The organism is Catellatospora methionotrophica (assembly GCF_011297335.1).
Taxonomy (GTDB): domain Bacteria; phylum Actinomycetota; class Actinomycetes; order Mycobacteriales; family Micromonosporaceae; genus Catellatospora; species Catellatospora methionotrophica.
Window position 1 is genome coordinate 1 of sequence record NZ_JAAOTJ010000024.1, and the last position, 57,671, is coordinate 57,671.

Annotated in this window: 49 protein-coding genes and 1 tRNA gene (1 of these 50 running past the window's edge); 24 read left to right on the top strand and 26 right to left on the bottom strand. The window is 70.7% G+C overall.

What is annotated here, in order from left to right; translation table 11 throughout:
* Positions 1–105: 105 nt before the first annotated feature.
* From HAV40_RS33170 to HAV40_RS33200, 7 genes are all read right to left on the bottom strand, one after another.
* A complete protein-coding gene (locus HAV40_RS33170; RefSeq protein ID WP_166388242.1) occupies positions 106–1,230 on the bottom strand; it encodes a branched-chain amino acid ABC transporter permease in 1,125 nt (374 codons plus the stop codon).
* Entirely contained in the window at positions 1,227–2,117 is an 891-nt protein-coding gene (locus tag HAV40_RS33175; protein WP_166388243.1) for a branched-chain amino acid ABC transporter permease, read from the bottom strand. Before HAV40_RS33175 ends, HAV40_RS33170 begins: the two co-directional genes overlap by 4 nt.
* Positions 2,117–2,827 carry an ABC transporter ATP-binding protein gene (locus tag HAV40_RS33180; protein WP_166388298.1) on the bottom strand — a complete coding sequence of 237 codons (711 nt, stop codon included), beginning with the start codon at positions 2,825–2,827 and terminating at the stop codon, positions 2,117–2,119. Before HAV40_RS33180 ends, HAV40_RS33175 begins: the two co-directional genes overlap by 1 nt.
* Positions 2,828–2,973: 146 nt before the next feature.
* A complete protein-coding gene (locus tag HAV40_RS33185; protein ID WP_166388299.1) occupies positions 2,974–3,717 on the bottom strand; it encodes an ABC transporter ATP-binding protein in 744 nt (247 codons plus the stop codon).
* 96 nt (positions 3,718–3,813) lie between these two features.
* Entirely contained in the window at positions 3,814–5,001 is a 1,188-nt protein-coding gene (locus tag HAV40_RS33190) for a substrate-binding domain-containing protein (RefSeq protein ID WP_409365017.1), read from the bottom strand.
* Between the two features lie 209 nt (positions 5,002–5,210).
* A complete protein-coding gene (locus HAV40_RS33195) occupies positions 5,211–6,251 on the bottom strand; it encodes a coiled-coil domain-containing protein (RefSeq protein ID WP_166388244.1) in 1,041 nt (346 codons plus the stop codon).
* Between the two features lie 142 nt (positions 6,252–6,393).
* Positions 6,394–7,188 carry an inositol monophosphatase family protein gene (locus tag HAV40_RS33200; protein ID WP_166388245.1) on the bottom strand — a complete coding sequence of 265 codons (795 nt, stop codon included), beginning with the start codon at positions 7,186–7,188 and terminating at the stop codon, positions 6,394–6,396.
* A 37-nt stretch (positions 7,189–7,225) separates the two neighbouring features.
* On the opposite strand from HAV40_RS33200, the gene HAV40_RS33205 reads away from it, so the two are divergent.
* Positions 7,226–7,570, top strand: a complete 345-nt coding sequence (locus HAV40_RS33205) for a hypothetical protein (protein ID WP_166388246.1) — start codon at positions 7,226–7,228, stop codon at positions 7,568–7,570.
* A gap of 120 nt (positions 7,571–7,690) precedes the next feature.
* The gene (locus HAV40_RS33210) at positions 7,691–8,227 is read left to right on the top strand and encodes an acyltransferase (RefSeq protein WP_166388247.1); all 537 of its coding nucleotides are present in this window, start codon (positions 7,691–7,693) and stop codon (positions 8,225–8,227) included.
* Between the two features lie 76 nt (positions 8,228–8,303).
* On the opposite strand, the gene HAV40_RS33215 is transcribed toward HAV40_RS33210, so the two are convergent.
* On the bottom strand, positions 8,304–8,900 hold the full coding sequence (locus tag HAV40_RS33215) for a TetR/AcrR family transcriptional regulator (RefSeq protein WP_166388248.1): 597 nt from the start codon (positions 8,898–8,900) through the stop codon (positions 8,304–8,306).
* A gap of 152 nt (positions 8,901–9,052) precedes the next feature.
* Here HAV40_RS33215 and HAV40_RS33220 point away from each other — a divergent pair, with 152 nt between their 5' ends.
* The 6 genes from HAV40_RS33220 to HAV40_RS33245 all read left to right on the top strand — a co-directional run bounded on the left by HAV40_RS33220 (position 9,053) and on the right by HAV40_RS33245 (position 17,299).
* Complete coding sequence (locus tag HAV40_RS33220; protein ID WP_166388249.1) at positions 9,053–9,952, top strand: ABC transporter permease; 900 nt, start codon at positions 9,053–9,055, stop codon at positions 9,950–9,952.
* Positions 9,945–10,712: an ABC transporter ATP-binding protein gene (locus HAV40_RS33225; protein WP_166388250.1), complete on the top strand. Its 768-nt coding sequence runs from the start codon at positions 9,945–9,947 to the stop codon at positions 10,710–10,712. Before HAV40_RS33220 ends, HAV40_RS33225 begins: the two co-directional genes overlap by 8 nt.
* Positions 10,713–10,794: 82 nt before the next feature.
* Positions 10,795–11,901: a DegT/DnrJ/EryC1/StrS family aminotransferase gene (locus HAV40_RS33230; protein ID WP_166388251.1), complete on the top strand. Its 1,107-nt coding sequence runs from the start codon at positions 10,795–10,797 to the stop codon at positions 11,899–11,901.
* Positions 11,898–12,902 (top strand): Gfo/Idh/MocA family protein, encoded by a 1,005-nt coding sequence (locus HAV40_RS33235; RefSeq protein ID WP_166388252.1) that lies wholly within the window; start codon positions 11,898–11,900, stop codon positions 12,900–12,902. The genes HAV40_RS33230 and HAV40_RS33235 overlap by 4 nt, the downstream gene beginning before the upstream one ends.
* Before the next feature lie 124 nt (positions 12,903–13,026).
* A complete protein-coding gene (locus HAV40_RS33240) occupies positions 13,027–15,525 on the top strand; it encodes a glycosyltransferase (protein WP_166388253.1) in 2,499 nt (832 codons plus the stop codon).
* Between the two features lie 190 nt (positions 15,526–15,715).
* Entirely contained in the window at positions 15,716–17,299 is a 1,584-nt protein-coding gene (locus tag HAV40_RS33245) for a N,N-dimethylformamidase beta subunit family domain-containing protein (RefSeq protein ID WP_203672049.1), read from the top strand.
* Positions 17,300–17,306: 7 nt separating this feature from the next.
* Here the strand turns inward: HAV40_RS33245 and HAV40_RS33250 are convergent, their stop codons facing one another.
* Positions 17,307–18,416 (bottom strand): acyltransferase, encoded by a 1,110-nt coding sequence (locus HAV40_RS33250; protein WP_166388254.1) that lies wholly within the window; start codon positions 18,414–18,416, stop codon positions 17,307–17,309.
* Between the two features lie 229 nt (positions 18,417–18,645).
* Between HAV40_RS33250 and HAV40_RS33255 the strand changes: the two genes are divergently transcribed.
* A complete protein-coding gene (locus HAV40_RS33255) occupies positions 18,646–20,076 on the top strand; it encodes a glycosyltransferase family 4 protein (protein ID WP_166388302.1) in 1,431 nt (476 codons plus the stop codon).
* Here HAV40_RS33255 and wecB read toward each other — a convergent pair.
* A complete protein-coding gene (wecB, locus tag HAV40_RS33260; protein ID WP_166388255.1) occupies positions 20,034–21,137 on the bottom strand; it encodes a non-hydrolyzing UDP-N-acetylglucosamine 2-epimerase in 1,104 nt (367 codons plus the stop codon). The genes HAV40_RS33255 and wecB overlap by 43 nt on opposite strands.
* 307 nt (positions 21,138–21,444) lie before the next feature.
* Here wecB and HAV40_RS33265 point away from each other — a divergent pair, with 307 nt between their 5' ends.
* A complete protein-coding gene (locus HAV40_RS33265) occupies positions 21,445–22,728 on the top strand; it encodes a nucleotide sugar dehydrogenase (RefSeq protein ID WP_166388256.1) in 1,284 nt (427 codons plus the stop codon).
* A gap of 219 nt (positions 22,729–22,947) precedes the next feature.
* Here HAV40_RS33265 and HAV40_RS33270 read toward each other — a convergent pair whose 3' ends face one another.
* The gene (locus HAV40_RS33270) at positions 22,948–24,087 is read right to left on the bottom strand and encodes a glycosyltransferase family 2 protein (protein ID WP_166388257.1); all 1,140 of its coding nucleotides are present in this window, start codon (positions 24,085–24,087) and stop codon (positions 22,948–22,950) included.
* A gap of 201 nt (positions 24,088–24,288) precedes the next feature.
* On the opposite strand from HAV40_RS33270, the gene galE reads away from it, so the two are divergent.
* Positions 24,289–25,329: a UDP-glucose 4-epimerase GalE gene (gene galE / locus HAV40_RS33275; protein WP_166388258.1), complete on the top strand. Its 1,041-nt coding sequence runs from the start codon at positions 24,289–24,291 to the stop codon at positions 25,327–25,329.
* An 83-nt stretch (positions 25,330–25,412) separates the two neighbouring features.
* Positions 25,413–26,282 (top strand): aldo/keto reductase, encoded by an 870-nt coding sequence (locus HAV40_RS33280; RefSeq protein ID WP_166388259.1) that lies wholly within the window; start codon positions 25,413–25,415, stop codon positions 26,280–26,282.
* Between the two features lie 60 nt (positions 26,283–26,342).
* Here the strand turns inward: HAV40_RS33280 and HAV40_RS33285 are convergent, their stop codons facing one another.
* The 3 genes from HAV40_RS33285 to HAV40_RS33295 all read right to left on the bottom strand — a co-directional run bounded on the left by HAV40_RS33285 (position 26,343) and on the right by HAV40_RS33295 (position 30,391).
* Complete coding sequence (locus HAV40_RS33285) at positions 26,343–28,901, bottom strand: hypothetical protein (RefSeq protein ID WP_166388260.1); 2,559 nt, start codon at positions 28,899–28,901, stop codon at positions 26,343–26,345.
* Positions 28,902–29,042: 141 nt separating this feature from the next.
* A complete protein-coding gene (locus HAV40_RS33290; protein ID WP_166388261.1) occupies positions 29,043–29,687 on the bottom strand; it encodes a DUF5701 family protein in 645 nt (214 codons plus the stop codon).
* Positions 29,688–29,908: 221 nt separating this feature from the next.
* Positions 29,909–30,391 (bottom strand): hypothetical protein, encoded by a 483-nt coding sequence (locus tag HAV40_RS33295; RefSeq protein WP_166388262.1) that lies wholly within the window; start codon positions 30,389–30,391, stop codon positions 29,909–29,911.
* A gap of 515 nt (positions 30,392–30,906) precedes the next feature.
* Between HAV40_RS33295 and HAV40_RS38195 the strand changes: the two genes are divergently transcribed.
* Positions 30,907–31,272, top strand: coding sequence for a hypothetical protein (locus HAV40_RS38195; RefSeq protein WP_203672050.1), 366 nt, complete (start codon positions 30,907–30,909; stop codon positions 31,270–31,272).
* 587 nt (positions 31,273–31,859) lie between these two features.
* Here the strand turns inward: HAV40_RS38195 and HAV40_RS33305 are convergent.
* Positions 31,860–31,935: transfer RNA gene (locus tag HAV40_RS33305), tRNA-Arg, on the bottom strand.
* Positions 31,936–32,065: 130 nt separating this feature from the next.
* Between HAV40_RS33305 and HAV40_RS33310 the strand changes: the two genes are divergently transcribed.
* The gene (locus tag HAV40_RS33310) at positions 32,066–33,325 is read left to right on the top strand and encodes an MFS transporter (RefSeq protein ID WP_239087001.1); all 1,260 of its coding nucleotides are present in this window, start codon (positions 32,066–32,068) and stop codon (positions 33,323–33,325) included.
* 57 nt (positions 33,326–33,382) lie between these two features.
* Here HAV40_RS33310 and HAV40_RS33315 read toward each other — a convergent pair whose 3' ends face one another.
* The 4 genes from HAV40_RS33315 to HAV40_RS33330 form a co-directional block, all read right to left on the bottom strand.
* Positions 33,383–33,847, bottom strand: coding sequence for a DUF4442 domain-containing protein (locus HAV40_RS33315; protein WP_166388263.1), 465 nt, complete (start codon positions 33,845–33,847; stop codon positions 33,383–33,385).
* 142 nt (positions 33,848–33,989) lie between these two features.
* The gene (locus HAV40_RS33320) at positions 33,990–35,300 is read right to left on the bottom strand and encodes an ABC transporter ATP-binding protein (RefSeq protein ID WP_166388264.1); all 1,311 of its coding nucleotides are present in this window, start codon (positions 35,298–35,300) and stop codon (positions 33,990–33,992) included.
* A 366-nt stretch (positions 35,301–35,666) separates the two neighbouring features.
* Positions 35,667–37,808, bottom strand: coding sequence for a bifunctional glycosyltransferase/CDP-glycerol:glycerophosphate glycerophosphotransferase (locus HAV40_RS33325; protein WP_166388265.1), 2,142 nt, complete (start codon positions 37,806–37,808; stop codon positions 35,667–35,669).
* Positions 37,809–37,890: 82 nt separating this feature from the next.
* Positions 37,891–39,249 carry an L-serine ammonia-lyase gene (locus HAV40_RS33330; RefSeq protein ID WP_166388266.1) on the bottom strand — a complete coding sequence of 453 codons (1,359 nt, stop codon included), beginning with the start codon at positions 39,247–39,249 and terminating at the stop codon, positions 37,891–37,893.
* Positions 39,250–39,456: 207 nt separating this feature from the next.
* Here HAV40_RS33330 and HAV40_RS33335 point away from each other — a divergent pair, with 207 nt between their 5' ends.
* Positions 39,457–41,040: a N,N-dimethylformamidase beta subunit family domain-containing protein gene (locus HAV40_RS33335; RefSeq protein WP_239087002.1), complete on the top strand. Its 1,584-nt coding sequence runs from the start codon at positions 39,457–39,459 to the stop codon at positions 41,038–41,040.
* A gap of 2 nt (positions 41,041–41,042) precedes the next feature.
* Here HAV40_RS33335 and HAV40_RS33340 read toward each other — a convergent pair whose 3' ends face one another.
* The 6 genes from HAV40_RS33340 to pdxH form a co-directional block, all read right to left on the bottom strand.
* Positions 41,043–41,816, bottom strand: coding sequence for a DUF4230 domain-containing protein (locus tag HAV40_RS33340; RefSeq protein ID WP_203672053.1), 774 nt, complete (start codon positions 41,814–41,816; stop codon positions 41,043–41,045).
* Positions 41,817–41,935: 119 nt separating this feature from the next.
* A complete protein-coding gene (locus tag HAV40_RS33345; protein ID WP_166388307.1) occupies positions 41,936–43,096 on the bottom strand; it encodes an acyl-CoA dehydrogenase family protein in 1,161 nt (386 codons plus the stop codon).
* 54 nt (positions 43,097–43,150) lie between these two features.
* A complete protein-coding gene (locus HAV40_RS33350; RefSeq protein ID WP_166388267.1) occupies positions 43,151–43,444 on the bottom strand; it encodes a type II toxin-antitoxin system VapB family antitoxin in 294 nt (97 codons plus the stop codon).
* Between the two features lie 35 nt (positions 43,445–43,479).
* Positions 43,480–44,139, bottom strand: a complete 660-nt coding sequence (locus HAV40_RS33355; RefSeq protein WP_166388268.1) for a nitroreductase family protein — start codon at positions 44,137–44,139, stop codon at positions 43,480–43,482.
* Positions 44,140–44,141: 2 nt separating this feature from the next.
* Positions 44,142–45,065: an aldose 1-epimerase family protein gene (locus tag HAV40_RS33360; RefSeq protein WP_166388269.1), complete on the bottom strand. Its 924-nt coding sequence runs from the start codon at positions 45,063–45,065 to the stop codon at positions 44,142–44,144.
* A 23-nt stretch (positions 45,066–45,088) separates the two neighbouring features.
* Complete coding sequence (gene pdxH, locus HAV40_RS33365) at positions 45,089–45,754, bottom strand: pyridoxamine 5'-phosphate oxidase (protein WP_166388308.1); 666 nt, start codon at positions 45,752–45,754, stop codon at positions 45,089–45,091.
* Positions 45,755–46,004: 250 nt separating this feature from the next.
* Between pdxH and HAV40_RS33370 the strand changes: the two genes are divergently transcribed.
* From HAV40_RS33370 to HAV40_RS33410, 9 genes are all read left to right on the top strand, one after another.
* Entirely contained in the window at positions 46,005–47,108 is a 1,104-nt protein-coding gene (locus HAV40_RS33370) for a citrate synthase 2 (protein WP_166388270.1), read from the top strand.
* Positions 47,109–47,366: 258 nt separating this feature from the next.
* Complete coding sequence (serC, locus tag HAV40_RS33375; RefSeq protein ID WP_166388271.1) at positions 47,367–48,491, top strand: phosphoserine transaminase; 1,125 nt, start codon at positions 47,367–47,369, stop codon at positions 48,489–48,491.
* 198 nt (positions 48,492–48,689) lie between these two features.
* Positions 48,690–49,898 (top strand): acyltransferase family protein, encoded by a 1,209-nt coding sequence (locus HAV40_RS33380; protein WP_239087003.1) that lies wholly within the window; start codon positions 48,690–48,692, stop codon positions 49,896–49,898.
* A 193-nt stretch (positions 49,899–50,091) separates the two neighbouring features.
* Complete coding sequence (gene sepH / locus HAV40_RS33385; RefSeq protein WP_166388272.1) at positions 50,092–51,105, top strand: septation protein SepH; 1,014 nt, start codon at positions 50,092–50,094, stop codon at positions 51,103–51,105.
* A 108-nt stretch (positions 51,106–51,213) separates the two neighbouring features.
* Entirely contained in the window at positions 51,214–51,789 is a 576-nt protein-coding gene (locus HAV40_RS33390; protein ID WP_239087004.1) for an aldo/keto reductase, read from the top strand.
* 17 nt (positions 51,790–51,806) lie between these two features.
* A complete protein-coding gene (locus HAV40_RS33395; RefSeq protein WP_166388273.1) occupies positions 51,807–53,252 on the top strand; it encodes a recombinase family protein in 1,446 nt (481 codons plus the stop codon).
* Positions 53,253–53,870: 618 nt separating this feature from the next.
* Entirely contained in the window at positions 53,871–54,104 is a 234-nt protein-coding gene (locus tag HAV40_RS33400; RefSeq protein WP_166388274.1) for a hypothetical protein, read from the top strand.
* A 240-nt stretch (positions 54,105–54,344) separates the two neighbouring features.
* Entirely contained in the window at positions 54,345–55,742 is a 1,398-nt protein-coding gene (locus tag HAV40_RS33405) for an AAA family ATPase (protein WP_166388275.1), read from the top strand.
* A gap of 156 nt (positions 55,743–55,898) precedes the next feature.
* Positions 55,899–56,177 carry an HNH endonuclease gene (locus tag HAV40_RS33410; RefSeq protein ID WP_166388276.1) on the top strand — a complete coding sequence of 93 codons (279 nt, stop codon included), beginning with the start codon at positions 55,899–55,901 and terminating at the stop codon, positions 56,175–56,177.
* Between the two features lie 79 nt (positions 56,178–56,256).
* Here HAV40_RS33410 and HAV40_RS33415 read toward each other — a convergent pair whose 3' ends face one another.
* On the bottom strand, positions 56,257–57,671 hold the 3' portion of the coding sequence (locus HAV40_RS33415; RefSeq protein WP_166388277.1) for a terminase. The gene runs 106 nt beyond the window's last position; only the last 1,415 of its 1,521 coding nucleotides appear in the window; its start codon lies beyond the right edge, outside the window; its stop codon occupies positions 56,257–56,259.

Here is a 57,671-nt window from a genome sequence, read left to right on the forward strand (position 1 = left end):
CCCGCCCCACCCGCGCCGCAACTCTTAAAGAGTTGCGGCGTCAGGAGGGTCCGGAGGCCGCGACTCTTTAAGAGTTGCGGCAGGGGGAGGTCAGGGGCCGGGGGGTCAGGGGCGGGGTGGTGGGGTCACGGCTCGGCGGAGGGCGGTTAGGCGGGTGCCGAGGCTGGCGAGGCCGCCGGGGAAGAAGTAGACGGCCAGGATGAAGATGGTGCCCAGGACGAACAGGGGCTGGGACAGGGGGCCTGCGAGCACGCCGGGTAGGGAGTCGACGGCGTCGGAGCCGCCGAAGTCGGTCAGGCGGTGGTCCAGGTAGGTGAACAGGACGCCGCCGATTACGGGGCCGAACCGGGTGCCCGGTCCACCGAGCACGACCATGACCAGCAGGGTCAGGGTCAGGTCCGACGACGCGACGTGCGGGGAGGCACCGGCCGCGAGCAGCAGGTACACCACGCCGCCGAGGGCGGCCAGCGCGCTGGACAGGGTGAAGGACACCAGCTTGAAGCGGTACGGGTCCAGCCCCAGCACGCCGATGCGCCGCTCGTCGTCGCGCAGCCCGGCGAAGACCCGCCCGGTCGGCGACTGCGCGACCCGGTGCAGCACCACCACGACCAGCGTGAGGTACGCCAGCGCGATCCAGTACAGGTTGACCGTGTTGACGACGCCGACCAGCGCGTCGGGCAGCCCGGACGAGGCCAGCGCCAGGCCCTCCTCGCCGCCGGTCAGGCCGCCCGGGTCGCGGGCCACCAGGATCGCGCCGACCTGCCCGAACGCCAGGGTGACCATGGAGAACGCGATGCCGTGCACCCGCAGCGCGACCGCGCCCAGCGCCGTGGCGACGGTCGTCGCGAACAGCACCGCCAGCAGCGCGGCCAGCGGCAGCGGGTAGCCGTACTTGGTGATCAGGATGTCGGTGCCGTAGACGCCGAGCGCGAAGTAGAGCGCGTGCCCGAACGACAGCAGCCCGGTGCGCCCGAACAGCAGGTCGTATCCGGCCGCGAGCCCGCCGAAGACCAGGCACAGCGCCAGCACCTGTAGCGCCCCGGGCGAGTTGATCGGCCCGTCGAACAGCCCGGGAATCGTGATCCCGCTGTACGGCAGCACCGCCAGCAGCGCGAACGCCGCCACCGGCCAGAACCGCTTCACCAGCGCCGACGTCGCCGGACGGGCGGGCGCGGTGGGCACGCCCGGCCGGTCCGGGGTCTGCGCCACGGGAGTCTGCGTCGCCGTCATGCTGTCGCCGCCTTTCCGGCCAGGCCCGCGGGACGCCACAGCAGCACGACGGCCAGCAGTGCGACCACGCAGATGTCTCCGGCGCCCGAGGTGCCGTAGTAGTTGACGAACTGCTGGAGCAGGCCCACCGCGACCGCGGCGATCGCCGAGCCCGACACCGAGCCCATGCCGCCGATCACGACCACGATGAAGGCGAAGATCAGCAGCGAGGCTCCGCTGGTCGGCGAGACGCTGCCGAAGTACACCCCGGACAGCGCGCCCGCGAGGGCTGCGGCGGCCCCGCCGATGGCGAAGACCAGGGTGAACGCCTTGCGCACGTCGATGCCGAGCGCGGTGACCATCTCCCGGTTCTCCACCCCCGCCCGGATGATCAGGCCGTACCGGGTCCAGCGCAGGAAGGCCAGCAGCAGGCCGAGCACCACCAGGGCGGCGACGATCAGCAGCAGCCGGTCCAGCGGCACCCGGGCTTCGGCGATGGTGACGACCTGCTGGGTCCACGACGGGCGCGGGAACGGGCGCGGGTCCGCGCCGAACCCGGCCTGCAGTGCGGCCACCCCGGCCAGCGACAGGCCGACGGTGACCAGCACCTGTTCGATGGTGCGCGAGTAGAGCGGCCGGATCATGACCAGCTCGACCAGCGCGGCGACCACGGTCCCGGCCAGCACGCCGAACGCGACGGCGAGCACGAAGCCCCATCCGTCCGATCCCGCGCCGGGCAGGTTGCCCGCGGCCCACCAGGTGGCGTACGCGCCGACGGACAGGAACAGCCCGTGCGCGAAGTTGAGCACGTCGGCGAGCCCGAACACGAGCGACAGCCCCGACGCGACGAGGAAGTACAGCGCCGCCAGGCCGAGCCCGGTGACGGTCATCAGGACGATCGTCGACATCAGTGCCCCCCGGCAGCGTTGACGGCCAGCAGAGACTTGGTGAGCGCCGGGTCGGCCAGCAACTGCTCGCCCGGTCCGGTCCAGGCGACCTGGCCCGCGGCGATGACGACGGCGTCGCCGGCGAGCCTGCGTACGACGGCGAGGTTCTGCTCGACGAGCAGGACGGGCACCGCCTGCGCGGCCCGTTCCAGAGCCTCGGCCACCTCGGTGACCACCTTGGGCGCGAGACCCTTGGTCGGCTCGTCGATGAGTAGCAGCCGGTTGCTGTTGAGCAGCACCCGGCCCAGCGACAGCATCTGCTGCTGCCCGCCGGACAGCGAGCCCGCCCGCTGCTTGGCCCGCTTCGACAGCTCGGGGAACAGGCTGAAGACCAGGTCGTAGTCGGGGGCGTCGGTGCGCTCGGCCAGCCGCAGGTTCTCCGCGACGGTCAGCCCGGCGAACACGCACCGGTCCTCCGGCACGAAGCCCAGCCCCGCCTTGACCAGCGCGTGCGTGGGCCTGCCGAGGATCTCCTCGCCGCCGAGCCGGACCGAGCCGGTCGCGGTGCCGTTGCGCGGGGTCAGCCCCAGGATCGCGCGCAGCGTGGTCGACTTGCCCACCCCGTTGCGCCCCAGCAGCACGGTCACCCCCGACGAGGCGACGTCGAAGGAGACGCCCTGCAGGATGTGCAGCCCCGCGATACGCACCGACAGGTCGGCCACCTGGAGCAGGCTCGCCGATGCGGCGTCGGCCGGCGGCCCGGCGGTCCGCTCGGCCGCCGCCGGCGCGCCGCCCGGGTTCGCCGTGCCGGTTCCGACGGCCCGCTCCTCGGCCGTCACCGTGCCGTCGGGGCCCGGCGCCCCAGCTCGCTCGGCCGTCACAAGCCCTCCCCCAGGTATGCCTCCTGCACGGTGGCGTTGGCCATCACCGCGTCGGGGGTGTCGCAGGCCAGCAGCGCGCCGTGGTGCATGACGGCGATGCGGTCGGCCAGGTCCAGGATCACGTCCATGTGGTGCTCCACCATGAGCACGCTGCGACCGCTGTGGGCGGTCAGCTCCCGGATGACCTCGACCAGCTCGGGCACGTCCTCGGCGGACACCCCGGCCATCGGCTCGTCCAGCAGCAGCACCGACGGCTCGCCCGCCAGCAGCAGCGCGATCTCCAGCTTGCGCTTCTCGCCGTGGGCCAGCGTGCCCGCGAGCGCGTCGCCGCGCGCGCCGAGCCCGACCGTGGCCAGGCACTCGTCGGCGCGCTCGGCGACCTCGCGGTAGGCCGCCGCCCGCCGCCACAGGGCCAGCGAGCCGCCGCGGTGCGCCTGAACGGCGAGGCGTACGTTCTCGCGGACCGACAGGCTGCCGAACACCGACGAGGACTGGAAGGTGCGGCCCAGGCCGCGCTGCGCCCGGCGGTGCGGGGCCAGTGTGGTGATGTCCGCGCCGTGCAGCAGGACCCGTCCGGCGGTGACCGCGCGCAGGCCCGAGATGAGGTTGAACAGCGAGGTCTTGCCGGCCCCGTTCGGGCCGATCACGCCGAGGAACTCACCGGGGTGCAGCTGCAGGGACACGCCGTCGACGATGGCGACCTCACCGATACGCCAGGTCAGCGCATCGGTGGCGAGCACCGCGGCGGAGGCTTCTGGGGAGCCGAGGCCCCGTCCGGGCCGCTGCTGCGGCGCGGGCGGGGCCTCGGTCGTACCCGTGGTGGGGTGGTCCACAGGTCAGGACTTCATCGCTACGGCGGGCGGGGTGACGTCTTCCGGCGCCAGCTCCTTGACCAGCTGCGGCTTGGCAGCCGGGCCGACACCCACGAGCTTGACCTGGAACATCGGCTGGATCATGGCGTGGTCCTCCTTGCGGATGGTCATCTTGCCCTTGACCCCGTCGAAGCTCCAGCCCTCCAGCGCGGTGACCATCTTCTCGACGTCGTCGCCGCCCTCGCTGACCGCCCGGACCACCATCTGCGCGGCGTTGAAGCCGTCGGGGCTGAACAGGTCCAGCCCACCGGTGATCTTCGCGCCGGCCGCCTTGGCGGCCTCGTTGCTGGTCGCGCCGTCGAAGTAGTGCGACAGGAAGGAGATCTTCTCGCCGGCCGCGCCGAACACCGGGTAGGACGCCTTCTGGTCCAGGCCGGTGACGACGGTGGTGCTGCCGAGCACGCCCTGCTGGTCCAGCGCGCCCCACATGGCGGTGGCGGTGGTGCCCGCCCAGGCCACGAACAGCAGGTCCGGCTTGGCCGCGTTGACCTGGCTGGCGAACGGGGTGAAGTCGGTCGCGCTGGCCGGGACCAGGATCGCCGACACCTTCGCGCCCGCGCCGCCGATGACCGCGGTCACCGCCGCCTCGTTGGCCTTGCCGAACGCGCTGTCCTGCGCGAAGACGACGACCTTCTTGTCCTTGGCGTCGCCGATGAACGACTTGGCGGCGAGCACGTCCTGGTACGACTGGCGGCCCGAGCGGAACGTGTAGCGGTTCACGCCGGTGATGCCGTCGGTGGCGGCCGGGCCGGAGATGAACAGCGTCTTGTCCTGCGCGGCGACCGGCGCGACCTGCAGGGCCACCCCGGAGGACGCCGACCCGGCGAGGATCTTGACACCCTTGCCGATCAGGTCCTTCGCCGCGGACACGGCCTTGGCCGGGTCACCGGCGTCGTCGGCCTCCAGCAGCTCGATCGCCCGGCCGTTGACCTTGTTGGTGCCGTTGGTGGCCTGGGCCAGCCCGGCCTTGAAGCCGTCGATGTACTGCTTGCCGTAGCTGGCCAGCGCGCCGGACTGGGAGTAGACCAGACCGACCTTGACCGGGGCCCCGTCCCCGCCCGTGCCCTGCGCGGCCTCCTGCGGGCTGCTGCAACCGGCCGCGGCCAGCAGGGCCGCGGCGACCGTCGAGGCAACGAACACCCGCCGGGACAACCCGGCATTATCTGCAAAAACGTGCAGTCTGCTGCGCTCGCTCACTGCATCTCCTCATTGAGTGGTCTGTCGATGCCGCGAGGTCGCTCTGTTAATGCGGTGTTGCCGGAGCGAGTCACCTCGGGGTCGCGGACCACGCTAGAGAGACACCTCACAGGCGGCCATGTGGGCGCAACCCACAACGACCGCCCATGCGGTGTAGCGCACAGCTAGAGCACGGACAGATGAACGTGGTTGGTGTGGTCGCCGGCCGGGTCGTCGCCACAGTTGCCGCCCGCCGAGCGGTACGTCTTCCAGCCCGATCCGGCCAGCCAGATCTTGCAGTACCAGATCACGTACATGACGCCGAGCCTGCTGGCGTTCTTCACGAAGAACGAGGCCAGCTTGTCGCCGTAGAGCTTGTTCGCGCCCTTGGACGAGAAGTTCTTGAACCCGTCCGGCTCCGAGGAGAAGTCGCAGGCCCGGCCCTTGGGATGCTCGTACATGTCGCCGGAGCGGTAGCAGGAGACGTAGTGGTGGAACCAGCGTTGGGCCTGCTGCAGGGCGAACAGGGTGCGCGGCGTGACGCAGCCGTTGGCCGGGGTCGGGTCGTCCACGGTGCAGCCCTGCGACGGCCAGCTGCCGTCGGAGTTGCGCTTGGCCGAGGCGGAGGTCGGCGCGTACGGGTCGACCCAGCCGTTGGTCGCGTAGCCGCCGACCGCCGACAGCGCCCGCTCGGTCGCCGCGCGCAGCTTGGTCATCTCGGAAACCTGCTTGGCCTGCTCCTTGACCCGGGCGTCGATCTCGGCCTTGGTCGTGTCGATCTCCTTGCGGGCCTCGACCAGTTCGCTGATGCGGGCCTCGTCGCGGGCCGTCATCTTCTCGAACGCCGCGGAGCGGGCCAGGAAGGCGTCCGGCGAGTTGGCGTTGAGCATGACGCCGATGACACCGAGCCGCCCGGCCTTGTAGGCCTCGGCCGCGTACTTCTGCACGCCGGTCTTGGCGCGCAGGTAGCGGTTCTCCGCCAGCACCAGCGTCTTGTTGAGCGCGGTCTGCTCCGTCTTGGCCTTGGCGAGCAGGCCCTCGGCCTCCAGGTACTGACCGGCGGCGCTCTCCAGGGTCTGGCGCAGCTGCGCGATCTTCGTCGAGGAGATCTCGTTGGGCTCGGCCAGCGCGGCGGAGGGGAACGTGGTCACCAGGAACGCTGCCGCCACGGCGACGGCGATGGCCGACACGAAACGACGCCGGGGACGGCGCACCGTCAGGGTCACGGACGTGGATCCTTCCGTCTCACGCCGCGAAGGGAAGGAACTGGGGGTGCGCGCGGCGGCGGCCGCCACGGGAGTCGGGGGCACCCGCAGACGTGCGGCCGCGAGGCAGGTTACCGCAGCGCCGCGCCGGCAGGAAAGTTGTTCATGCGAGCAACACGCTGCGTACCAGCCCAAACACCGCATCGTCACGGCACACGACGAGACCGTTGCGCGGGTGCACCGGGTCGTAGTCGGCGCCGTCGAACTGCTTGACCACGCCGCCGGCCTCGCGCATCAGCAGCGCACCCGGCGCGTGGTCCCACGGCTTGGCCCGCCAGAACAGCGCGAAGTGCCGGGTCTGCTGCAGCAGTTCCGGGTACTCCCGCGCGGCGCAGCGCATCCCGGGGATCGCCTCGGAGAGGTTCGGCAGCCGGGACTCCAGCTGGTCGCGCAGGTCCGGCGGCAGGAACCTGGTCATCACGACGCCACGCAGCTCTTCCGGAGCGACCGGGGTGTGGTCCAGCACCACCCGCACGCCGTCGACATAGGAACCGGCTCCGGCCTCGGCCGCGGCGACGGTTCCGGGGACCGGTTCGTAGATCACCGCGAGCACCGGCACGCCGCCCCGCATCAGGGCGACCATCATGCCGAACGGCTCCTGCCCGGCGGCGAAGTTGCCGGTGCCGTCGATCGGGTCGATCAGCCATACCGCGCCGTCGTCGTCGAGGCGGGTGAGCACGTCCGGGTCGGCCGCGACGGCCTCCTCGCCGACCACCAGCGAGCCGGGCAGCAGCGCCGCGAGCCGTGCGGTCAGCATGACCTCGGCCTCACGGTCGGCGACCGTCACGAGGTCACCGGGGCTCTTCTCGACGATCTCCCCGTCGGCCAGGTTGCGGAACCTCGGCAGAACCACCGTCTCCGCGGTCTCCCGCAGAATCTCCACGATCCGGTCAATCATCGCCGTGCCCCGATCCTGGTGGGTTTATGATCGTCCAATGTTCGCACGGAGGACGAAGCGTCTCATCGCCACCGCAGCGCTGGTGGCCGCGCTCACCGGTGGGGCCCTGGCCGGTTGCAGCGGCGAAGGTGCGACCAGCACCTGCAGCACGACCGGCTGCACGATCACCTTCGAGCGCAGCGTCACCAACGCCAAGATCTCCATCCTGGGCGTCGAAGTGCAGCTCGTGAGCGCGAACCAGGATTCGGCGACGCTGAAGGTCGCCGGGCAGGAGGTCACCGTGCAGCGCGGCAACGGCGTCAGCGTCGGCGACTTCACGGTCAAGATCACCGAGATCACGGACAGCCAGGTCGTGGTGCAGGTCGACCGCGGCGGAAACTGACCCGGTCAGCTGCGCCGACCCCCGCCCACGACGCGGTCGCCACGGGTTAATCTCGTACGCGACCGGCTGCGCCAGCAGCCCAAACCTGGCGCGGAGCGCCCCGGAACACGGTGGTCGACAATGACTGGCAACCCCTCCACTCCCCCCGTCTTCGTGCACCCGAGCGCCGATGTCGAGGAAGGCGCGCAGGTCGGCGCCGGGACCAAGATCTGGCACCTGGCGCACGTGCGCAACAGCGCGACGATCGGCGCGGGCTGCGTGATCGGCCGCAACGTGTACGTCGACGCCGAGGTCGTGATCGGCGACCTCGTGAAGATCCAGAACAACGTGTCGGTGTACCACGGCGTCACCATCGAGGACGAGGTCTTCGTCGGCCCGTGCGTGGTCTTCACCAACGACCTGCGGCCGCGCGCGCAGAACCCGGACTGGCAGATCACCCCGACGCTGATCAAGCGGGGCGCGTCGCTGGGCGCGAACGCCACCATCGTCTGCGGCACGGTCATCGGCGAGCACGCGATGGTCGCCGCCGGTTCCGTGGTCACCAAGAGCGTCGCGCCGAACCAGCTCGTGGCCGGCAACCCTGCCCGGCACCTGGGCTGGGTCGACGAGAAGGGCCAGATCGTGTCCCGCGACGCGGAGCGGCCCACCGGCCTGTGACGAAGGCCGGAGCATGACGACCAGCACCGTGCGCGGCCGGCCACCCGGGTGCCCGGCCGCGCACGGTGTGCTCGGATCAGCCCGACAGGCCCGCGATGATCGCCGACACCAGGCGCGGCACGTAGTCGGCCGGCACCGGGTTGCGGGTGACCGCGAGGTGCCAGTACACGGGGCCGACGATCAGGTCCACCGCGACGTCGGGATCGGTGTCGGCGGGCAGCTCGCCGCGCTCGACGGCACGGCCGATCAGCAGCGCGCCGACCTCGTGCTGGTTCGCGCGCAGCGCGTGCTGCAGTTTCTCGCCGATCTGCGGGTTGCGGGCAGCCTCGGCCAGCAGGTCTGGAATGACCTGCGAGGCCAGCGGATGCCGCAGCGCCCGGGTGAGGATCTGCAGGAAGATCATCAGGTCGCCCTGCAGCGTCCCGGTATCGGGCAGCGGCAGTTTCTGGCCCGCCAGGCCGGACACGATCTCCAGCACCATTTCGAGCTTGGAACCCCACCGCCGGTAGACGGCGGTCTTCGCCACACCGGCGCGCCGGGCCACCGCCTCGATCGACAGCCGGCCGTAGCCGACCAGGGCAAGCTCCTCCACCACCGCGGCCTGGATCGCCTCGGTGATATCCCCCCTCAACACGGCCGCCCCCGCGGGGACGCGCCTACTCTCAGCCAGCACGTGCATACGATAGCGCAGCGACGCAACGGTTGCGTCGCGACGCGCGGCCGACTAGCATCACTTTTACGTCGATACGGTGGCGTCTCTTCCTTGACGTCGGCTACCGTGTGTGACCGCCACTCATCCCCAGTCTGGAGATCGGAGCCCTTACCATGGCAGAAGCTGTGGTGACAGAGCCTTATCCCGCCCTCGCACCGGCCCAGCTCGCGGCGATGCACGGCCTGCGGGCCGCGGGTGACCGGCCTGGACTGCGCGAGTACGTACGCTCGCTGTGGGCCTACCGGCACTTCATCATCGCGTTCGCGAACGCACGCAACGTCGCGACGCTGACCACCGCACGGCTCGGACAGCTCTGGCACGTACTGACCCCGCTCACCAACGCCGCGGTCTACTACCTGATCTTCGGTGTGATCCTGGGCACCAGTAGCCGGATCGAGAACTTCGTCGCCTACCTGTGCTGCGGCATCTTCATCTTCGGCTACACGTCGGCGGTGGCCTCGGCGGGCACGGTGGCCATCACCAGCAACCTGAACATGATCCGGGCGCTGCAGTTCCCCCGGGCCAGCCTGCCGCTGTCGGTCACCATCACCCAGTTCCAGCAGTTGCTCGCCTCGATGGCGGTGCTGATCGCGATCGTGCTGGTAACCGGCGAGCCGCCGCGGCTGGCCTGGCTGACCCTCATCCCGCTGCTGTTCCTGCAGACCGTCTTCAGTGGCGGCCTGGCGCTGCTGCTGGCCCGCCTGGGCTCGAAGATCGTCGACCTGAAGCAGATCATGCCGTTCGTCCTGCGCACCTGGCTCTACGGATCGGGCGTGTTCTACAGCCTGACCACCGCGACCGACAGCATGCCGACCTGGGCCTCGACGCTGCTGCACCTCAACCCGATGCTGGTCTTCATCGAGCTGGCCCGCGAGGCGCTGATCACGACCACCCCGGCGTCCCACTTCTCGGTGTCCTCGATGTGGGCGGTCGCCGCCGGCTGGGCGCTCGTCATGGGCGCGGCCGGCTTCCTCTACTTCTGGCGTGGCGAGAAGGAGTACGGCCGTGGCTGAGACCAGGATCCCCACCGTCGTCGTGGACGACGTGCACATCGTCTACCGGGTGCACGGCGCGGCCAAGGACTCCTCGCCGCTGGGCGCGCTACGCCGGATCGCCTCGCGCGGGCCGTCGGCGACCGTGCGCGAGGTGCACGCGGTCAAGGGCGTCAGCTTCACCGCCCACGAGGGCGAGGCCGTCGGCCTGATCGGCACCAACGGCTCGGGCAAGTCCACCCTGCTGCGGGCCATCGCCGGGCTGCTGCCCGCCACCAAGGGCGCCGTCTACACCAAGGGCCAGCCCTCGCTGCTCGGCGTGAACGCGGCCATGATGGCCGACCTGTCCGGCGAGCGCAACGTGGTGCTCGGCTGCCTGGCGATGGGCATGCCCAAGGGTGAGGTGCGCGCCAAGACCCAGGAGATCATCGACTTCTCCGGGATCAACGAGCGCGGCGACTTCAGCTCGCTGCCGATGCGTACGTACTCCTCGGGCATGGGTGCCCGCCTGCGGTTCTCGATCGCGGCGGCCAAGAAGCACGAGGTGCTGCTCATCGACGAGGCGCTGGCCACCGGTGACGCCAAGTTCCGCAAGCGCAGCGAGGACCGTGTCCGCGAACTGCGGGCCGGCGCGGGTACGGTTTTCCTGGTCAGCCACTCCCTGAGCTCGGTTCGCGACACCTGCGACCGGACGATCTGGCTGGAGTCGGGCGTGATCCGGATGGACGGCCCGACCGACGAGGTGCTGGCGGCGTATGAGGAATTCAGCACCGCCAAGTGAGTCTCACCAGCGAATATAGAATCGGACTCACCATCGGTACGGGTCCGTTGAACAGCACGGAAAAGGAAACGAGGAGGACCCCTTGAACGGAAAGCCCATCCCCCCGGCACGACCGGTGATCGGTGAGGCCGAGATCGAAGCCGCCGTGCGCGTCCTGCGCAGCGGCATGGTCGTGCAGGGCCCCGAGGTCAAGGCGTTCGAGGACGAGTTCTCGACCCTGGTGGACGGCCGTCACAGCGTCGCGGTGAACTCGGGCACGTCCGCCCTGCACCTGGCGCTGATCGCGATGGGCGTCGGCCCCGGCGACGAGGTCATCGTGCCGTCGTTCTCCTTCGCCGCCTCCGCCAACGCGGTACGCCTGGTCGGCGCCGAGCCGGTCTTCGCCGACATCGAGGCGGGCAGCTTCTGCCTCGACCCCGACGCCGCCGCGGCCGCGATCACCCCGCGCACCGTCGCGATCATGCCGGTCCACCTGTACGGCCACCCCGCCGCGATGGACCGGATCATGGCGCTGGCCGAGCGGCACGGCCTGGCCGTCCTGGAGGACGCCTGCCAGGCGCACGGCGCCGCGCTCAACGGCACCCCCGTCGGCGCGTTCGGCATCGCCGGCACGTTCAGCTTCTACCCCACCAAGAACATGCACTCGCTCGAAGGCGGCATGATCACCACCGCCGACGCCGAGTTCGCCCGCACCCTGCGCCTGCTGCGCAACCAGGGCATGGAGCAGCGGTACGCCAACGAGATCGTCGGCGCGAACATGCGGCTCACCGACGTCGCCGCGGCGGTCGGCCGGGAGCAGTTCAAGCAGCTCCCGCAGTGGACCGAGCAGCGCCAGTCCAACGCCAAGTTCCTCGACTCGCGGATAACCACCGTGGTGACCCCGCCGGTCGCGGACAACGCCAAGCACGTGTACCACCAGTACACGGTGCGGGTCGAGGGCGGGCACCGGGACGCGCTGCAGGCGGGCCTGACCGAGAAGGGCATCGGCAGCGCGGTGTACTACCCGACGCCGATCCACCGCCTCAAGCCGTACCTGACGGCCGAGGGCAAGGTCAACACGGCGTGGGACCTGCCGGAGACCGAGAAGGCGGCCGCCGAGGTGCTGTCGCTGCCGGTCTTCCCGTCGCTGACGGCGGAGGAGCTGGAGTACATCGCCGACGGCGTGAACACCGTGGCAGGTCGGCTGTGAACGGCGAGCGTAAGCTGCGCGCCGGTCTCATCGGCCTCGGCGCGATGGGCCGCAACCACGCCCGCGTGCTGTCCGGCCTGGCCGGGGTCGAGCTGGTCGCGGTCGTCGACCCGATGGGCGACAGCACCGGCACGCTGCGGGTGCCCGTGGTCCCCACGGTCACCGAGCTCATCGCGCTGGGCATCGACTACGCGGTGATCGCCTGCCCTACCGCGCTGCACGAGGAGGTCGGCCTGGAGCTGGCCGCCAACGGCGTGTGCGCGCTGATCGAGAAGCCACTGGCCCCCTCGATCGAGGCCGCCCGGCGGCTGGTCGACGCCTTCGAGTCAGCCGGCCTGGTCGCCGGTGTCGGTCACATCGAGCGCTACAACCCGGCGCTGCAGAGCCTGCGCTCCCGCCTGGAGGCGGGCGAGCTGGGTGAGGTCTTCCAGGTGGTCACCCGCCGGCAGGGCCCGTTCCCGCACCGCATCGCCGACGTGGGCGTGGTCATGGACCTCGCCACCCACGACATCGACCTGACCAGCTGGGTCACCGGCCAGTCGTACGTCTCGGTGTCGGCGCACACGGTGTTCCGCAGCGGACGCCCGCACGAGGACATGGTCGCCGCGGTAGGCCAGCTCGCCGACGGTTCCATGGTCAACCACCTGGTGAACTGGCTCAGCCCGCTCAAGGAGCGCTCGACGGTGATCACCGGCGAGAAGGGCTGCTTCGTCGCGGACACGCTCACCGCCGACCTGACCTTCTACGCCAACGGTGCGATCACCACCGAGTGGGAGGCGCTGCGCTCCTTCCGCGGCGTGGCCGAGGGTGACATGATCCGGTTCGCCATCCCGAAGCGGGAGCCGCTGCTCGTCGAGCACGAGCGCTTCCGTGACGCGGTGGAGGGCAAGCCCAGCGACATCGTGACACTGCGACAGGGTCTGCGTACGGTCGAGGTGGCCTCGGCTGTGCTGCGTTCGGCCCGGTCCAAGTCCACGATGCAGCTGCCCGCCACGACGTAGCGGGTGCAGCCAGCCCATTGCTGGAAACGACGGTGATGCCGATGGCCCACCAGCGACCCGCCCACCAGGGCAGGGGCGTTGGCGGGCCATCGGCTTGATGATTATCAGGCTCACGGAGGACCGCATGGCATCCCATGTCCGCCAACCACGGCTGGTGGTGGTCGTCGCCAACGACATCAGAGGAGACTCCCGGGTTCAGAAGACGGCGATCGCGGCGGCACGCGACGGCTGGGACGTCACGATGGTGGGCCGCACCGACGGCACCGAGATCGAGCACACGACCATGGGTTCGCTGAAGGTCGTCCGGGTCCCCGTGGTCGCCGCCCGGCAGCAGAGCCGACTGGGGCGCACCGCCGACCGGCTCGCCAGGTCCGGCTCGGGTGCCGAGAACCGGTCCCGCGCCCGCGGCGTCGCCCGCGTCGGCGAGCTGGGCATGCACTTCGCCCGCCGGGTGGTGGGCAAGGTGCGCCACGAGGTCCGCCAGATCCGGGCAAAGCGCACCGCGCAGGCCGCGCCGACCGGCGACTGGCGGCGCGACTGGCCGATGCTGGTCCAGCTCGACCGCTCGTTCGTCCCCGTCATCGTGGACCTCGCCCCGGACGTCATCCACGCCAACGACATCGGCACGATCGTCGTCGCCGCGCACGCCGCCGACCAGCTGCGGGCCGCCGGCCACAACTGCTCCTGGCTCTACGACGCCCACGAGTACGTGCGCGGGGTCCAGTGGCCCAACCGCATGCAGGCGTCCGGGTGCATCTCCGCCGAGCGCGAGTTCATCCACCAGGCCGACGCCGTCGTCACCGTGTCGACCCAGCTGTCCGACATGCTGCGCAGCGACCACGACCTCTCGGTGGCCCCGATCGTCGTCGGCAACTCCCCGGTCCGCGAGATCATCAAGCCCACGGCCCGGCTGTCCGTACGGACGCTGTGCAACCTGTCCGAGGACACCCCGCTCATGGTGTACGCGGGGTGGATGGGCAAGGAGCGCGGCCTCGACATCGTGATCGCGGGCATGGCCAAGCTGCCGGGATACCACCTGGCGCTGGTCGTCGGCCGGAGCAACCCGCTGCTGGCCCAGCTACTCCAGCAGGCCGAAGAGGTCGGCGTACGCGAACGCGTCCACCTGCTGCCCTACGTGCCCCAGCACGAGGTCGCCGCCTACCTCAACTCGGCCGACCTGGGCCTCATCCCGTTCCGCCGGGTGCCCAACACCGAGATCTCCCTGCCCACGAAGATCTCCGAGTACCTGCACGCCCGCCTGCCGCTGGTCACCAGCGACGTCAAGGTGGTCCGCGCGTTCGTGGAGGACAACGGGATCGGCGAGGTCTTCCCGGCCGAGGACGCCGACGCGTTCGCCGAGGCTGCGGAGAAGGCGTACGCGCAGCGCGCGGCCCTGCGGGCCAGGATCACCGAGCCGATCCTGGACGAGCTGTCCTGGGAGTACCAGAGCCGGGCCCTGCTGCGCCTGTACCGCGACCTGTCCGCGCAGTCGCCCAGCGAGACCTTCGACCTGCCCTGGGACTCCCAGGAGGAGGACGAGGAGACCCTCGCCGAGCAGTACCTGACCGGCGACTGGCGGGAGATCGGCGACACCCGGGTCCGGCTCGGGCTCGGCCCGGCCAACTACGCCGGACAGGGCGCGGCCTTCGCCAAGGCGATCTGCCGGGAGAGGCCCGACGTCTCGGCCGAGGTCGTCATGGTCCGGCAGGCGGCGTCCTTCGGCTTCCCGGCCAACGTGTACCTGGACGTGAAGCGGCTCTCCGACTTCAACGTGCAGTCCCAGCAGATCCACCGGATCATCGGCCGGTACACGCACGTGCTCGCCGATGCCTTCATGCCGGTCTTCGGCCACCTCAACGGCACCACCATCGAGGGCGACCTGCCCATGCTGGCCCGCGCGGGGGTGAAGGTCGCGATCCTGGCCCATGGCAGCGAGATCCGCGACCCGCGCCGGCACCTGAAGAACCACGAGTTCTCGCTGTTCCGGGACGCCCCCGACGGCATCGCGGCAGCGCTGACCAAGAAGACCCGGCGCAACCAGAAGATCGCCGACTCGTGCGGGCTGCCGCTGTTCGTCACCACCCCCGACCTGCTCGACGACCTGCCGACCGCCACCTGGGCGCCCCTGGTCATCGACATCGAGCTGTGGGCGAACGACCGCCCGGTGATGGAGCGCAAGCGCCCCATCGTCATGCACGCGCCCTCGCAGCGCTGGACCAAGGGCACCGACCGGATCCTCCCGGCGCTCACCAGGCTCCACAAGCAGGAGGTCATCGACCTGCGGCTGGCCGAGGGCCTCCCGTGGGCTCAGATGAAGGAACTGGTCCAGGAGTCCGACATCGTGCTCGACCAGTTCACCACCGGCGCGTACGGCACGCTCGGCTGCGAGGCCATGGCTGCGGGCAAGCCGGTCGTCGCGTACATCAGCGAGCGGGTGTCCCAGGCGGTGGGCCCGGACCTGCCCATCGTCCGGGCGACGCCGAACAACCTGGTCAGCGTCCTGGAGTCGATGCTCGGCGACCGGGCCGGCACGGCTCGGATCGGATCGGCGTCGGCCGCGTTCGCACGCGAGTTCCACGACGGCCGCCGGACCGCCGCCGCACTGGCGACGTTCCTCGGCTGACCTGCGCCGCGGCCCGGTGGCGCAACGCGACATCGGGCCGCGGCACTGGACCAGGGGCCGAGCCCCTGGTCACCGCATATTGCCGATGGGTAACAGATCCCGGCCGCCGCCCCCCGCGCAGGGCCCTGCCCCGGCTACCATCGCCCCAGCTTTCACGCGCGTCATGTCGCCCCCACGGCAGGAGTACCCCATGTCAAAGCTCCGGCGTCGCGCCGTGCTGGCGGCAATGGCCTCGGGCCTGGCCGGCGGCACCTTCCTGACGACCACCGGCAGCCCTGCCCCCCGGCCCCGCGGCGGCCGCGCCGTGCCCGGCGACGTGCCGGTGCCCGCCCCCGCCCCGGAACCCGCCCCCGCGCCCACCCCGGCCGTCACCGAGGCGAAGCGCCGGGGGTTGCCCGGCCACGGATGGAAACTGACCGACCCGGGCATCCGGGCATCGTCCGACAAGCGGCTGGACATCACCGGGTACGCGTCCTCGACCAGTGTGAACCTCGGCGAACGACTCGAATTCCACGTCTCGATGGCGGCCCGCGGCCGCTACCAGATCGACATCTTCCGGATGGGGCACTACGGCGCCGAGGAGGCCGGCTGGCTCGGCGCCAGCCCGGTGCTGGACGGCGTGCGGCAGACGGTCCCCTCGCCGCGGGCGGGCTCCGGCTCCATCACCTGCGAGTGGCCCTCGGTCTGGGCGCTGACCGTGCCCCGGGACTGGATGTCCGGCAACTACCTCGGCGTGCTGACGACGGAGGACGGCTGGCGCAGCTACGTGCCCTTCGTGGTGCGCGACGACGAGCGCCGGGCCGAGCTGTGCGTGGTGGCGCCGACCACGACCTACCAGGCGTACAACCTGTGGCCGAAGGACATGCGCAAGGGGAAGAGCCTCTACTACGGGTACGCGCTCAAGGCCACCACCGAGGGGGCGACGCCGACCAGGCAGCTCGACTACACCGTGCGCGCCGTGGAGGTCTCCTTCGACCGGCCGTACGCCAACGCGGGCAGGCCGTCGAACATCGACCTGGACTGGACCTTCGGCGCGTGGGCGGAGGAGTCCGGCTACGACGTCGTCTACGCCACCTCGCAGGACCTGCACGAGGGCCGCATCGACCCCTCCCGGTACGCGGCACTGGTCTTCGCCGGGCACGACGAGTACTGGTCGCGTGAGATGCGCCAGCGCGCGACGGACGCCGTGGCGGCCGGAACGAGCCTGGTCTTCCTGTCGGCCAACAACGTCTACTGGCACGTGCGGCTGCCCGAGGTGGGCGACGGCCGGACCGGCCGGCTGCTGACCTGCTACAAGGGCCGGTCCGACGAGGGCGGCGAGCTCGGCGAGCGCACCGGCCTGTGGCGGTCCGCCCCCGGACCCGAGGATCCCGAGCAGCGGCTGCTGGGGGTGCAGTTCAACGGCATCCTGGCCCGCCCGGTGCCGCTCGTGGTGCAGGGCGCGGACCACTGGTTCTGGGCCGGGACCGAGGTGCAGGAGGGGGACCGGATCGAGGGCGTGGTCGGCGCGGAGGCCGACGGCGTCAGCCCCGACGTCGCCCACAGCCACGGTACGCAGACGCTGCTGGCCGCGTCGCCGTACACGACCACCAGCGGTGTCGAGCGGACCCAGCACACCAGCCTCATCGAGGCGCCCAGCGGCGCAATCATCTTTGCCGCAGGCTCCCTGATCTGGTCGCGCTTCCTGGGCGCCGAGGGCGACGACCGGATCCGCCGGGCGACGGGCAACCTGCTCGACCGCGTCCTGGCCAGGCGCCGCGCACCGCTGACCTGATCCTCGGCTACACCACGGCGCGCAGGTACGGGATCTTCCCGGCGACGATCGACAGCGCGAACGCGGTCACCAGCACCACCACGTAGGCCCCGGCCGACCAGGCCAGCGACGTGCCCTGCGCGACTGCGGGGACGAACCGCATCACCACCTCGAACACCAGCATGTGGATCAGGAAGACGCCGAACGACGCGTCGGAGAGCTGCTTGAGCCTGCGCCCGCCGCGCTCCGAGACCGTCCACCGCGCGCCCAGGCCCAGGGCGACCACGAACAGGCACCCGGAACCGATCGTGGTGGCCAGCCCGCTCGCGGTCACCGGGAACACGGCCTGCAGCCACGGGTAGTCGGGGCGGACACCGTACTGCCAGACCACTTCGGCCTGCACCACGACCGCCACCAGCGCGGCCAGCGCGATGCCCCGCGGGCTGGGCACGACCTTGCGCAGTGCCCAGCCGGCCAGGAAGAAGCCGACGTAGGGGAACCAGATGTTCCAGGCGCCCAGCGTGATCGGGCGGCCTTCGCCGAGCATCGCCGCGACGCCCGGGGTCATGTACGCGCCCACGCTCCACAGCACCGCCACACCCGCGATGATCTTCGCTCGGCGCTCGCCGCCGTCCCTGAGGAACGCGGCCAGCACCGGCGCGATCAGGTAGAGACCGGCGATCAGCCAGAGGAAGTAGAGCGCGGTGTAGACCCTGGCGTCCAGGAAGTTCACCGCCAGCCGGCCCGGCCCGGGTCGCTCACCGTGCATCATCATGCGCACCAGCACCAGGTACACGACGTGCCAGAAGATCATCGCAGGCAGGATCCGGGCGAATCTCTTGCGGTAGAACTCCGCCGGACCGGCCGCGTGGGCCCTGGGCGAGAGGATCAGCGCACCGCTGATCATGATGAAGACCGGCACGCACCAGACCACACCCAGGTCGATCGCCGTCGCGATCCACCACTGGGTGTTGCCGCGCATCTCGCGGTTCCCGACGATCTCGCCGAAGACGTGGATCGCCACGACTCCGCAGATCGCCGCGACGCGGAGGGCGTCGAGTCCATGGTTGCGTCCAGCGGGGCGGTCCGCCGGGACCGGCGGGGTGACCGGCGCGACGTCGACGACGGGGGTGTGCACCGGTGCATCCTATGGGCCAGCCCGCGGACGGCCAAGATGTTGATCATGCAAAAGTGGCCCTGTCAAGGGCATTCCGGCCGGACCGGGCCTGCCTGCTCCACTCGCACCCGCGCTGCCCGCAGGGGCGGTTACCCTACACACGTCAACGGCTTGAGCGATGCGATGTGGCGAGGCGATCATGGAGCAAGGCGGCGTTGCGGGGACCGGGGCCTACCGGGGTCGCGTGGTGATGCTGGTGGACAACGGCGTCAAGGGTGACTCGCGGGTGCAGAAGCAGGCCCGCTCCGCGGCCGACGCGGGCTGGGAGGTCGTCCTGCTGGGCATGGCGCCCGGCCAGAAGGTCGTGACCTGGAAACTCGGCGAGGCCGACGTGCGGCTGGTGCCGATGCCGCGCACGTTCACCGCACGGGCCAACGGGTGGGTGCGCCGCAAGGCGTCCGGTGCCAAGCGCCGCGTCCTGGGCGCGAAGCCGCCCGCTGCCGCGCCCGCCGCGGCGCAGCCCGCCGCCGCCGCTGCCGCACCGGTCGCCGCCGCCGCGCCTCGCAAGCGGAGGCTGGACGGGATCCGCACGGCCGGGGAGAAGGTCACCCACGGCGTGCGGCGCGGCTGGGACAACACGGCCCTGGTGGTCTACAAGGGCGTGCTGGGCGACCGCGCCTGGCAGCGGCTCGACCCGCAGCTGTGGAAGTTCGAGGTCGCGTTCGGCCACGTGATCGACTCACTGAAGCCCGATCTCATCCACGCCAACGACTTCCGGATGCTGGGCGTGGGCGCGCGCGCCACCCGGCGGCTGCGCGCCGCGGGCCACCCCGTGAAGCTGGTCTGGGACGCGCACGAGTTCCTGCCCGGCCTCAACAGCTGGGTGGACAACCCGCGCTGGCTGCCCGCGCAGGTCATGCACGAGCGCTACTACGCCCGTGAGGCCGACGCGGTGGTGACCGTCTCCGAGCGCCTGGCCGAGATGCTGCAGCAGGAGCACCGGCTGCCCGCACTGCCCGCGGTGGTGCTCAACGCCCCGAACGCCGAGGTCCCCGACACCAGCGGTGAGCAGATCCCGGACCTGCGCGAGAGCTGCGGCGTCGGACCCGACGTGCCGCTGCTGGTCTACAGCGGCGCGGCCGCCCCGCAGCGCGGCTGCGGCATCATGATCGAGGCGCTGCCGCACGTGCCGAAGGCACACGTGGTCTACGTCGTGGGACGCCCGCAGTCGGGCTACATGAAGCAGCTCATGGCCCGCGCCGAGGAACTGGGCGTCGCGGACCGGGTGCACATGGTGCCCTACGTCCAGCACTGGCAGGTGGTGCGGTTCCTGTCCGGGGCCGACGTGGGCGTGATCCCGAACCACCACTTCCCGAACAACGAGATCTCGCTCAACACCAAGTTCTTCGAGTACTCGCACGCCCGGCTGCCGCTGGTGGTCAGCGACGTGAAGATCATCGCCGACACGACCCGCTCGACGGGGCAGGGTGAGGTCTTCCGGGCGGGAGACCTCACCGACTACCTGCGTGCGCTCGACATCGTGCTGGCCGACACGCAGACCTACCGGTCCGCGTACGACAAGCCGGGTGTGCTGGAGAAGTGGACCTGGGAGGCCCAGGCCCGCGTCCTCGACGACGTCTACGCCAGGCTGCTGCCCGGCAGCCCGCCCGCCAGGAACTGAACCACCCGCTCGGCCGCGCGGCCGTCGCCGTAGGGCAGACCGCGCGGCGCGGCCGGGGCGGGCCGGGTGGCGGTGTCGATCCACTCCTGTGCGCTCAGCGCGGACGGCCGCGCCACGAGCCGGTTCCAGTCGCCCTCCAGCGTCTCGATCCACTCCGTCTCGGTGCGCAGCGTGGTGCACGGCCGGTCGAGCAGGTAGGCCTCCTTCTGCAGGCCGCCGGAGTCGGTGACGACGCCGACCGAACCGATCACGGCCGCGACCATGGCCGCGTAACCGAGCGGACGGCCCACGTGCACGGAGCCCTGGGCGAGCTTGAGGCCCTGCTCCCCGGCCTTGGCCACCAGCCGCGGGTGGGCCAGCAGCGCCACCGGCAGGGGCAGCGCGGCCAGCGACGCGATCAGCTCGGCCAGCAGCCTGGGGTCGTCGGTGTTCTCCGCGCGGTGCAGCGTGGCCAGCAGGTACGGCTGGGTGGGGTCGATGCCCGGCGGCAACTGCGGCTGCGGGTGCTGCCCGGCCCGCACCGCGTCGCGCATACGCAGGCAGACGTCGACCATCACGTCACCGGCCAGCACGGACTTGCCCGCCAGGCCCTCGGCGGCGAGGTGGCGCATGGCTTCCTCGGTCGGGGCCAGCAGCAGGTCGGCAGCGTGGTCGGTGAGGACCCGGTTGTGCTCCTCCGGCATACGCCGGTTGAACGAGCGCAGGCCCGCCTCCAGGTGCGCCACGGGCAGGTGCTGCTTGACCGCGCTCAGCGCCCCGGCCAGGGTCGAGTTGGTGTCGCCGTACACCAGCACCCAGTCCGGGCTCTCGGCCGCGAGCACCGGGTCCAGGGCCGCCAGGGTGTTGCCGGTCTGCACGCCGTGGCTGCCGGAGCCGATACCCAGGTGCACGTCGGGGTCGGGGATGCCCAGGCCGGAGAAGAAGACGTCGGACAGGTTCACGTCGTAGTGCTGGCCGGTGTGCACGATCACATGCTTGTGGTCCGTCTTCGCGAAGGCAGCGGCGATCGGAGCGAGTTTGACCAGCTGAGGACGTGCCCCGACGATGCTGACAACCTTCATGTCGGTCTCCTGAGTTCGAGGGTGCGCCTGGGGAGGGCGGGGTGCGATCGAGCCGACACGTACGATACGTGGCCCGACCGGCTTCGACAAAGATCGACAACGGCAGTGCCGGGCTCCGCCCGAGGCCGGGGCTGCGGACACGCGGGCGGCCGATCGCCATACCGTAGACTCCTGCCGAATCCGAGGACGCCGCCGGGCGAGTCCGGCAGCACCCTACCGGCCGTTTGCCGCTGTGCCCGGCCCCTGTCAGGATGGACCAGCTCATCCGCCCTTCGCGGCCGTGTTGACCTTGAGGAAGAAAGACAGCATGAAGATCTGTGTGGTAGCCCTGGGAAAGATCGGCCTTCCGCTCGCGGTGCAGTTCGCCGCGAAGGGCCATGAGGTCATCGGCGCCGACGTCTCCGAGCGGGTCGTCAGCCTCGTCAACGACGGCGCGGTGCCCTTCCCCGGCGAGACCGACCTCGACGTCAAGCTCAAGGAGGCCGTGGCGGCCGGGCTGCTGTCGGCGACCACCGACACCACCGCCGCCGTGGCCCAGTCCGAGGCCGTCGTCGTGGTCGTGCCGCTGTTCGTCGACGCGGACGGCGTGCCGGACTTCGGCTGGATGGACAGCGCCACCCGGGCCATCGCCGCCGGTCTGCGCCCCGGCACCCTGGTCAGCTACGAGACCACGCTGCCGGTCGGCACCACCCGCAGCCGCTGGGCCCCGATGCTCCAGGAGGGCTCCGGCCTGACCGCCGGGCGCGACTTCTCCCTGGTCTTCAGCCCTGAGCGGGTGCTCACCGGCCGGGTCTTCGCCGACCTGCGCCGCTACCCCAAGCTCGTCGGCGGCGTCGACGAGGCGTCGGCCGCGCACGGCGTGCGTTTCTACGAGGCCGTGCTCGACTTCGACGACCGCCCCGACCTCGACAAGCCCAACGGCGTCTGGGACCTGGGCTCCGCCGAGGCCTCCGAGCTGGCCAAGCTCGCCGAGACCACGTACCGCGACGTCAACATCGGCCTGGCGAACCAGTTCGCCCGCTTCGCCGACACCGTGGGCGTCGACGTCACGAAGGTCATCGAGGCCTGCAACACCCAGCCGTACAGCCACATCCACTCGCCCGGCATCGCCGTCGGCGGCCACTGCATCCCGATCTACCCGCGGATGTACCTGTGGAACGACCCGGCCGCGACCGTCGTGCGCGCCGCCCGCGAGGCCAACGCCGCCATGCCGGACTACGCCGTGCAGCTGCTCGCCGACGCGTACGGCGACCTGACCGGCGCGAACGTGCTCGTGCTGGGCGCGGCCTACCGTGGCGGCGTGAAGGAGACGGCCTTCTCCGGCGTCTTCCCGACCGTCGAGGCGCTGCGCGCCCGCGGCGCGAACGCGTTCGTCAGCGACCCGATGTACACCGCCGAGGAGCTGACCGCGCACGGCCTGCCGCCGCACCAGGGCGAGGACGTCAGCGCCGCGATCATCCAGGCCGACCACGCCGAGTACCGCAACCTCGGCCCGGCCGAGCTGCCCGGCGTCCGGGTGCTGGTCGACGGCCGCCGCGTCACCGACCCGGCCCGCTGGGCGGGCACCGACCGCGTGGTCATCGGCGGCTGACCCGCCTGCTCGAACGTCGACGGCCGCCGCGTCCTCCGGGCCCCGGCGGCCGTCGCCATTCCGCCCCCGCGCCCCACTCCCGCCCCGCCGCCCCGCCCCGCCTCGCCTCGCATAGACGTTGGCCTATCTGGATGACTTCGATCACCAAATCGTCATCCAGATAGGCCAACGTCTATCAGTGGGGGCGGCGTGGCGCCGCCACGCGGTCCGGTGGGTACGTCAGGGGGTCGGGTCGAGGACGGCGGCGTCGGTTTCGGCGCGCTGGCGCGGGACGGCGGCGACGCCGCTCGTCGGGACCGGCAGGCGCAGCGCCGGGGCGGCCTGGCGGGAGCCGCGCAGGGCCGCGAGCCGCTGCGAGGTCAGCCGGTGCGCCACGCGCAGCAGGGTGTACGCCCCGTACGCGTTGTAGCGCACCAGCCGGTGCTTCAGCCCACCCAGTCCACCCGGGGGCAGGTAGCCACCCTCGGGTAGGCGGCGACGATAGTCCTCGGCGATCCGGCGGAAGAACGCCTTGCGCATGCTCTGCCCGAGCCGCCGGTCGTGCCCGATGATCACCAGGTAGTGATTGATCATGAGGCGGAACAGCTCCGGCCGGAACGTCTCCAGCTTGCCGCCGGCCTTCTCCACGGCGGCGAACACCCGGTCGTACTGCTCGAAGACCTCGAAGTGGCGCGTGGACACCGACGCCGTGATCGCCCCGGGCGTCTGCTGGCGGTACTTGTAGCAGACCAGGTCCAGCACGTCGATGCTGTCGGCCGTCATGAGCAGCGGGTGGCTGTACGCCGCGTCCTCGTACCAGCCCGCGTGGAACCGCAGGTCGTTCTCCTCCAGGAAGCTCCGCCGCGCGATCTTGGTGCACGCCGACTGCGCCAGGCGCAGCAGCTCGGGCCGCCGCGACAGGTGCAGCGGGGTGGGCGCGTCGCCCAGCAGCCCGGCCGAGACCCGGGGCACCACGGACCCGTCGCCGAACACCTCGGCGTGGTCCACGATCAGCACGTCGGGCTGGTGCAGCGCCAGCCGGTCGAGCACCGCACGCACGGCCCCGTCCGGAATCCAGTCGTCGGAGTCGATGTACCAGACATAGTCGCCCTTGGCCTGCGCCAGCCCGGCGTTGCGCGCCCCGCCCAGCCCGACGTTGACGGTCAGGTGCACCGGCCGGACGCGGGGATCGCGGGCCGCGAAGGCGTCCAGGATGGCCCCGCAGCCGTCCGGGGAGGCGTCGTCGACCGCCACGACCTCGATGTCGCCGCCGGGGTGGGCGAGCAGCGATTCGAGGCATTCCCCCAGGAAGCGCTCGACCCCGTAGACGGGGACGACGAACGAGATGCGAGGCGACGGCGAGGGGGATTCATGTCTCACGTCCGCAAAGGGTGCCAGATGCGCACTACCCGCCGCCAGGCCCAAATGGTCACAAGATCCCCGCCGACGAGGCCGATCGACCGCCGCAAATGGGCCCGGCCTGCTGTTTGCCTGGTGGGTGTCGGCCCTGCTAACTTCGGCGTCTCACGGGTTTAGGCCACCGGCATGCCCTCTGCGGTAGACGACGAGCCAGGACAGACGATGACGGACAGTGTGCCGGGCGCACCCACGCACCGGGCCTCGAAGGTGCTGATCACCGGCGGAGCGGGTTACATCGGCAGCACTATCGCCACCGCGTGCCTCGATGCGGGGATCACCCCCGTGATCGTCGACAACCTGTCCACCGGCCGGCGCGAGTTCACCGCCGGGCGGGAGTTCTACGAGGGCGACATCGCCGACGGCCGGCTGCTCGACCGGATCTTCGCCGAGCACCCCGACATCTTCGCCGTGGTCCACTGCGCGGCCCTGACCGTCGTGCCCGACTCGGTCGCCCAGCCGCTGCGCTACTACCGCGAGAACCTCGCCAAGACCGTCGACTTCGTGGACGGGCTCGTCCGCAACGGCTGCCGCCGCCTGATCTTCAGCTCGACGGCGGCGATCTACCAGCCCGGCCCCGAGTTCACCGTCGACGAGGACTCCCCGATCGGCCCCGTCAGCCCGTACGGCCGGACGAAGGCCATGGTCGAGTCCGTGCTCGCCGACGTGTGCGCCGCCGAGGACTTCGCGGTGATCTCGCTGCGCTACTTCAACCCGATCGGCGCCGACCCGCGGATGCGCACCGGCCTGCAACTGCCCCGGCCCACCCACGCGCTCGGCAAGATGATCGAAGCGGTGGAGACCGGCGAGCCGTTCCAGATCACCGGCACCGACTTCGAGACCCGCGACGGCACCGGCATCCGCGACTACATCCACGTCTGGGACCTCGCCCGCGCCCACGTCGCGGCCCTGCAGCAGTTCGACGACGTGCTGGCCGGCGAGCCGGAGCCGCACCTGGTCGTCAACATCGGCACCGGCCAGGGCACCACCGTGCGGGAGCTGGTCGACGCGCTCGACTCCGTACGCGGCGTGCCCCTGCCGACCGTCGCGGCCCCCCGCCGGGCCGGTGACGTGCTCGGCGCGTACACCCGCGTCGACCGGGCCCGCAAACTGCTCGACTTCAGCTGCGAGTACACGGTCGCCGACGGCGTGCGCCACGCCCTGGAGTGGGCCGCCGTACGCGACAGCCGGTTCGGCGACCGCTGACCTTTCCGTCCCTCGGCCCGGCGCCCGACGCTAGGCTGATCGTCGAGGCGTGACGTCCGGCGATCAGCAGGCGAGGAGCACCCATGACCGCGCAGAGCACCCTTCCCGCGGCGGCCTCGGGCCGCTACTCCATCGGCGGCGACCTGCCCGTCTACCGGCTCGGCTACGGCGCGATGCAGCTCACCGGCCCCGGCGTCTGGGGCGACCCCGCAGACCCCGACGAGGCGGTCCGGGTGCTGCGCCGCGCGGTGGAACTCGGCGTCGACTTCATCGACACCGCCGACTCGTACGGGCCGTTCGTCAGCGAGAAGCTGATCAAGAAGGCGCTGCACCCGTACCCGGAAGGCCTGGTCATCGGAACCAAGGCCGGGCTGACCCGCGCCGGGCCCGGCGACTGGCGCCCGCTCGCCCGCCCGGAGTACCTGCGCCAGCAGTGCGAACTGAGTCTGCGCCACCTGGGCCTCGACCGCATCGACCTCTACCAGCTGCACCGCATCGACGCGCAGGTGCCGCTGGAGGACCAGCTCGGCGAACTGGTCCTGCTCCAGCAGGAAGGCAAGATCCGCCACATCGGGCTGTCCGAGGTGACGGTGGCGCAGATCGAGCAGTCGCGCAAGCTCGCCCCGATCGTGTCCGTGCAGAACCTCTACAACCTCGTCAACCGCAGCGCCGAGGACGTGCTCCAGCACTGCGAGCAGCAGAACCTCGCGTTCATCCCGTGGTTCCCCATCGCGACCGGTGAACTGGCCAAACCGGGCGGGCCGCTGGCCCAGGCCGCGCAGGCGCACGGGGCCAGCCCCGCCCAGCTCGCCCTGGCCTGGCTGCTGCGGCGCTCGCCGGTGATGCTGCCGATCCCGGGCACGTCCAGCGTCGGGCACGTCGAGGAGAACATCGCGGCCGCCGAGATCACCCTGACCGACGACGAGTACCGCGAACTCGAAGCAGCCGTCTGAACGCCGGAGCCCGGCCGGTCCAGGTGGACCGGCCGGGCTCGGTGTTCACGACCCGCGTGCCTACGGTGTGGCCGCGTCGCGGTGGGTCAGCTGGTACGTCGCGTCGACGGCGTCGGTCTCCAGCAGCACCGTGACCGGCCCGTCGGGCAGGGTGCAGGTGACGGTGCGGTCGATCGACGGGCTGAGGCTGCCGCAGTAGCGCACCCCGGTGCCGTCGAACACCCACAGCGTCGCGTCGCCGCTGCCCGCCGTGCGGCGGTAGGTGAAGACCTCCCGCGCCGCGTGCTCGGCGGCCGGGACCGCGAAGCAGAAGCCGAAGGCGTCCGCCGCGCTGTCCACCGACGCGCCCTCGGCCGTACGCGGCAGCACCGGGCAGGCCGGGGCCGTGTCGACTCGCGGGAAGGCCAGCGCGTACGCGCCACCGGTCTGGCCGTCGGGCATCGCGTACACGGCATAGAACGGCGCCGTGCCGGTCAGCTCGCACGACTGCTGCCGCAGCGCCCACGACGAGTCGCAGACGTACGCGCCGGTCGCGTCGAACACCGTCACCGGTGGCCGTGCCGCGCCGGTCGCGTCACCGGGCAGCACCTCGACGATGCGCGCCCCGGCCGGGCTGGCCAGCTGCACGCAGTCGACCTGCGCGACCCCGGCGAACGCGCCCCGGTGCACGGCGAGCGGGCTCGCCGTGTCCGCCAGCTGCGGGCACCCGGCCGGCACGGCCGTCAGCAGCGAGTACGCCCACTGGTGGTCGTTGTCGACGATCTCGGTGTTGCCGTACATCCGGATGACCGCCGTGTAGCGGCCGGGGGCGGTGAAGTCACAGCCGCTCCAGGTGATGCACACCTTGAGCCCCGCCGGGTCGTACACCTGGACGTCGGACGTCCAGCCCGCCGCGTCGACGGCCTTGAGCGGGTAGCGGCCCGCCGCCGGGATGTCCAGGATCCGGCAGCGGATCCCGGCCAGCGCCGGAGCGGCGCCGTACGCGCCGGGAGCCACGACCGGGCAGCCGACCGGGTTCGACAGCCGCCGCACCTGCAGGTGGTAGGCATCCTCACCGGTCTCGGTCCACCAGTTGCCCAGGTAGGACACCGCCCGGTACGTACCGGTGGCGGGCAGTTCGCATCCGTCCTGCTCCGAGTACGCGAAGCAGACCGGGTGACCCGTGCTGTCGATCAGGAACACCATCACGTCGTTGTACGAGGTCGGGGCCGCGTAGGTCTCCACGCGATCCCCGGCCGTGCCCTTGAACGGCTGGCAGTTCACCTGCACCGACGACGTCTGGCGCACCACCAGCGTCGGGGTGTCCCAACGGGTGGCGGTCACCGGCGCGCACCCCGCGCTGCGGTACAGCGCCGTGGCAGACACCTGGTAGTCGATCGACTCGCCCCAGGGGTCGTTGGCCTCCAGCAGCACCGTGTAGTCACCGACCGTGGTCAGATCGCAGTACCGCCGCTCGGCCCAGCGCTCGCAGATCCGCTGGCCCGCGTCGTCGTAGACCGACCAGTTGATCGACTGCTCCGGGTTGAACCGCAGCGCGACCGGACCCGCCGCGGCGGCGTGCAGCCGGTGGCAGCTCGGGGCGTACGGCGGCAGCGTGCCCGAACCGGTCGCCGCACCCTGGTCACCGAACGCGCCGGGCCGCAGCACCGGGCAGCCCGCCGCGTTGCTCAGCCGCGGCATGCGCAGCGTGTACGGCGCCTCGTTGCCGTAGTACTCGTGCAGGAACAGCCGGTACGGCCCGGCCGACGTGAGCGTGCACTCCGTGGTGTACCGCACCGGGCACACCGGCTGGTACTGCGCGTCCAGGATCGCGCCCTGCACGTCGCCCGAACCCGTCGACGGCGCGAGCATCTTCAGCACTGTGCCCACCGGCTGGTTGAACCGGAAGCAGTGCGCCGCCGCCCCGAGCGCCAGCACACCGGACTGTCCTGGCGAGGCGAAGGAGAAGAAGCTGTTCGGCAGCGCCGTGCAGGACGACGGCGTCAGCCGCGACTCCACCGCCAGGGCGTAGTCGCCGGTGCCCTGCCCCCACGGCACCTGCACCGTGATCGTGTAGGTGCCGGCCCGGCCGAGCTGGCAGGTGCCCGAGTCGGTGTACAGCGCACAGATGAGATCGCCGTTCGGGGCCGCGATCGTGCCTTCCAGCCACGTGCCCGAGCCGCGAGTACGCGTGGTGTACAGCGTGTCCGACTTCTTCGTCACGGTGACCGTGTAGACGTGCTTCTCGTCGCCGCTGATCGACGGGCAGACCACGATCTGCCCCAGCGCCAGCGGCCCGCCGCAGGTCGTGACCGGGCCGGTCGGCGAAGGGCTGGGCGTCGGCTCAGCGGTCTCGGTGACCGACGGCTCCGGGCTCGGCTCGGCGTCCGGCGTTCCCGACGGGCTCGGCTGAGGATCGCCGGTCGCGCTGACCGACGGTCCCGGCACCGGAGTCGGCGATGGTGACGGCGAGGCCGTGGGCGCGGGCGACGGGCTCGGTGACGGCGGCTGGCTCGGGTCCGCGTACGACGCGGCCGGTCCGATCAGGACCGCGCCGGCGATGGTGACGCCTGCCGCGAGAACGGCCAGTGAGCCGCGAACAAAGGGATGTCTTGGGCGTGCGGAACTGTCAACTGTCATGTCAACTCCCCGTGGTGCTCCACGCGGGTGCGGGAGCGCGCTCATGGTGCCAGACCCGCCCGGCAGCCGACACCAACTTTTTGGCCGCCGATCACATCCGATAAGGATGATGTGACACCCGCGCCACCCGGCGACCCGACGTCACGCCGCAACGGCCCCCACCGGCGAACGCCGCGCCGCCGAGGCGAACCCGAGCCAGGTGTGCCGGTTGCCCGCCCAGCACCAGCCCACCTTCGGCGCATGCCGCCTGGCCGCGCCGTCCCGGCCGGTGCCGTTGCTGATCCACAGCGCCGGGGTCCGCGCGTCGAGGGAGCCGTTCGCCTTGCGCAGCCGCGACCCGATCGTCATGAAGCAACGGTTACGCTCCAGCGCCTCCGGCTGCTGAAGCAGCCAGAAAAGCCCCTCAGACAACAACAGTGGCGTACGCGACGCCGCCGTGATCGCCGGCAGCGCCTCGTCGGGACTCCAGTTCGCCATCGCGTCCCCGCGCTCGACACCGTGCACCAGGTACAGCGCCGACGGCGGCGGCACCGCCCCGTCGATCGGCGCGAACGCGTCGACGTCGGTCATGTCCTCGACCACGAACCCCGCCCTGCCCTCCCGGCTCAACAGCGGCGCGAGCACCGACGGCCGCACCCGGTCCCGGTGCATCACCAGCAGCGCGCCGGGTGCGCCGGTCTCGGCGGCCGCCCTCACCTGCCCTGCGGTAAGCCCCGCCACCTCGTGCAGACCCAGCGCCACCAGGCGATCGGCCTGCTCGGCCAGGACGGGCAGCGGCGCGGGCATGGCAAACCTCCGGTGACGGCATCGGCTACGAACTTATCGGTGCGAGTTCGTGGGCTGCTGTTCCGGCTGCTACCGGCGTGGACGAGATGTCGTCGGGGTGCAGTCCGATGGCGGTCAACACTCAGTGCCCGGAGGTCGCACCGGCACGGTTCGAAGCTATCGCCCACCTAGCCTCGGTGATGCGCTCCGAACCGTGCCGGAATAAAAGGCCAAACCGCAGATCAGCGGTTACGGCGACGCCCCCGGATGCCAGACCGGGACGGCTTGCGCTTGGCGCGGGGCCGCGAACTGTCGGTCGGCTGAATGGGAAGGGCGTGGTAAGTCGATTCCAGATCTTTGCCGAGGTCCACCGTGCGGCCGGCCTTCGGCGTGATCATGCCGAAGCAGATAGGCACCCCGACGATGAATACGCCGCCGCCGACCCACGCGGTCACGTTTCCGTCTGCACCGACAGCGTGGCAGAGTCCGCCCGCGACGCACACGAGAACAGCCACACCGAGACCCCGGATGACAACGTTCCAGCTGTCCGCTGTCCGAGAACCATGGTCCCGGAAGCCGAACTTGAAACGGAGTGACCAGGGACTGCCCTTGAATTCGGCAGTGATCCCCAGGCCCTTCCCGGTTTCGCTGGGCGTGCCTTCGACCGGATGGGCGGTCAGGTCGACAACTTCGACCTGGCGCCCTGGCTGACCTTCTGTGGTCATGCACCGATCCGTTTCTACTCCCGGGTAATCGCGTCCTGCGCTGACCCGTGCTTCTTCGGGGGTTTGAGCTGATGCCCCGGGGGTAACCGGGCAAGTGATCAGTTCGAGTATCAAGATACCCCAGGACGTACCACGCGGTCAGCATGCCGGTCAGCGATCGCACTGGTATCACACATCACATGCGCACACGGTCACCTATGCGACTTACGGAACGTGCGTCCCCAGTGACCCGCTGCTCGTTCTCTCCATGTCGCCCATGAGAGTGCGGCATTAGGTTTCAAATCGGACATCAGTGCGTTAAAGTGTCCGTGACAAGGTCCACAAGGGGGTCGACGTGATGAGAAAATATGCCTATCGTACCCAGAAGCGGGAGTCCGAGGCGAGCATCATGCATACGTCGCAGCGTTAATGGCTGTACGTATGAACGATTTCGCTGCTGTTGCCGTAGATGCTAGTGGCTCGCGTCTAACGCGGGTTTCCGCTCCGCACGACCGCGATTCAGAGGGGAGCTGAACATGAGACCCGGTAGCGTGCTAAGCCCCACCGGCGCAGACGAACTGACAGATGAGGCTGCACCACGCGAAGGTAAGGCCTCTCGAACCCAGCCACCACCGTCATCCACCACCCGACGCGGCGTCGATGATGACCCGCCGTCTGGAGGCGGGGGAGGCAATCAGCTCGTCCGTGTGACGGTGAACCTGACACCGAGAGCGTATGGCGCCCTAGAACGCTCAACTGATCTAACGGGCGACAACCGAACGGACGTCATCAACCGCGCCCTCCTGGTATACGCCCTCATCAACGAGCTCGTAGAGCAGGGTGGCGGCAGCCTCACAGTCGTCAACAAAGACGGGGAGAAAGAACGGATTCACATCGTGTGAGTCTGGCGATACCATCCTTCGTCTTTATCTAGACGAAGGAACCTCACAGCAACGCGCACGGCGCGATCGGCATCCAGTCTCACCCTCCGACAGCCTCACCCACGGCCCGTCGGTGAACCTAATCGACCAGTTTGCGCGGCTCGGGAACGCCAACAAACTAGACGATCCGGGTTTCATCGTCCGCCAGCCACTAGCAACAAGACGAGCATGTGGGCCGGATCGCCCAATCCGCAGGCCCTAAGGGGTGTTCACCGTCACTGCGATGACGGTGAACACCCCTTAGCCAAAGCGCCTCGTCGTAAACCCCCGGAGCCCAAGCGGGCCTGCACACGCGTGAGGTACGCCTGGGTCCGTGGTCAACGTCGCCTCGACTTCCCAGCACGCGGGCCGCTGAGCCTGCGGCTCGGCTGTCCGCCGCGCCCGTCGGCGGCGCCTTGAAGACGTATAGAATTTCACAACTCGATTGCGGTCCATGTACTGCCCCGCAGCTACTTAGTACCGACGCCATGGCTTTCACGGCCATCGGTCGCGCAAGAAGCACCTGCGGAAGGCGATTAGCCCGAAGATCGTTAATCAGTTGCCTGATCTGGTGCCCTCGGCAGGATTCGAACCTGCGACCCACGGTTTAGGAAACCGTTGCTCTATCCCCTGAGCTACGAGGGCGCGAGTGCACAGTCTAGCGACCGGCGCGGAATCTCGCTGTACGAGGTGCCCGCGGCACCCCGCCGTGTTCCAGCCCTGCTCACCGCCCCGAACTTTACAAACCGTACGTACGTATTGTTAGATCGAGCCCGTGATCAGCAAGTTCCTCCCCGCCCCCGGCACGCCACGCGTCCTCATGTTCGCCACCCTGGTGAACACCTTCGGCAACGGTGCCTACCTGACGACCAGCGCGCTGTTTCTCACCCGCTCGGTCGGCCTGAGCCCGGCCCAGGTGGCGCTCGGCCTGAGCGCCGCCGCGCTGGCGGGAATGGTGCTGACCACCCCCATGGGCTACCTCGCCGACCGCCGGGGCCCGAAGCAGGTCCAGATCGTGGCGCTGATCGTGCTGGCGGTCTGTTTCACGGGCCTGACCCAGGTGCGCGAGCTGTGGTCGTACGTGCTGATCGCCTGTGTGATCGCGGTGGCCGACGCGACGGTGAAGGCGGCCAACGGCGCGATGATCGCCAGTGCGGTGCCGCAGGCGGAGCGGGTGCGCACCCGCGCCTTCATCCGATCCACGAACAACGCGGGCATCGCACTGGGCACACTGGCGGGCAGCCTGCCGCTGCTGCTGGACACCCGCGCGGGTTACCTGGCGGTGCTGCTCGGCAACGCGGTGACGTTCCTGCTGGCAGCCGCCGTCGTCACCCGGGTCACGGCGGTCGCGCGCATGTCAATCCCAGCGGGCGCGCCACGGATGGTCGCCTTGCGAGACCGGCCGTTCCTGGCGTTCGCGCTGCTGGACGGGGTGGTGGCGGCGCTCTACAACGAGGTGCTGAGCCTGGCGCTGCCGCTGTGGCTGATCGCGCACACGCGGGCGCCGGTGGCGCTGGTCTCGGCGGCGTTGCTGGTCAACACGATCGGCTGCGTGACGTTGCAGGTATGGGCGTCGCGGGGTACGCACACCGCCGCCGACGCGGTCGGGGTGGCCCGGCGCGGGGCACTGGTGGTCGCCGCGTCGTGTGTCCTGTTCGGATTCTCGGCGGGGCAGCCGTCGTGGCTGGTGGCGGTGCTGGTGCTCGCGGCGTCGACGGTGCATGTGCTGGGTGAGCTGTGGTTGTCGAGCGCGACGTTCGCGGTGGTCTTCGATCTGGCCCCGGACTGGGCGCAGGGGCAGTATCAGGGCGTGCACCAGACGGGGCGGCAGATCGGCAACATGGTGGGGCCGCCGGTCATCACGGCGCTGGTCGTCGGCTGGGGCGCGCCGGGCTGGAGCGCGCTGGCCGCGATCTTCGCCGTCGCGGGGCTGACCGCGCCGCACATCATCCGCTGGGGTCTGCGCCAGGCGAGCCGCCGTTCTGCTGCGGCGACCTGCCCGGCCGCCGCCGCCCAGCCGACGGCGCTCGCCTGAGCCGGGTCACCGGCTCAGAGGCGCGCGAGGTGGACCGCGAGTCGCGCCGGGGGAGGATCAGCGGTTCGGGCGCAGGGTCCAGGTGATGGTCATCTCGCCGGTGGTGACGCCTGCGGCGTTGGCGATGACGATGGCGACCTCGAATTCGGGGCGCTGCCCGGCGTCGAGTTCGGCCACGATGTCGGCGGGGGGCCGGGACAGCGTGGCGGTCGCGGTGACGACGCCCATGGCCAGTTTCTGGTACGCGATGCCCGCGCGCACCGCGAGCGGCGTGGCCCGGTGCAGCTGGTCGCCGAACGCGGCGAGCACGATCGCGCCGGAGGCGGTCTCGGCGAGGGTGAACATGGCACCGGCGTGCGGGCCGCCGACGTGGTTGTGCACGGCGGGATCGTCCGGCAGGGCCGCGACGGCGCGTACGCCTTCGGCGTCAGCGGTGATCTCGGTGAACGTGATGCCGATGGTGCGCGCGAACGGCACGGTGCGCAGCAGGCCCTCGGCGACGGCGGTGGCGTCGATCGTCATCCCCAGGACGTTACCGGCCAGTAACCTTCGGCGGCAAGGGGTCGCCGTGGAATGCAAGATCGCTGCCTCGGGTCGAAAGGTGAGGTGAGACCCCAGATTTCGACCCGAGACAGCGATCTTGGCAAGAGCGCGGAGAAATCCGTCAGCGCCAGCCGACGTCGATCCGGTCGCCGCGCTCGTCGAAGAAGTGCAGCGCGTCCATGCGCACCGCGATGGACAGCGGGTGACCCGAGCTGATCTGCGGGTACGGAGCGAGCCGCACCGCCAGCTCGGCGGAGCGCCGGTGGTGGCGTCCGGGATCCGAGAGAACGCTCTCCCGCTCGCGCGATGCCGGCCGTTCGACCACCGACGTCGCGGCACCGGTGGAGCGGCCCTTCATCCGGTTGATGACATGGCCGAAGCGGCGCAGGCGGGAGCCGTTCTCCTCCTGCTCGGCCGCGGACCGGCCGATCTCGTCGACCACGACCGCGGTCGCGCCGATGTCCACGAACGCCAGCGACTCGTGACCGTGGTGCTCCAGGTAGCGGATGCGCCCCTGCAGCACGTCGCCCGGGGTGTCCGGGGCGACCGGCGTGAGGGCCTCGGCCCGTACGCCGATGACGATGCGCTCGCCGTGGAAGTGCGACACGGCGCGAGCGCGGATGTCGTCCCACTTGAGGTACAGCGACTGCTCGCCCAGGTTGAGCTGGACGTAGCGGTCCAGGTGCACGTAGACCGACGCCTCCAGCAGGTTCATGCGCGGGCTGCCCAGGAAGGCGGCCACGTATAGGGTGGCCGGCTTGCCGTACACCTGCGTCGGCGTGCCCACGTCCTGCAGCACGCCCTTGCGCATGATGGCGACCCGATCGGCCATGGTCAGCGCCTCGGCCTGGTCGTGCGTCACGTACACGGTGCTGACGCCCAGCTCACGGACCAGGCCGGAGATCTCGGCGCGCAGCTCCGCGCGCAGGCCGCTGTCGAGGTTGGACAGCGGCTCGTCCATCAGGAACAGCCCCGGACGGCGCACGATGGCGCGGCCCATGGCCACCCGCTGGCGCTGGCCGCCGGACAGCTGGCTCGGCTTGCGGCCGAGCACGTCCCCGATGCCCAGTGCGCTGGCAACGTCGGCGACCCGCTCCGCCCGCGGCTCCGGCTCGATGCCGGACAGCCGCAGCGGGAAGCCGATGTTCTCACCCACTGTCATGTGCGGATACAGCGCGAAGTCCTGGAAGACCATGGCGATGCGCCGGTCACGCGGCGGCAGCTGGTTGGCCAGCTGGCCGTCCAGCATGATGGCGCCGCTGCTGGGGTCCTCAAGTCCGGCGATCATGCGAAGCACGGTCGACTTGCCGCAGCCCGACGGACCCAGCAGCACCATGAACTCGCCGTCGGCCACGTCCAGGCTGACGTTGTCGACCGCTACGGTCCCATCTGGAAAAACCTTGGTGACGTCTTTGAGCGCGACGGTTGTCACCGTCTCCTCCCACAGCCCTCGATCCGGCCCCGAATCTGGACACACTCTCGAAAAATCCCCCAGCTTCCTATCGGGTAAACGTTCCATGTTCACGCGGTCACGGACGTATTACCTTGCTGCCCGCGCAGTTCACGACGCTGCGGATTCGCCCACGAACACACCGTGTCTTTTTAGGAGGGCACATACCGCCAGGCCCGGCCCCGTCCCGCCGCTCAGGCCGGAAGTGGGCGGCACCGCCCCACGAAACCGGCCAGGCATGATCGCCGTTTCGGGTCGAAAACCCGGGTATCACCACACTTTTCGCCCCGAAACGGCGATCATCACGCCGGGCCGCTCGGCGGTCGGCGCCGGACCGGCCGCTCGCGGTCAGCGCCGGACGTCGTCGCCGAGGAAGACGCGGCGTACCACGCGTTCGGCGGCGTGGCCGTCCTCCCAGGCGCAGAAGCGGTCGCGGAAGGCCGCGCGGCGCTCGCTCGACGCGTTCGCGCGGTGCTCCGCGAACAGTGACACCAGGTCGGGGAAACTGTCGACGACCGGGCCGGGCGCGTGCGCGATCAGGTCCAGCGACGTGCCGCGCGCCGCGCGGTAGCGCGCCCAGTCCGGGGCGTAGAGCACGATCGGGCGGTCCAGCACCGCGAAGTCGAAGACGACTGACGAGTAGTCGCTGACCAGGATGTCGGCGGCCAGGTAGAGGTCCTCCACCACCGGATACGCGGACACGTCCTGGACCTGCGGGTGGGGAGAGTCCACGCCGGGGACCAGGCGGCCGCGGACCAGCACCCGCCCGTGCGGGCCGAGCGCCGCGGCCAGGGCCGCCGGGTCGAAGGGCGGCAGGGTCAGCGGGTCCGGGCGCGAGGTCGGCATGTACAGCACGACGGTCTCGTCGCCGCCGACGCCCAGCGCCGCCCGTGCCGCCGCGGACTCGGCGGCGCCCGCGCGGGCCAGCCGGTCGTTGCGGGGCGAGCCGGTCTCCAGCGACTCGAACGCGCACGGGTAGACCCGCTCCCACGTCTCGGTGCTGTGGGCGTTGGCGCTGACGCTGAAGTCCCAGCGGTCGCTGCGGCGCAGCAGGGCGGCGAAGTTGTGCCGCTCGCCCGCCGGGAAGCGCTGCTCGTCCAGGCCCATCGCCTTGACCGGGGTGCCGTGGTGGGTCTGCAGGTGCGCCTGGCCGGGCCGCTTGCGTACGAAATCGGGGAAGTTGACGTTGTTGACCAGGTAGCTGGCCCGCGCCAGCAGCCGGTAGTAGGCGCGGGTGCCCTCGACGACGTGGGCCGTGCCGGCGGGGACCTCGCCCGAGGCGTCCCGGCCGACGATCCACACCCCGCGCACGTGCGGGGCCAGGCGGCGGGCGGCCCGCTCGACGGCGGCCGGGTTACAGGAGACCTCGCGGTACCAGTACGCGGCGTAGGCGGCCAGGTTCGGGTCCAGGGGCAGGCTGCGTTGCAGCGCGTAGTAGGCGCGGGCGAGCAGGCCCAGACCGCTCGGTCCGGAGCGCTCGCGCGTCAGCGCACTCTGCACGCCGCGCTGGGCGCGCCGCACCGCCTGCAGGGCCGTGTACGAGCGCCAGGCGCGCCGTGCGACCAGCCGGTAGCGCAGCCCGTCCGCGCCGGTGGGCGGGGCGAACCCGCCCGGGGGGCGGTAGCGGGCGAACATGTCGGCGGTGCGCAGGAACGCGTGGCGGCGCAGGTGCGGCGGCAGCCGGTCGGTGTTGCCGACGGTCTGCATCAGGTGCCAGATCATGCGCGCGAACAGCACCGGCCGCACCGGGTCGGCCCGGCCGCCCTGCAGGTCGATCAGTTCCCAGGCCCGCTCCCAGTGGGTGAAGACCTCCAGGTGGCGGGGGTTCACGGTGCGGGTGATCGCACCCTGGCGGCGCTGGCGGTAGGCATAGCAGACCTCGGGCAGCGTGACGATGCGCTCCGCGCCGACCAGCAGCGGGTACGTCCAGGAGACGTCCTCGTACCAGCCGGGGGCGAACCTCAGCTCGAGCTTGGCCAGCAGGTCCCGCTTGACGATCTTGTTCCATACCGTGTGGATGGTCTTGATCAGGTCCGGGCGGGACTGCAGGTCGGCTCCGTTGGGCCCGGCCGCCGCCGCGAACGACCGGCGCAGCCTGCTGCGGCGCGGCCGCCCGATGGGGTACGTGCGCTCGAAGTCCACGATCAGCACGTCCGGCGACTGCTCGCGCAGCGCCCGCGCGACCGTCTCCAGCGCGCCGGGGGTGAGCGTGTCGTCGGTGTCGACGAACCACACGTACTCGCCGCGCGCCTGGGCCAGCCCCGCGTTGCGGGCCTCCCCCAGCCCCACGTTCTGGGCCAGGTGCAGCACCTTCACCCGGGAGTCGCGGGCGGCGTACTCGTCGAAGATCTCGCCGCAGTGGTCGGGCGAGCGGTCGTCGACCGCGATCAGCTCGACGTCGCCGAAATCCTGGTCCAGGATCGAGTCCAGGCACTCGCGCAGGTAACCCTGCACCTTGTACGCGGGTAGCACGATGCTCAGCAGTGTCACGTCGCCGTCGCCCCTCCCACGTCAGGTGTCGCGTCCCACGCTAACAACGCGAGCGGGCCTCAAACGGGTGAAACCGGGACCCTCAGCACTCGATCACGTTGACGGCGAGGCCGCCCCGCGCGGTCTCCTTGTACTTGACCTTCATGTCGGCCCCGGTCTCCCGCATGGTCTTGATGACCTTGTCCAGGGAGACGAAGTGGTTGCCGTCGCCGCGCAGCGCCAGCCGGGCCGCGGTGATCGCCTTGACGCTGGCCACCGCATTGCGCTCGATGCACGGGATCTGTACCAGGCCGCCGACCGGGTCGCAGGTGAGCCCGAGGTTGTGCTCCATGGCGATCTCGGCGGCGTTCTCCACCTGCTCGGGCGTGCCGCCCAGCACCTCGGCCAGCCCGGCCGCCGCCATCGAGCAGGCCGAGCCGACCTCGCCCTGGCAGCCGACCTCGGCACCGGAGATGGACGCGTTCTCCTTGAACAGCACCCCGATCGCGGCCGCGGTGAGCAGGAAGCGCACCACGCCGTCGGCGTCCGCGCCCGGCACGAAGCGGGCGTAGTAGTGCAGCACCGCGGGCACGATGCCCGCCGCGCCGTTGGTGGGCGCGGTGACGACCCGGCCGCCGGCGGCGTTCTCCTCGTTCACGGCGAGCGCGAACAGCGTGATCCAGTCCATGACCCGCAGCGGGTCGGTGGTGAAGTGCTCCTTGGACAGGGTGCGGTGCAGTTCCGCGGCGCGGCGGCGCACCTTCAGGCCCCCGGGCAGGGTGCCCTCGACGGTGCAGCCGGTCTCCACGCAGTCCTGCATGACCTGCCAGATGCGCAGCAGCTCGGCCCGCACGTCGGCCTCGGAGCGCCAGGACAGCTCGTTGGCCAGCACGATGTCGCTGATCCGCAGGCCGGTGTCCTTGGCCAGGGCGAGCAGCTCGTTGCCCGTCCGGTACGGGAAGCGCACGACCGTGTCGTCCGGTTTGATGCGGTCCGCCCCGGCCGCCGCCTCGTCCACGACGAAGCCGCCGCCGACCGAGTAGAAGGTGCGCTCGCGTACGCACGCCCCGGTGGCGTCGAAGGCAGCGAACGTCATGCCGTTCGGGTGGTACGGCAGCGAGCGGCGGCGGTGCAGGGTGAGTTCGAAGGTCGCGTCCTCGATGTCGAGCAGCCGGACCCGGCCCGCCGCCTTGATCTCGCGGAACCGGGCGTCGGCGGTGGCCGTGTCGACCGTCTCCGGGTCGTCCCCGGCGAGGCCCAGCAGCACCGCCTTGTCGCTGCCGTGGCCGTGGCCGGTCGCGCCCAGCGAGCCGAAGAGTTCCGCGCGCACCAGCGTGACGTCGCTGAGCAGCCCGTCCGCCTTGAGCCCGGTCGCGAACCGGTTCGCGGCGCGCATCGGCCCGACCGTGTGCGAGCTGGAGGGCCCGATCCCGATCTTGAAAAGGTCGAAGACGCTGATCACGGGGTGTACCTTCCGACGCTGGAACGGACGCTGCAACAGTAGCTCCGCTACCAGCGGGACCGTCAGCCGAGTACGCTTCGGCCGACTGGAACCGGTTCCGCGCCCCCGACCCCTCGCGTCCCCCCGTTCGCCGGCACACGTCCCGTGAGCGACCCCAGTGAGCAGTTGGCATGCGGCCCCGGCTACATCACACGGGGGAGTTCTGCCATGCCTTCTGTCTCGCGCCGCACCGCCGTCGGCGGCCTGGCCGCGGGTGCTGTCGGGGCCCTGGCCGCCTGTGCGCCCGCCGGGACGCCGCAGCGCGCCGAGCCCACGGTGCCGCACCAGCGCACCGGCGGCTCCACGCCTTCGCCGGCAGCCCCCTCGCCGGCAGGCCGGCCCCGTACTGCGCGTACTGCCAACCCGGTGCCCGCCGAGAACCGCCGTCCCGTCGGCAAGCGCTGGCTGCGGGCCGACCCGGCGGTGCGCGCCGCAGACGACATCGGGCAGCAGATCGCCGCGTACGCCTCGGCGACCAGTGTCGACGTCGGTGAATCGATCGACTTTCACGTGCACGTGGGCGGCGGGGAGCCGTACCGCGCCGAGGTCTTCCGGCTGGGGCACTACGGCGGGGCGGGCGCACGGCACGTGGCGAGCAGCCCGACCCTGCACGGCAGGCCGCAGCCGAGGGCGGCCCGGACGCTGCCCACCAACCTGGTCGCCTGCCACTGGCCGGTGGCGTGGACGCTGAAGGTGCCCGCCGACTGGGTGTCCGGCGTCTACGTGGCGGCCTTCACCACCGCGTCGAACCACCGCAGCCACGCCGTGTTCGTGGTCCGCGACGACCGCCGCAGCGGCAACCTGTGCGTCGTCCTGCCGTTCTCGACGTACCAGGCGTACAACTCGTGGCCGCGCGACGGCCGCCTCGGGCGCGACCTCTACACCGGCTACCGGATCGACGGGGTGGTGAACACGGAGGAACGGTCCCGCAAGACCTCGTTCGACCGGCCCTACAGCGGCTCGGGCCTGCCCTACCTGTTCGACACCGACTACGACCTGGTGCAGTGGGCCGAGCGCCTCGGCTACGACGTCACCTACGCCACCAGCGTCGACCTGCACGCCGGGCGGATCGACCCGCTGCGGCACGCGGGCCTGGTGTTCCCCGGTCACGACGAGTACTGGTCTTCGCAGATGCGCGCCGCCGCCGAGACCGCCGTGGCGGGCGGGGTGGGCCTGGCCTTCCTCGCCGCCAACAACGTCTACTGGAACATCGACTACGAGGCCGCCGGTGACCGGCCCGACCGCGTCATCTGCTGCTACAAGAGCACCGCCGAGGATCCCGGCACGCCGACCCGCCGGGCGACCACCACGTGGCGTGCGCTGGGGCCGCAGGACGCGGAGCAGCGGCTGCTCGGGGTGCAGTACAACGGCGTCGTCGCCACCGCCGCGCCGCTGATCGTCCAGCAGGCCGACCACTGGATGTGGCAGGGCACCGGCGTACGCGACGGCACGGCGATCCGGCGGCTGGTCGACGGTGAGGCGGACGGCCGCGACCGGGGGTACCCGCTGGCCGAGGGGGTGCAGACCCTGCTGTCGGCGTCGCCGTACACGACGGTCAAGGGCAAGACCGCGGTGCAGAACACCAGTGTGTACGAGGCTCCGTCAGGTGCCGTGGTGTTCTGCGCGGGCACCTTCAACTGGCCGCTGGCGCTGAACCGGACGGGCTACCGCGACGCCCGCATCCAGCGCGCCACCGCGAACCTGATGGACCGCATGCTGGGTCCGGACGGCGCTCCCGCCGCCCGGACCTGAACTCACGCGCCTTCGAAGATCACGGTCACCGAGGTGTAGCCCAGCGAGCGCATCATGCTCTCCAGCGTCTTGCGGGTGTTCTCCTCGGCCCGCTGCTGCAGGGTGCTCTTCTTCGCCGCGTCGGCGAGCTGCTGCTCAGCCCGCAGCAGGGTCTCCTGCTGCCGGTTCGGGTCGCCGTCGAAGAACTCCGAGACCCGGTTGATCAGGCCGCGCTCCTCGGCGAAGACGTAGCTGCGGTCGAGGTCCAGCTTCGGCTCGGCGACCTGCGGCGGAGGCAGCGTGATGGTGACCGACTTGCGGTCCGGCGACACGACGATCTTGTCGTCGGAGAGGTTGCTGAAGTCGACGTACGCCTCGACGGTGCCCGCGGCCACGAACAGGGTGCGCTGGTTGAGCAGCCAGTCGGGGATGAACTTGCGGTCCTCCTTGAGGTCGACGATGACCTCGAAGTTGCCCTCGGCCGCGACGAACCGGCTCAAGTCCTTGATCGACAGCAGCAGCGGCGGTCCCGTGTTGTCGGTCTTCTGCTCGGCGAACGGGTTGGAGAACTTCGGGAGCAGCCCGGACGCGGTCAGCCCGAAGTAGCCACCGGCCAGCACGCCGAGCACCACCAGCAGGGCCAGCAGCGCCCGGCCCAGCCGGGACCGGCGGGGCGGCTCGACCAGCAGGGTCTCCTCGTCGTCGTCGGGACGCTGCCGGGGCAGCGGTTCGGTCGGCCGGGACCGGCCGGGCTTGAACTCCGGCAGGTTCTGCGTCGGCTCGTCGGCGGCGCCCATGTGACGTCTCCTGTCTGACCGCTGGGGGTGTACGGACACCACGGTATTACCCGACCACGACAACAAGCACCCTTCGCGGTCGGACTGATACGCGATATCCGCGAACGGTCCGGGCGCGGTCAGCCGAAGGCGGCGATGCCGGTGAGGCGCTGACCCAGCACGAGCTGGTGGATCTCCGAGGTGCCCTCGTAGGTGAGCACGCTCTCCAGGTTGTTGGCGTGGCGCAGCACCGGGTACTCCCCGGAGACGCCGTTGGCGCCGAGGATGGTGCGGCACTGCCGGGCGATCGCGATCGCCTCGCGCACGTTGTTGAGTTTGCCCGCGCTGACCATCTCCGGTCGCAGCGCGCCGCGGTCGGCCGTGCGGCCCAGGTGCAGCGCCAGCAGGAAGCCCTTCTGCAGTTCGAGGGCCATGTCGGCGAGCTTGGCCTGGGTGAGCTGGAAGCCCGCGATCGGCTTGCCGAACTGGGTGCGGGTCCCGGCGTACGCGATGGCCGTGTGCAGGCAGTCGCGGGCCGCGCCCAGCGCACCCCAGACGATGCCGTAGCGGGCCTCGGTGAGGCAGCTCAGCGGGGCTTTGAGGCCCTGCGCGCCGGGCAGGAGGGCGTCGGCGGGCAGGCGCACCTCGTCCAGCACGATCTCGCCGGTGGCGCTGGCCCGCAGCGAGAGCTTGCCGGTGATCTCCTTGGCCGTCACGCCTGCCGTGTCCATGGGCACCGCGAAGCCGCGTACGCCCTCGTCGGTGCGGGCCCAGATCACGGCGACGTCGGCCAGCGGCGCGTTGGTGATCCACATCTTGCCGCCGTGCAGTACCCAGCCGTCGCCGTCGCGGCGGGCCCGGGTCGACATGTTCGCCGGGTCCGAGCCGTGATCGGGCTCGGTCAGGCCGAAGCAGCCGATCAGCTCGCCGGAGGCCATGCCGGGCAGCCAGCGCTGCTTCTGCTCCTCGGAGCCGTACTTCCAGATCGCGAACATGGCCAGCGAACCCTGCACGCTCACCAGCGAGCGCACGCCCGAGTCGGCCGCCTCCAGCTCCAGGCAGGCCAGCCCGTACGCCACCGCGGACGACCCGGCACAGCCGTAGCCCTCCAGGTGCATGCCTAGCAGGCCGAGCGCGCCGAAGTCACGGGCCAGCTCGCGCACCGGGGCGTGGCCGGTCTCATACCAGCCGGCCACGTACGGGCGTACCTTGTCGTCGACCAGGCGCCGGACCACGGCGCGGATCTGCAGCTCCTCGTCGGTGAGAAGCGAGTCCAGGTCGAGCAGGTCGAGGGGGAGCACCGGAGAGGTCACGAGGCCACCTTAACGGCGGCTAAGCCGCCGCAGAAGCCCGGCTCAGCTCAGGACCAGCACGCGGACGTGGATCTGGTGGCGCTGCTGCAGGGCCGCGCGCAGCGCCCGGTGCAGGCCGTCCTCCAGGTACAGCTCGCCCTGCCACTGCACCACGTGCGGGAAGAGGTCGCCATAGAACGTCGAGTCGTCCGCCAGCACCCGGTCCAGGGCCATCTCCAGCTTGATGGTGATCAGCTGGTTGAGTGACACCCGCTCCGGCGGGATCTCTGCCCACTGCTTGAGGGTGTACCCGTGCTCCGGGTACGGCTGCCCGTCGCGCACCGCCTTGAAGATCACGCCTGCCCTCCCCTCCGCAACAGAGTGCGCTCAGCCTAACCGCCGTCGGCGACGTTACGCGCACCCGCCGACGCCTGTGCCGCTTCCACGGTGACTCCCCAGCTCCCGCGGTGGACCACCTCGTCGAGTGACCTGCGGCCCCGGGCGAGTGACGCCGACCGGTGGTCGGCAGCCCGGTAGCCGACGGTCACCGCGCCCACCGGAGCGTAGGCCTCCGGCACGGCGAACGCCTCCCGGAATACCCCGAGCCGCTGCGCCGGGATGCCGAACAGGCACGCGCCCAGTCCTTCGTCGACCGCGGTGAGCAGCATCAGCAGCGCGGCCATGCCGGTGTCGACGTGCCAGTACGGCACCGCCCAGCGGGCCTCGTCACGATCCGTCCAGCCCTTGTCGGGTTCGGCGTACCGGTCCAGGTACGCCGACTTGTCCGACAGCGGCACGATGATCAGCGGTGCGGTGCGCATGCCGTCCAGCCAGCGTGTGCGCGTGCCCGTCCCCGGGCTCGCCGCCGTCCAGAACCGCTCCCGCTCGGCCGCCGTCTCCAGCACCAGGAACGCCCAGCCCTGCGCGAATCCCGCCGAGGGCGCCCGGGTGGCGTGGGTCAGCAGCCGCCGCACGACCTCGTCCGGCACGGGCCGGTCGGGGTCGTAGCGGCGCACCATCCGGCGTCGGCGTACGACGTCGGCGAACTCCACGCTCAGGCCCCGAGGTCGGCGCGGATTCCCCAGGTGCCCTGCCAGGTCTCGTCGGGGGCCAGCTCGATCAGGTCCCGGCCCGAGCGCATCGCGTCCGGCGGGCAGGTCATGGGCTCGATCGCGATCGCGCGGCGGTGCCGCTCGCCGGTCAGCGTGTGCGCGGTGAACAGCTGCCACCAGCCGAAGTTCGCGTCGGCCCAGACGTGCACCGCGCGCCCGTCGGGGGCGCTGATGCTGACCGTCGAGCCGCCGTCGCCGTCGCGCACCAGGTCGCCGAACGCCGTGTCGAGCTCCAGCGCGCCGATGCGCCGCGGCTCGGTGAAGTCGAACTCGCCCCCGGCGACCTTCGCCGCGCCGATCGGCAGCATGCGGCCGTCGACCAGCAGCCGGGTGCGCGCGGGCACCGTCAGCGTCAGGTCGTCCACAGCGTGGCCGGGGATGCGCAGGTAAGGGTGCGTGCCGACGCCGAAGGGCGCGGCGTCGGCCGAGCGGTTCGCGACGTGGTGGGTCACGGTCAGGCCGAGATCGCCCAACCGGTACTCGACGCGCAGGTCCAGCCGCCACGGGTAGCCGATCTGCGGCTCCAGCACGCACTCCAGCGCGAGCAGCCCGTCGGACTGCTCCGCCACGCGCCAGGGCAGCCAGCGCACCAGGCCGTGGATGGCGTTGTGCAGGGACGGCTCGCTGAGCGGCAGCTGGTACGCCACACCGGCGTGGCGGTAGTGCCCGTCACGGATCCGGTTCGGCCAGGGCATCAGCAGCTGGCCGGAGCCGGCCGGGCAGAGCTCGCCCTCGGCGTACCCGTCGAGGATCTCCGTCCCGCTCACGGTGTAGCCGCGCAGACCGCCGCCGACCTCGACGACGGTAGCGGTCTGGTCACCGTGGCTGAGCGTCCATTGGGTGCCGGACGGCCGAAAGTTGGTCACGAACTCGCACCCTACATTGCTTTCTAGGGCGCCAGGCGCTCCACGATCCACCTGTCCGCGCCGCCGTCGGGCTCCCTGCGGAAACGGAGCCGATCGTGCAGCCTGCTGCGCCTGCCCTGCCAGAACTCCACGGTCTCCGGCTCGACCAGCAGCCCGCCCCAGTGCTCGGGCAGCGGCACGTCGGCCTCGGCCGGGAACGACTGCTCGGCGGCGGCGTACGCGCCCTCCAGCGCCTGCCGGTCCGGCAGCACCGACGACTGCTCGCTGGCCCACGCGCCGAGCTGCGCCCCGCGCGGGCGCACCCGGAAGTACTCCTCGCTGACGTGCCGCTCCACCGGGGTGATCCGGCCGCAGACCACCACCTGGCGACCCATCGCAAACCACGGGAACAGCAGGCTGGCGTACGGGTTGGCCAGCGCCTCGCGGCCCTTGCGCGAGCCGTAGTTGGTGAAGAACACGAAGCCGCGCCCGTCGTAGCCCTTGAGCAGCACGGTGCGGCTGCTCGGCCGCCCCTGCGCGTCGGCGGTGGCGACGATCATCGCGTTCGGCTCGGGCAGCTCGGCGGCGACCGCCTCGGCGAGCCACCGCCCGAACTGGGTCGGCCAGTCCGCCGCGAGGTGCGCCTCGACGAGCGGTTCCTCGCGTACGGCCGGGCGGTGCCCGACGGCGGCCTCGTATTCACGGCGCATGCGCGCGAGGTCCTGGGGGCCGGTGGTCAAGATGTGCTCCAAGTCACGTAGTCGTCCTGTCGCGCTGCGTATTGCCAGCGTAAATCGTGTCGTGCCAGGTCGCCCCCGGTGGAAATCCCGTTGACAAGGCCATCGTCGACCGAAGATGTCGCGTCCGGCACGTGCGGGGCGGGTCGCCAAACGGTTACCCGCGGGGCAAGATGTTGCTCGAACTGAACCTAACCTCAGGTCCGAGAACCGGGAGAACGACATGTCCGACTTCAAACCGGGCCTGGAGGGCGTGATCGCCTTCGAGACCGAGATCGCCGAGCCCGACAAGGAAGGCGGCGCGCTTCGCTACCGGGGCGTCGACATCGAGGATCTGATCGGCCAGGTCTCCTTCGGCAACGTATGGGCGCTGCTGGTGGACGGCAAGTTCGGGCCGGGCCTGCCGCCCGCCGAGCCGTTCCCGGTGCCCGTGCACTCCGGTGACATCCGCGTCGACGTGCAGTCCGCGGTCGCCATGCTCGCCCCGTACTGGGGCCTGGGCCAGCTGCTCGACATCTCCGACGAGCAGGCCCGCGAGGACCTGGCCCGGGTGTCGGTGACGGCGCTGTCGTTCGTCGCGCAGTCGGCCCGCGGCCTGGGCCTGCCCGCCGTGCCGCAGAAGGAGATCGACAAGGCGCAGACCATCGTCGAGCGCTTCATGAAGCGCTGGCGCGGCGAGCCCGACCCGCGCCACGTCAAGGCCGTCGACGCGTACTTCATCTCGGCCGCCGAGCACGGCATGAACGCCTCCACCTTCACCACCCGCGTCGTCGCCTCGACCGGCGCCGACGCCGCGGCCTGCATCTCGTCGGGCATCGGCGCGCTGTCCGGCCCGCTGCACGGCGGCGCCCCGTCGCGGGTGCTGCACATGATCGAGGGCGTGGAGCGCTCCGGCGACGCCGAGGGCTACGTCAAGGGCGTGCTGGACCGCGGCGAGCGCCTGATGGGCTTCGGCCACCGGGTCTACCGGGCCGAGGACCCGCGTGCCCGCGTGCTGCGCCGCACCGCCAAGGAACTGGGCGCGGCCCGCTACGAGGTCGCCGAGGCGCTGGAGAAGGCCGCGCTGGCCGAGCTGCGCGCCCGCCGCCCCGACCGGGTGCTGGAGACCAACGTCGAGTTCTGGTCCGCGGTCGTGCTCGACTTCGCCGAGGTGCCCGCGCACATGTTCACCTCGATGTTCACCTGCGCCCGGGTGGCCGGCTGGTCCGCCCACATCCTGGAGCAGAAGAAGCTGAGCCGCCTGGTCCGCCCGTCGGCGACGTACGTCGGCCCCGGCACCCGCAAGGCCCAGCAGGTCGAAGGCTGGAACGCCATCAGCCACCACTGACCCGAACCGACGGCGAAGGGCGCCCGCTCCGCGGGCGCCCTTCGCCGTCCCCGCCGCAACTCTTAAAGAGTCGCGGCCTCAGGGCGGCCTGGTCACCACGACTTTTTAAGAGTTGCGGCAGGGGGTGGGCGTGAGGACCGTCACGGGCGAATGGGTGGGACGGGGGGTGGGGGTGCGTCGTTGAGGTGGGAGAATGCGGTGTTGGCAGCGTCGCCGATGCTTTCTCGCACGATCTGACACGCCTGAAGGACTGATGTCATGGCCGAGACGCCGATCACGATCCCTGCCGAGCTCCTGCCTGTCGACGGCCGGTTCTGCTGCGGCCCGTCCAAGGTTCGGCCCCAGGCGGTGGAGGCGCTCAGCGCGGTTTCCAGTTCCTTCCTCGGCACCTCGCACCGGCAGAAGACGGTGAAGAACCAGGTCGCCCGCTTCCGGCAGGGCCTGGCCGACTTCTTCGGCCTGCCCGAGGGCTACGAGGTGATCATCGGCAACGGTGGCACCACCGCCTTCTGGGAGGTGGCGGCGTTCTCGCTGATCAAGGACCGGGCGCAGTTCGCCACGTTCGGCGAGTTCGGCGCGAAGTTCGCCAAGGCCGTCAAGGACGCCCCGTTCCTGGGCGCGCCGACGGTGCACAAGGGCGAGCCGGGCAGTGCCGCCTTCCTGACCGCCGAGGCGGGCGTGGACGCGTACGGCATCACCCAGAACGAGACGTCGACCGGTGTCGCCGTGCCCGTGCAGCGGGTGGCGGGGGCCGACCAGGGCGCGCTGATCCTGCACGACGCGACCTCGGCCGCGGGTGGCCTGGACGTGGACCTGACGCAGAGCGACGTCTACTACTTCGCGCCGCAGAAGTGCTTCGCCTCCGACGGCGGCCTGTGGATCGCCATCCTGTCCCCGGCCGCCATCGCGCGCGCCGAGGAGATCAAGGCGGGCGGGCGGTACATCCCGGCGTTCCTGGACCTGGTCACCGCGATCGAGAACTCGCGGCTGGAGCAGACCCTGAACACCCCGGCGCTGGCCACCGTCTTCCTGGCCGCCGAGCAGACCGACTGGATGAACGCGCAGGGCGGCCTGTCCTGGGCGGCGCAGCGCACCGCCGAGAGCGCCGAGATCCTGTACCGCTGGGCGGAGAAGTCGCCGGTCGCGACCCCGTTCGTGACCGACCCGGGGCTGCGCTCCAACGTGGTCGCCACGATCGACTTCGCCGAGGGCGTGGACGCCGCCGCGATCGCCAAGACGCTGCGGGCCAACGGTCTGGTCGACACCGAGCCGTACCGCAAGCTGGGCCGCAACCAGCTGCGGGTCGCGCTGTACCCGGCCATCGACCCGTCGGACGTGCAGGCGCTGACCGCCAGCATCGACTACGTGATCGAGCAGCTGTAGACCGTTTCGCGTCACTGATGCGGCGGGGCCCGACGGGCTCCGCCGCATTTTTGTCCGCGTACCGGTGAATGTTTGTGGCATTTGGGGGCATTAAAGCGAGTCTTGGATAGGCTCGCCCCTTCCGCCGGGTGTAGCCAGCGGCACGGCTGGGCAACCGCCAGAGAGCGAGCACGCCGACCAGCGCAAGGGGTCCCACTGGTGACGACGCAGACGGAGCAGACCGCGAAGGCGACGCCGGGCGTCTCCACTCCGGCGGTAGAACCGCGTGTCCTGACGGTAAAGCGAGCCGCCCCGGTCGCGACGCCACCAGCGCACGCCCCGACGGCCGCACCGGTCGAGCCGGCTCCCGCGGCCGAGGCGCCCGCCGCCCGCCCCGCGACACCCCGGCTGCTGGTTCTGGACGGGCTGCGGCTGGCCGCGGCGCTGATGGTGGTCGCCCATCATCTGGTACGCGGACCGTGGGGCGTCGAGCCCGGCACGCTGTTCGGCCCGCTGGCCGCCGTCGCCTCCTACGGCTGGCTCGGCGTGAACCTGTTCTTTCTCATCAGCGGCTTCGTCATCTGCCTGAGCAGCTGGGGCCGCGGTCTCGGCGAGTTCACGGTGTCCCGGGTCGTCCGGCTGTTCCCGGCGTACTGGCTCGGTGTCGTGCTGACGACCGTGGTGCTGGCCGCCTGGCCACGCCTGCGCGGACCGCTGCCCGCACCCGAGTCGCTGGTCAACCTGACCATGCTGCAGAGCGGCCTGGGCGTCACCGACCAGGACTGGTCGTACTGGTCACTCGGCGCCGAACTGCGCTTCTACCTGCTGTTCGCGATCGTGGTCTGGCTCGGCGTGACCTGCCGCCGCGTCGTCTACTTCTGTGCCGTGTGGACCCTGGTCGCCGTCTTCTCCACCACCTGGGACCAGCGCTGGATCGACAACATGATCGTGCCGGAGTTCGCGCCGTACTTCGTCGCGGGCGTGGCGCTGTTCCTGGTGCACCGGTTCGGCTCGAACCTGCTGCTATGGGGGCTGGTCGGGGTCAACTGGCTGATCGCGCTGTACCGGCTGCAGGGCTACCCGGCGCTGGAGCACTTCCACCTGAGCTGGTGGAGTGTCGCAGCCGTGGTCACCGGCTGCTTCGCGCTGCTGGCGGCGATCGCGCTCGGCGCGTTCCAGGCCGTCTCCTGGCGCTGGCTGACCGTCGCGGGCGCGCTGACCTACCCGCTGTACCTGATCCACCAGGCCATCGGGCAGACGCTGATCCTGGCGCTGCGCGAGCGGGTGCCGCACTGGCTGCTGCTGGCCGGGATCGTCGCGCTGATGCTCGGCGTGTCGTGGCTGATCCACCGCTGGGTGGAGCGCCCGCTCGGGAGCCGTCTCAAGCGGAGCCTCACCACCTCCCTGGCAGCCGTACGCAGGGACTGAACCGCCCTGACCGGCCACCGTGGACACGCCGGATATGTCCGCACGCGAATGTGAGCGTGTCGTCAGACTCGGCGTGGCGGGTGCGCGGGTGTGCCCTCACCGCGTACGGTGTTCTCTTGGGAACGTCATACCGTGGCCGGGAACTCCCCCCGGCAGCCACGGCATGGACCGGCACAGGGGACGGAGGCAGACGATGCGACCCGTACGGTTCGTCGCCCTCTCCGAAGACGGCCAGGCGCTCGTCCTCGCGGACGAGGTCGGCCGTCTACTGGCGCTGCCCATCGACGATCGGGTCGCCACCGCGACGCATCCCGACCGGGGCTCCAACGGGCACACGATGACCATCACCGCGTCGCCCTTCGACGCGGCCACGGTGCTGTCCCCACGGGACATCCAGTCGCGCATCCGCTCCGGCGAGAGCGCCGAGGACGTGGCCCGCATCGCGGGCGTCCCGGTGGACCGCGTGCTGCGCTACGCCGGTCCGGTGCTGCAGGAGCGGGCCATGCTGGCCCAGCACGCGCGCCGCACCCGGCTCAAGAGCTCCGACAAGGGCGCGACCCTCGCCGACGTCGTCGACGGCCGGCTGGCCCAGCACGGCATCGACACCGAGAAGATCTCCTGGGATGCGTACCGGCGCGACGACGGCACCTGGCGCATCGTGGCCACCTGGCCGTCGGGCAAGGCGACCGCGCAGGCGATCTGGGAGCTCGACCGCAACCGCCAGTCGGTGTCCCCGCACGACGACATGGCCCAGTACCTGTGCGCCGAGCGCCCGACCCAGATCCTGGGCCAGGACCCGACCGCGGGCCAGACCGCCGCGCCCAGCCGCAGCGGCCACGGGCTGCCCACGCCCACCGACACCACGCGCCGCCCCGGCCGCGACCCGATCCGGGCCGGTCGTGACGCGCTGGTCGCCGCGATGGACCGGCCGCTGGGCAGCGGCCCCGGCCGTGGCCTCGACGTGCCCTCGGACGCGCCGCGCCAGCGTCCGGCCAGCGCCGTGCTGGCCGGTGGCCGCGACAGCAGCGCCTTCGACGAGGACGCCGACGCGCCCAAGGAGGTGCCGGCCGTGCCGTCGCTGGCCGTCCTGCGCCCGCGCCGGCAGCCCGTCGACAACACCAACACCACCGGCGACAAGCCGCGCAAGCGACTGCCGAGCTGGGACGACGTGCTGTTCGGCGGCGCACCGGCGGCTCGGGAGAACTGAGTTCGTTCCAGCGTGCTCGTTTCGGGACCCTAACGTCTCCCGAAACGAGCACGCTGTTTCACTTTCACCCCGCCCTGACACCGTTCCAGCGGGGATAGGGTGAAAATCATGGAATTCACCAATGTCGGCCGCACCGGCCTGACCGTCAGCAGGTTCTGCCTCGGGACCATGAACTTCGGGCCGAAGACGTCCGAACCCGACAGCCACGCCATCATGGACCGCGCCCTCGACCACGGCATCAACTTCTTCGACACCGCCGACGTGTACGGCTGGCAGCTCGGCGAGGGCGTCACCGAGCAGATCATCGGGCGGTGGTTCGCCCAGGGCGGCGGCCGCCGCGACAAGGTCGTGCTGGCCACGAAGGTGTACGGCAAGATGGGCGAGTGGCCCAACGAGCAGGGCCTGTCCGCCCGGCACATCGTCAAGGCCGCCGACGCGTCGCTGCGCCGCCTGCAGACCGACCACATCGACCTGTACCAGATGCACCACGTGGACCGGAAGACGCCGTGGGACGAGATCTGGCAGGCGATGGAGACCCTGGTCGCCGCGGGCAAGGTGCTCTACGTCGGCTCGTCCAACTTCGCCGGCTGGCACATCGCCGCCGCCCAGGAGGCCGCCCGCAGCCGCCACTTCCTCGGCCTGGTCGCCGAGCAGTGCATCTACAACCTCTTACGAGGTACCTAGGTTGTAAGCTACGCCGCATGACGGAGATCGCGCAACTACTCGCTGGCGTCTACGGGCGACAGAGCAGGAACAAAGCAAAGTCGATCGATGAACAGCTCGATGCCGGACAGGCCGTAGCCAGCGAAAATGGCTGGAAGGTCAGCGGCACCTACCAGGACGGTTCTTCCGCAAGTCGATACGCCCGCAAGGGCCGCGACGACTGGGAACGCGTCCTCGCCGACATCGCCTCCGGCGCGCTGACCGTGCTGATCCTGTGGGAGGCCAGCCGCGGAGACCGTACCCTCACCACCTGGTCGCAGCTGCTCGACCTCTGCCGCGACAAGGGCGTTAGCATCTACGTCGTCTCCGACGAGCGGCTGTACGACCCCCGCAAGCACAAGGACTGGAAGTCCCTCGCGCAGTCCGGCGTCGACTCCGCCGGCGAGTCCGACCTCATCTCGGTGCGGGTACGCCGTGGCCACGCCGGGGCCGCAGCGGCAGGCCGTCCCTCGCACGGCCGCACGCCGTTCGGGTACGTCCGGCGATACGACCCCGGCACCGGCCAGCTCGCCGGGCAGGAGATCGACCCCGACACCGCGCCGATCGTGCGCGAGATCTTCGCCCGGATCAAGAAGGGCGAGGCCGTGTCCACCATCGTCGACGACTTCAACGAGCGCGGCGTGAAGACCTCCGGCGCGGTCAAGTGGTACCGGGTGCGCGTCCGCGACATCGCCATGAACCGCGCCTACCTGGGCCAGCGCGTCTACAACGGCAGCATCTCCGAGGGCATCTGGCCGGGGATCGTCGACGCCGAGACGTTCTACGCCGTCCAGCGCGTGCTCACCGACCCGAAGCGCGTCACGACCAGGCCCGGCCGGGCCGTGCACCTGCTGTCCTACCTGGGCACCTGCTCGCCATGCGGGGCATCGCTGACCGCCGTCCGCGGCCGGTACCGGTGCCTGGACAACGGGTGCGTGACCATCGTCCAGCGCGATACGGACGCGTTCGTCGAAAACATGGTCCTGGAGAAGCTGAGCCGACCTGACGTGTACGAGCAGCTGCGCCAGCACGGCGTCGAGGACGACGAGGAGGTGGTGAAGGCCCGCGAGGAGATCGCACGGCTGGACGACATCCTCGCCGGGTGGCGGCTGTCCGCGGCCCGGCACGAGACCACCCCGGCATCGCTGGCCGTCATCGAGGCCGACATCGCCGGGCAGATCCGCTCTGCCCAGCGCCGCGCCGACGCGGCTGGGGTGCCGCCGGCGCTGCGGGCGATCCTCGAACCGGGCGCGGACGTTCGTGTCCGCTGGGAGGATGCCCCGATGGCCGCGCGGCGACGCGTCGTCTTGTTCATGGCAACCATCGTCGTGGACCAGGCCGCCGCGCCGGGCGGGCGCCTATTCGACTTCCACAGGCTGGGGAAATCGCGGTGGACAGGCGACCCGCAATCGTGGGGAGAAAGGTGGGCCGGGGCTGGAGCATGACTGATGATCTTGTGCAACTTTGGACCTCGATGTACGTCCCGGAACGTGGATGGACGTCGCGGGACGAACTCAGATGAACTCGTATGGCGTTTACTGAACTACGTTGCATTGCATTGAATTGCATTGCAATGCGTCCCCGAATAGGCCATCCGCTCTTTCTTTCGTTCGTGAAAGAGATAGCCGCTAGTCGATACACGCACACATCGCACTGTTTAAACGGCTTGCGATCGGTGTGCTAGCGCCGCGAGCCCGCTGAACAGCAAGAACCTTGCGGAACTGCAAGGAAAGACCTTAGTACGACCGGTGTGCTAAGCGGCTTACGATGCTCAACGTTGCCCAACGTTGCACATGTGCAACGCAGCCAAGAAAAGGGCGCTCGGCGACTTGGCACTAACGTACGAAGTGGTTTAGTCTGACGACGCACATGGAGAGGGGCCCAGCGTGAGCCGGGCCCCTGAGGCAAGACACCGACCGTGGTCGGAGCTCGGACGACATGCCGTTGGCGCGGCCTCTGCCGTCAGCAGGACAGTACCCGCTTAACGCGTTAGTAGGCAACTGACGCTCGGTGACGCAAGTACGTCACGCTGCGGGTTTACGCTGGCGAGCCCCGATCTCGGTGTGTCCATCCCGAGAGAGGGCCGATTCGTCGTGCTCCTGGAGTCCCCACGGCACCACCGGGCGCGGAAGGCGATCGCCGTACGCAACGGCGACCACGACACCGCCGCCCAGGCCGACCTAGCACTGAGAGCCCACCGCATCGCCAAGGCCATCAAGGCCGGCTGCGACGGCCCCCCGCTTCCGCCAGCTGTCATCGAGCAGCTGCGCAACCTCCTGCCGCCGGTCCGGCGGTAGCCATGCTGACCTACGACAAGGGCGTCCACACCGTGGACGCCCCAGCAGCCGACCCCTCGCAAGAGTCTGCGCCGAAGGTAGCAGCCGTCCCCGACCGTTGGCGGCGACCGAACCCCGTCGCGTCCAAGGCGACGCACCTGCCCTGCAACCGCTGCCACGTCCGGATGCGGCCCGTCGTCCGGCCAGGCAGCTCCCCCCGCTGGGACTGGTGCTACGAGTGCGTCCGGCGCGCGGTGACCCGTGGCTGACCCCGACTTCTGCACACCGCACGCCAACCTGCGCGAGATGTGCGGGTGTGGGCCCGCCGTCGACCTGGGCGCGGCGACCCCGCCAGCGCCACCCGGGCGCAGAGTGGTCCTCACCCGAGCGTCCGCGATCAAGCCCAAGCGGGTGAAGTGGCTGTGGGACGGCCGCGTTCCCACCGGCGAGATCACGCTCGTGGCCGGGCGCGAAGGGTCCGGCAAGTCGACCTTCCTCGCGTGGATGGTGCGTGCCATCACCCGCGGGGAGCTGCCCGGCGAGTTCGAGGGCACCCCGCGCGCCGTGCTGTACGCCGCCGCCGAGGACTCCTGGGAGCACACCATCGTGCCCCGCCTCATCGCCGCACGGGCCAACCTGGACCTGGTCTACCGCGTGGACGTCGTCGACATCGAGACCGGCAAGGCCAAGATGACGCTGCCCAAGGACAACTCGGAGGTCATGGCCGCTGGCCTCGACGTCGGCGCGTCCGTGCTCATGCTCGACCCCGGCCTGTCGTTCCTGGACGACCGGATCGACACCTTCAAGACGCCCGAGGTGCGCCCCGCGCTGGAAGGCCTCCGCCGCGCTGCCGAGCGCTACGGCATGGCCGTGGTGATGCTGTGCCACTTCAACAAGAGCACCGGCACCGACGTCCTGACGAAGATCGCAGGCTCCCGGGCGTTCGCGGAGGTCGCCCGCGCCGCCCTGGCCGTAGCGGTCGACGACCGGGACGAGGAGGACGAGGACGACACCCCCAGGGAGCCCAAGGAGCGCGTCGTCATCCTCAGCCAGGCCAAGAACAACCTGGGACGCTCCGACCACCCGAACATGACGTACACCATCCGGAACCACATCGTGGAGACCGACGAAGGCCCAGCGAACGTAGGGCGGCTCTACTGGCTCGGCGAGACCGACCGCAGCGCAGAGCAGGCCCTGAACGGGCTCGGCGCGGGCAAGCGCAAGAAGCCCCGCGGGGACACCGCCCAGCAGATCCTCCAGTACGTCCGCTCCGTCTTCCGGCCCGTCTCAGCGGGCGACGTCGAGAAGGCGTTGCCACATCTGAACTCCGGGACGCTCCGCAAGGAGCTACGCCGCCTCCTGGACGCCGGAGAGCTGGCCCAGCCCGGACGTGGCACCTACTCCACACCTACTCCCATGGGGCCTGCCACAACTGCCACATCTGCCACACACACAGCTCACACACCCAGTAGTAGTAGTGATGATGATGAGGGGACTGCCACAAGTGCCACATGCGATGTGGCGGATGTGGCAGAAGTGGCACGTGGCAAGGGTGCCCAGGACGCCACAGAGCACTTCACAGAGGAGCTGTGGCCTGAGGGCTGGGCTGATGGCGTAGACGACGTCGCGCAGCAGTGGGCCCGCGATGACCTCCCCTGACCCCGGCCTGGAGGACGTGATCGCAGACAAGGCCAGGGAGCGCGCTGAGGCGTACGCCGCACGCAAGGCCACCAGCGCAGCCGTACGCAAGCAGCTGCACGAGGCACGACAGCACGGACTGAGGGCAAGGCACGCAGCCAAGCTGAGGGGCGCACAGTGAGCAAGGAATGGCGGGGAGGATCGGACACGCGATGGCGTGCGTTCCGAGCCGCCATCCTCGCCCGCGACCGCTACACCTGCCAGATCCAGGGCAAGGGCTGCACCAAGACAGCACCCCTCGACGGTGGGCACGTGGACCACATCGTGCTGCTCAGCATGGGCGGGCAGAAGTACGACCCAGCGAACTGCCGCGCTGCGTGCCAGGCCTGCAACCTCGCACGCAAGAAGGCACAGCCCCAGCACGAGCCACCACCGAAGCGGGTGTCCAGCTGGTGAGCTGCAACTTTGCGAACGCCCCAAAAGTTCAGCGACCCCCAGCCACGGAACACCCGCCGCCCGGTTTTTGTGTGTGCGATCAGGCCACGGCCAGGGGCGGCGGCGGAGGGGGTAGCGTGCGGGCCGCGTGGACCGCACCGGCCAGCGCGTATGTGCCGTCGATGGGCGTGCTGCCCCGGCGCGTGAACACCCACCGGTCGCCCTGCATCAGCTTCTGGGTGGCCTTCACGTGACCGGTGAGCACGTCGTCCTTCGGGTGCTGGACCTCACCGGCGAGCACCACCTCGGCCAGGCCCATGCACACCGCGGGCGTCTCAGCCTTCAGCTCCTCGACGACGACCCGGCGCGGTGGCCACGCCCGACGACCGGGCCGCTTGGCGAGGTCCGCCGCCACCGACGCGCTCGGCCCACCGGGGAACCACGCCAGGGTGCGGGGCTTGATCTGCTCGACCAGACCGGGCAGGTCGGCGCGCATCTGCTTGGTGCAGCCGTACCCGTTCCACGTCTGGACGACCTCGACGTGCGTGGTGCCGTCGATCGTGGCTGCGGCGACCAGGGTTGCGTGCGTCATGTCCAGCGCCACGTCGAAGCACAGCGCGACCTGCTTGCGGTGGTCGGCGAGGTCGATCGGGGTGTCGGTGCCCGCAGCTGTCCACGCGTCCTCGTCGATCGCCGCGTCGAGCATCGTGACCCGCTGGCACAGCGTCTCGGTGCGGAACCCGGCCAGCTCGATGCCACCAGCCCGCTTGGCGCGCATGGCGTCGCCGATGATGGAGTCCAGCTCGATGCGCCGCCCGAGGTTCGGATTGGCCATGGCGATGGCGTCGGGATCGGTCGGGTCGCAGCCGTTCGGCGCGGACCACTCGGCCAGCCCGAGACGCGGGTCGCCGACGCCGGTCTCGATGTACTCGATGGCCATGTCGCGCAGCGAGTCCAGCACGACGGCGTTCATGTCGCCCTGGTTCGTGACGCAGATGGCCTGCGCGTCGGGCACCGCGGTCATCGCCTTCACGAGCGCGTTCCACACGTCCCACGTCGAGTGCTCGCGCAGCTCGTCGAGCAGGGCCCGGTGCACGGTGAGGGATCGGCCGGCGCGGCGGTTCGGGGCGGCGAACCGGTAGCGGCTCCCGGCCAGGTTGAAGAACGCCTCTTCGCCGATCGTCTCGCGGGTGTGCAGCGGGGCCATCTCGGCACGGAGCAGGTCGATGCCCTCGGCCATCTCGATGGTCTCGCGCCAGGACACCTTCGCCATGTCGCGGCTGGTCGACGTGCCGACGATCAGTGGCACCTGGTCGACGAACATCCAGTAGAGGATGAGCAGCTTGCAGAACAGGGACTTGCCGTTCTGCCGGGCGATGAGCGCGAGGTACGTGCGGAACCGTGGGCGCCCATCGGGCAGCAGCTCGCCCATGTGAATGGCCAGCCACTCCTGGTACGGGTCGAGGGGCCAGTCGATGGACCGCGCGAAGTCGATCAGCTCGAACCCGTAGGAGG

Bases quoted from the DNA above. Each gene is read 5' to 3' on its own strand.
- HAV40_RS33280 (WP_166388259.1), top strand. From the start codon at position 25,413: ATGACCGCGCAGAGCACCCTTCCCGCGGCGGCCTCGGGCCGCTACTCC.
- sepH (WP_166388272.1), top strand. From the start codon at position 50,092: ATGCGACCCGTACGGTTCGTCGCCCTCTCCGAAGACGGCCAGGCGCTC.
- serC (WP_166388271.1), top strand. From the start codon at position 47,367: ATGGCCGAGACGCCGATCACGATCCCTGCCGAGCTCCTGCCTGTCGAC.
- HAV40_RS33245 (WP_203672049.1), top strand. From the start codon at position 15,716: ATGTCAAAGCTCCGGCGTCGCGCCGTGCTGGCGGCAATGGCCTCGGGC.
- HAV40_RS33200 (WP_166388245.1), bottom strand. From the start codon at position 7,188: ATGATTGACCGGATCGTGGAGATTCTGCGGGAGACCGCGGAGACGGTG.
- HAV40_RS33370 (WP_166388270.1), top strand. From the start codon at position 46,005: ATGTCCGACTTCAAACCGGGCCTGGAGGGCGTGATCGCCTTCGAGACC.
- HAV40_RS38195 (WP_203672050.1), top strand. From the start codon at position 30,907: ATGAGACCCGGTAGCGTGCTAAGCCCCACCGGCGCAGACGAACTGACA.
- pdxH (WP_166388308.1), bottom strand. From the start codon at position 45,754: ATGCGCCGTGAATACGAGGCCGCCGTCGGGCACCGCCCGGCCGTACGC.
- HAV40_RS33315 (WP_166388263.1), bottom strand. From the start codon at position 33,847: ATGACGATCGACGCCACCGCCGTCGCCGAGGGCCTGCTGCGCACCGTG.
- wecB (WP_166388255.1), bottom strand. From the start codon at position 21,137: ATGAAGGTTGTCAGCATCGTCGGGGCACGTCCTCAGCTGGTCAAACTC.
- HAV40_RS33265 (WP_166388256.1), top strand. From the start codon at position 21,445: ATGAAGATCTGTGTGGTAGCCCTGGGAAAGATCGGCCTTCCGCTCGCG.
- HAV40_RS33175 (WP_166388243.1), bottom strand. From the start codon at position 2,117: ATGTCGACGATCGTCCTGATGACCGTCACCGGGCTCGGCCTGGCGGCG.
- HAV40_RS33240 (WP_166388253.1), top strand. From the start codon at position 13,027: ATGGCATCCCATGTCCGCCAACCACGGCTGGTGGTGGTCGTCGCCAAC.
- HAV40_RS33210 (WP_166388247.1), top strand. From the start codon at position 7,691: ATGACTGGCAACCCCTCCACTCCCCCCGTCTTCGTGCACCCGAGCGCC.
- HAV40_RS33295 (WP_166388262.1), bottom strand. From the start codon at position 30,391: ATGACCACAGAAGGTCAGCCAGGGCGCCAGGTCGAAGTTGTCGACCTG.
- HAV40_RS33395 (WP_166388273.1), top strand. From the start codon at position 51,807: ATGACGGAGATCGCGCAACTACTCGCTGGCGTCTACGGGCGACAGAGC.
- HAV40_RS33255 (WP_166388302.1), top strand. From the start codon at position 18,646: ATGCTGGTGGACAACGGCGTCAAGGGTGACTCGCGGGTGCAGAAGCAG.
- HAV40_RS33340 (WP_203672053.1), bottom strand. From the start codon at position 41,816: ATGGGCGCCGCCGACGAGCCGACGCAGAACCTGCCGGAGTTCAAGCCC.
- galE (WP_166388258.1), top strand. From the start codon at position 24,289: ATGACGGACAGTGTGCCGGGCGCACCCACGCACCGGGCCTCGAAGGTG.
- HAV40_RS33390 (WP_239087004.1), top strand. From the start codon at position 51,214: ATGGAATTCACCAATGTCGGCCGCACCGGCCTGACCGTCAGCAGGTTC.
- HAV40_RS33285 (WP_166388260.1), bottom strand. From the start codon at position 28,901: ATGACAGTTGACAGTTCCGCACGCCCAAGACATCCCTTTGTTCGCGGC.
- HAV40_RS33205 (WP_166388246.1), top strand. From the start codon at position 7,226: ATGTTCGCACGGAGGACGAAGCGTCTCATCGCCACCGCAGCGCTGGTG.
- HAV40_RS33170 (WP_166388242.1), bottom strand. From the start codon at position 1,230: ATGACGGCGACGCAGACTCCCGTGGCGCAGACCCCGGACCGGCCGGGC.
- HAV40_RS33290 (WP_166388261.1), bottom strand. From the start codon at position 29,687: ATGCCCGCGCCGCTGCCCGTCCTGGCCGAGCAGGCCGATCGCCTGGTG.
- HAV40_RS33220 (WP_166388249.1), top strand. From the start codon at position 9,053: ATGGCAGAAGCTGTGGTGACAGAGCCTTATCCCGCCCTCGCACCGGCC.
- HAV40_RS33335 (WP_239087002.1), top strand. From the start codon at position 39,457: ATGCCTTCTGTCTCGCGCCGCACCGCCGTCGGCGGCCTGGCCGCGGGT.